The sequence below is a fragment of the Brevibacterium jeotgali genome (assembly GCF_900169175.1).
Lineage (GTDB): Bacteria > Actinomycetota > Actinomycetes > Actinomycetales > Brevibacteriaceae > Brevibacterium > Brevibacterium jeotgali.
Genome location: NZ_FXZM01000006.1, coordinates 57,161 through 114,831 on the forward strand (window position 1 = coordinate 57,161; position 57,671 = coordinate 114,831).

Sequence of the window (57,671 nt, forward strand, 5' to 3'; positions counted from 1 at the left end):
ACCGCCGGGCCCGCGCCGGATGCGACCGCGATCCGCACTGCGGCGTTGCTGCCCAGGACCATCGCGGGCGGCGCCAGCGGACTGTCGCCCACGACGGCCTCGAGAGCCTCCCGGGTGCCGGAGCCGCCCTCCCGCACGACCAGCGCAGTCGCGGCGAGCTCGTCCAGCCCCACCGGTTCGGTCCGCTCAGCCCACGGATGATGCGCCGCGATGACGAGGATCAGTTCGTCATCGCCGACGACGCGCGCATGGACGTCGCGGGGGACGTGCGGAGTCTCGACGAACCCCACGCGCAGCCGGCCCTCGCGCACGTCGTCGATCACATGCGTCGAGTTCTCCACCTCGAGGTGGACATGGGTATCCGGAATGCGCCGACGCAGCTCCGTGAGCCAGACGGGCACGAGGTGCTCGGCGATCGTCATGCTCGCGCCCACGCGCAGTTCCGGCGCGTCCTCGTCACGGGACGTCCGCAGCCATTCCGTGAAGTGGTCTGCGGCGGCGAGCAGCTCACGGGCATGTGCGGCGTAGACCAGGCCTGCCGGGGTCGGACGCGACCCCCGCGGGTGCCGATCGAGCAGAGGGGCCGCCGCCTCCGCCTCGAGGCGCGCGATGAGCCGACTCGCATTCGGCTGGTGAAGGCCCAGGCGTCGCGCCCCCGCACCCAGGCTGCCCTCGTCCACGACCGCGACGAAGAGGGCGAGCGCCTGCAGATTCGGCGGTCCGGGCGAATACTCCAATGACATATCACAATGATATGCACCAGTGCTGTTTCCCCGTCTACCGGTGTCACCGCGCGCTTGGCAGAGTCGCACCCATGCACGCATCCACCCCGACTCCATCCGCTGTTCCGACTCCCGGGAGAGCGTCGAGCGACCCGTCGGCAGTGCGCGCACCGACCCGCCTCCCCGGCCTCGTCCTCTGCACTGCCGCAGCGCTCATCGCGTACGCTGCGGGGCAGTTTCTGCCGGGCATGAGCCCGCTCATCCTCGCGATCCTCGGTGGGATCATCGTGGCGAACCTCGTCCCCCTCCCGGAATCCACAGCTCCCGGAATCGCATTCTCCGCGAAGCCGGTGCTGCGTGCCGGCATCGTGCTCCTGGGCCTGCAGGTGGTGCTGGGAGACATCGTCGGGCTCGGGTTCGGAGTGATCGCGGTCGTCCTCGGCATCGTCGCCGCCGGGATCGTCGGAACGATCGCGATCGGCAGAGCATTGGGCCTGTCGCCGGTGCTCAGCGTGCTCGTGGCCTGCGGCTTCTCGATCTGCGGAGCCGCTGCGGTCGGGGCCGTCGCCGGTGTCGTGGATCCGAAGCAGAAGCACGCCCAGGACGTCGTCACCGCCGTCGCGCTGGTCGTCCTCTTCGGCACCCTCATGATTCCACTGCTGCCGCTGACCGCCAGCCTCCTCAACCTCGACAGCACCACGGCCGGCCTCTGGGCCGGCGGGGCGATCCACGAGGTCGCACAGGTCGTCGCGGCCGGCGGCGTGCTGGGCGGCGGAGCGCTGGCCATCGCGGTCATCGTCAAGCTCGCCCGGGTCCTCATGCTGGCGCCCGTCATCGCGATCCTGAGCGTGCGAGAACGCCGCCGTGCCGCCACAGCCGAGGTCCGGGCCCCCGCCGGCGCCGAGGCCTCCGCAGCCTCCGACGCCACCGCCCCGACGGCACAGCTGCCGCCGATCGTCCCGCTGTTCGTCGCAGGCTTCCTCACGATGGTGGTCGTGCGCTCGTTCGTGCCCGTGCCGGAGGTCGCACTGGATGTCGCCGGTGTCGCCCAGACCCTGCTGCTGTCGGCTGCGATGTTCGCCCTGGGCTGCGGCGTGAAGGTGCGAGCGCTCGTGCAGGTCGGCCCGAGGCCCTTCGTCCTCGCAGCCCTCTCGACGATCCTCGTCGCCTCACTTGCGCTGACGGGCATGCTCCTGGTCGGCTGACCGCAGCTCGTCGGCTGAACTCGGCTGGTCGGCCAGACTCATCTCGTCGACCAGACTCATCTCGTCGGCGGGACCCCGCAGCTCACGGCACGAAGCGGAGCGGTTCCACGGCGGCGTTGTGGGTATCGCGCAGGTGAGCGCGCAGGGACTCCGCGAAGAGCGCGACGTCGCCGGACCGCAGCGCCTCGATCAGCGCGCGATGCTCCGCGAGCATGGCCATGCGGCGCTCAATGAGCCGCGTGCCCTGCCGAAAGAGCATGAAGCGGCGTCGATCGGCCAGACGATCGCTCATCTCCAGCAGGACCGCGCTGCCGCCCGCTTCGACGAACATCCGGTGGAAGCCGGTCGTGTGGTCGATGAAGACCGGGAGGTCACCATCCGCCAGAGCGGTCTCCTGCGCCTCGACCGACTCCTCCAGCCGCGGCAGCAGGCGCTCGATCGTCGCCGTCGTCGCCCGCTGCACCGCAGCGGACTCGAGCATGTACCTGGCATCTGCGATCTCTGCGATGTCGCGCTCGCTCAGACCATTCACCAGCGCCCCGCGCTTGGGGTAGATCGTCACCCACCGCTCCTCCTGCAGCCGCGCCAGAGCGGCGCGCACTGGAGTACGGCTCATCCCCAGATGCTGGGCGAGCCCGGCCTCACCCAGCATCTGCCCGGGAGCGAACCCGCCCTCGAGGATCGCATCACGAAGGTGCCGGTACGCACGCCCGGCAGCTGACGAATCGTCGGTGCCCACCTGTCCACTCCCCTTCGTGCAGTCCCCTCGGGCATGTAGTATCCATCTTGTATCCTAGATGACGACGACAAGGACGGCGACGGTGACGTCACAGAAGACCGCTCTGGCCAAGCTGTTCACAGCCCAGCTCTTCGCCGGCGCGGGGATCGCTTCCGGCTATGCCGTGGGCGGCCTGCTCGCAGAGCAGATCACGGGCAGGACGGCCATGGCCGGCTTCGCGCAGATGAGCGTGATCCTGGGAGCCGGCCTCGTCGCCTATCCCCTGTCCACCCTGGCGGCGCGGTTCGGCAGGCGCACCGCGCTGACGCTGGGGTTCGGAATCGGCACGCTGGGTGCCGCGGTGGTCCTCATCGGTGTCGCCGTGGGCCTCCTGCCGCTGTTCATGGTCGGGATGATGCTGTGCGGCTCCTCCACCGCCGCGGGTCTCCAGGCCCGCTATGCCGCATCGGACACCGCGAATCCCGCGAAGCCCGGGCAGGCGATGTCGATCGTCATCTGGGCGACGACCGTCGGATCCGTGCTGGGGCCCAACTTCACGGAGCCGGGCTCGCGGCTGGGCGAGCTGCTCGGCATGAATCCGCTGGCAGGGCCGTACGTCATCTCGATGGGCTGTTTCCTCCTCGCAGCGACCGCAGCCTTCACCCTCACACCGGAGCGTCGTGCAGTCAGCAGTCCTGCGTCTGCACAGGAGACGACTGCGCGCTCCGCACCCCACGACCGCCCCCGGCTCGGCGAGGCCCTCCGCTACCTGCTCCGACAGCCCGTGGCCCGCTACGCCGTCATCACCGTCATCACGGGGCAGATGATCATGACCAACGTCATGGTGATGACGCCGGTCCACATGGACCACCAGCACTTCGACCTCACAGCCGTGGGCATCGTCGTGAGCATCCACATCATGGGAATGTACGTCTTCTCCCCCGTCTTCGGCTGGATGTCCGACAGGTGGGGCCCCGGCAGCGTCATCACCTCGGGAGCAGTCGTCTATGCCGTGACCGTCGCACTGGGGATCTATGACTCGCTGCTGCCGACATCGAACTTCGTCATCCTCAACATCGCGCTCTTCCTGCTGGGCGTCGGCTGGTCCATGTTCCTCATCGGCGGGTCGTCCCTGCTCGTGAAATCGGTGAGCGACCGCATGCGGGTGCCGCTGCAGGGCATGTCCGATTCCGCGATGAATCTGGGCGGCGCACTCATGGCAGCGTTCGCGGGCACCGCGCTCCAGGTGGGAGGGTTCTTCCTCATCAACGCGCTCGCAGGAGTCGTCCTGCTCGTCAACATCCTCTTCGCCCTGCTCGCCCGCCGGCGGTCGCGCGCTGAACATCAATCGGAGGAGACGACGCCTGCAGCAGTCCGGCAGCTCGCCCGCGACCTCGACTGAGCCGGTCAGCCGGTCGAGTCGCCCGCCCGCTGCAGGATGGCTTCGGCGAATGCCAGGTCCTGGAGTGCGAAGCCGGAGCTGTCGAACACCGTGATCTGTTCGGCGTCGGCACGGCCCGGGGCCGCCCCGGTGAGAACGGCGCCCAGGGCGGTGACGGGGGCCTCGGGTGCGGCGTGCGAGAACTCGCCGATCGCCCGCGCCTGGTCCGGCAGGTCACAGAAGAGGGCACCGCGCTCGTAGAGACCCGCCGCCAGCTCCTGCTTGCCGGAGCCGTCCGCGCCCATCGCCGAGACGTGGGTGCCCGGCCGCACCCAGTCGGCCTCGATGACGGGGGATTTCGCATTGGTCGCGGTGACGACGACGTCGGCCCGCCGGACGCCGGCCTCGATCGAGGTCGCCTCGATCGTCACGCCGACCGTTCCCCCGTCCGCCGCCGAGGTGCCCAAGACCTCGCGCAGCTCCGCCGCCCTCGCCTCGGCGGCCACAGGACGGCGACCCGCGACGAGCACGCGCTCGAAGTCCCGCACGCGGAACGCCGCACGTGCCTCGTAGAGAGCCTGGTGGCCCGTGCCCACGACGGTGAGCACACGGGCGTCTTCGCGGGCAAGGGTCTGCACTGCGAGCGCGTCGGCCGCGGCGGTGCGGAAGCCGTTGCCCGCAGCGGCCTCGACGACGGCTCGGATCCGTCCGGTCTCCGGATGCAGGAGGATGACCGACGATCCGTGGTTTGACAGTCCGTGGACGTCATTGCCGGGCCAGTAGCTGCCGATCTTGATGACGGCGGACGTCCCGCTCGAGCCGGATTTCACAGTGAAGCGATGGCCGATGCCCGTCATGGGCGCGACCACGACGGGGTAGACGGTTCCGTCCGTCACAGCGGCGATGAAGGCCTCCCGAGCCGATTCCAGCGCGAGCGCCTCGTCGACCAGCTCCCGCGACACCGCCTCATCGACCACACGGATCGTCATCCCGGCCTCCTCCATGCCCAGCGTATGAATGCAGTCCGAAGACTGCCGTCCGAAGACTGCCTATGCTGACCCTAGGCGATGCGGCTGGCAGGCCGCGGCCGGGCGATGCCTGACCTCTCCGTCTCACGCTGACGTCGTCGTCGCGGACCGGAGACGGTTCCATTTCCGAGCGCGAGGCAATACGATGCATGCCAAGGTGCTGGAACGGACGATCACCAACGACGGTGATCACCTGACGACCACTGATGACCGCCTCGGTCGCGGTCTGTGGGACCAGCGCTCGCGGCCAACGGCTGCAAGACGACCAATCCCGATCACGGGAAGGTGCAGCGATGCTGCTGACCCAAGGATCCTCAACCGACATCGGCGCCGTCGCGAATGCACCCCTTCTGTGGGTGCTGGCTCTGGCAGTGATGGGCGTCGTCGCGCTGCAGTCGATCATCTACATGGGCGCCGTCCGCAAGAACGCGGCAGCGGCGGACATGAGCCAGGCCGAGGTGCGCAAGGCCTTCCGTGCGGGCGGCGTCGCCGCGATCGGCCCCTCACTGGCCGTCGTGCTGGTGGCCGTCGCGCTGCTTCCCCTCTTCGGCACCCCACCGATCCTCGTCCGCATCGGGCTGATCGGTTCGGCCGCGACTGAGGTCGCATCGGCCGAGGTCGCAGCCAGGTCGATGGGCTCCGGACTGAGTGGCGGAGAATACGACGTGGACGTCTTCGTCGTCGCGTTGACGGCGATGAGTCTGTCGGGCGCCATGTGGATGCTGGCCACCCTGATCATGACGCCGCTGCTCAAGCGCGGATCGGCCAAGCTGACCGAGGTGAATCCGGCGCTGATGTCGATCGTGCCGAGCGCCGCACTGCTGGCCGCGTTCGCCGCACTGACTCTGACGGAGTTCCCGAAGTCTGGGACTCACATCATCGCCGTGGCCGCGTCCGCGGTCACGATGGGCATCTGCCTGGCGATCGCCAAGGCCGCCGATATCAACTGGCTCCGCGAATGGGCCCTGGGCTTCGCGATCCTCGTCGGTCTCTTCTGCGCCTACTTCGCCCACAACTCCGGCCTGGGCGCCGCCTGATCGAGGAGGGACGATGAGTACGGATATCGCCGCGCTCGACGCCGCGTACACCAAGACCACCGACCGCTGGGGCAGGATCACACTGCTGCTGGGGCTGCTGATCGCGACCTCGGTGCCCTTCTACCTGCTCTTCACCGTCGATCTCAACATCACAGCAGGAAACGTCATCGGCGGGTTCCTCGCCGTGGCTGCCGTCTACGGAGTCTTCTGGGTGGTCGAGCCGCTGACCTACTATCCGATCCTCGGCCCGGCAGGCATGTATCAGGCCTTCATGATCGGCAACATCTCCAACAAGCTCCTCCCGTCGGCGATCGTGGCGCAGTCGACGATCGGGGCGAAACCGGGTACCAAGAAGGCGGAGTTCGCCGCCACCGCCGCGATCTGCGGAGCAGCCCTCATCCACGTCATCTCGATGCTGCTGCTGGTCGGGATCCTCGGAAGCTGGCTCGTGTCGATCACACCGCCGGGCATCACCGAGATCGCGCAGAACTACATCCTGCCGTCGATCCTCGGCGGCGTCACAGTGCAGCTGATCGCCACACTCAAGCAGGTGCGGGCAACCGTCATCGCGTTGTCCGCCGCAGCACTCGTGGTGTTCGTGCTGCTGCCCCTCGTTCCGGTGCTGGGTGCCGTGGGCATCGCGCTGGCGGTGATCATCACGATCATCGCCACCTGGCTCATGCGGCCCGCGAGCATGCGAGGCCCCGGCGGTAGAGGCCCCGGCAGCACGGGAGACGGCGAGCAGTCCTCGGGCGGTCAGGTGGGGATCAACTGAACCGAGAACCGTCCGCCCACCCGCCCGTCCGCCTCAGTCGGCGACCTGTTCTCCCGCCTCCTGGTCCTCCGGCTTCTGGATGAAGAAGGAGAGGACGACGGGGAGGATCGCGATGCATGCCGCGATGAGGAACGCGGCACGCGCACCCGGAGCGGCGGCATCCGCGGCGGGCAGCCCTGCTGCCTCACCCGAATGCAGTGCGGCGGAGTAGACCGCCACGAGGAGTGCGGTGCCTGCGGCTCCACCGACCTGCTGGAGGGTGTTGAGCACCGCAGAACCGTGCGAGTAGAGGTGTCGCTGGAGCGAACCGAGTGATGCGGAGAACAACGGCGTGAACGATGCGGCGAGGCCCAGAGACATCACGCTCTGGACCACGACCAGCGTCCACGTGGGTGTAGCGGTGCCGACGGTCGAGTACACGAACATCGCCGCGGCGATCATGATGGTGCCCGGAACGAGCAGCACACGCGGTCCGCGCGCGTCGTAGATCCGGCCCATGAGCGGACCCAGCAGACCCATGAGGAGCGATCCCGGCAGCAGCACCATGCCGGACTGCGCCGCGGTGAGGCCGGCGACGGTCTGGAGGAACAGAGGCAGCAGCGAGAAGGTACCGAACATCGCCAGGGCGACGATCGCCATCATGATGACGGACAGCACGTAGTTGCGCGACCGGAAGACCCGCAGGTCCAGCAGTGCGCGCTCCCTCTTCTGCAGGGACAGCTGCCGCCACACGAACACGACCAGGACCACGAGGCCACCGGCGATGGCGCCCCACCCGATGAGCTGGACGGCCGAACCGGCATCATCGGTGCTCGCTCCGCCGAACTGGCTGAGGCCGTACACGATCCCGCCGAACGCCAGTGCGGACAGCAGGATGGACGACACATCGATCGGCGCGCTGGTCGACTCGCCCAGGTTGGTCATCCACTTCGCGCCGAGACCCAGGGCGACGAGCGCGATCGGCAGGACGATGCCGAACAGCCACCGCCATCCGAGGTTGTCGAGGACGATGCCGGACATCGTCGGTCCGATCGCGGGGGCGAGCGAGATGACGAGGCCCACGCGGCCCATCATGCGTCCGCGCGAGTGCGCGGGCACGACGTTCATCATGGTCGTCATGAGCAGTGGCAGCATGATCCCGGTGCCGGCGGCCTGCACGACGCGGCCCGCCAGCAGAGGGAGGAACCCGGATGCGACCAGGCAGAGCGCGGTGCCCGCAGAGAAGGTGGTCATCGCTGCCAGGAACACCTGGCGGGTCGTGAATCGCTGGAGGACGAAGCCGGTCGTCGGGATGACGACTGCCATGGTGAGCATGAAGGCGCTCGTGAACCACTGTCCCTGCTCGGGCGGAATGTCCAGGGAGACGTTGAGCTCCGGGATGGCGATGGCCATCGTCGTCTCGTTGAGGATCGCCACGAAGGCGGCGATGAGCAGGAGCCAGATGACGCGCATGCCCGCGGGATCGATGTCATCGTTGCGCGACACTGCGCGCATGCTTCCGGTATCGGTGGTCACGGCTGTGCTCCGAGTCTGTGAGTGGTGTTCCGGCGCACGGGCGGCAGGGCGACCATGGGTGCGTTCAGTGTTCATCAGGCGTCATCTGTGAAGTCGGGAGGTGCTGAGTTCACGCATCGCTCCAGCTCAGATGAGGGGACTACTCTAGCACCGTGCGATTCGGACCGATAGACCCCCGAGTGTGACCCGCACCTCGGCCTCCGGGCTCAGTTCTCCCTGCAGGCGGGCCCCTCCTCCGGCTCACGAATCCGGTGCCCTCACCGCGTGCTCTGCCGCGACTGCCGTTCGTGCGTCCTGCGCGTGTCCGCTCCTCTCGCGGCCTCAGCCCTCGCGCAGGAGGTAGCGCTGCACCTTCCCGCTGGGCGTCTTCGGCAGCGAATCGACGAAGTGCACGGTCCGGGGGTAGGCATGCTTCGAGTACTGGTCGCGGACGAAGGTCTGCATGTCCCTGCGGAGCTCGTCGGTCTCATCCACCCCGGTGGCCAGGACGACGAAGGCCTCGACGACCTCGCCGCGAATGCCTTCTGGATCCGGTCGACCCACGACCGCGACGTCGACCACGGCCGGATGAGTGATCAGGACGCTCTCGACGTCGAAGGGACCGATCCGGTAGCCGGCTGCGAGGATCACGTCATCGTCACGGGCGGTGAAGTAGTAGAAGCCGTCCCCGTCGACCTTCCCGGTGTCCGCAGTGAGGTACCAGCGACCGTCGGTCGTGAACCGCTCTGCGGTCTTCTCCGGGGCGTCGTGGTAGCCGGTGAACCAGAGAAGCGGGCTGTTCTCCACATCGATCGCGATCTGCCCGTCGACGATGCCTGCGGAGTAGCCGGGCATCGGCTGACCCATCGAGCCGGTTCGCACCGGCTGTGCGATGTCCGGATGCCAGTTGTTGTTGATGACCATGCCCAGCTCTGTCTGCCCGTAGTGGTCACGCACCTCGGTGCCCAGCGCGGTCTGCGCCCAGGACACGACGTCCGGGGTGAGCGGCTCTCCCGCCGACGAAGCTCGGCGCAGGTCGATCCCGGTGACCAGCTCGGACTTCGACAGCGTGCGGTAGACGGTGGGGGCGCCGGCGAAGTTCGTCACGCCGAACTCCTTGATCACGGCGACGGTGGATTCCACGGAGAAGCCGGTCATGAGCTGGAGGCTGCGCCGCCCGGCGACCATCGGGCCGAGGATCCCGTAGTAGAGCCCGTAGGCCCACCCTGGATCCGCTGCGTTCCAGAAGACGTCGTCCTCGGCCACGTCGAGTGTGTAGTGGACATAGCAGTGGAACGCGGCGAGTGCCCGTGCCGGGACGGGCACCCCCTTGGGCCTGCCCGTCGTCCCGCTCGTGAACAGCTGGAGCATGGTGCCCTGCCCGCCGATGGCGACGTTCTCAGACACGGGGGAGGCCGCATCGATCTGTGCGTCCAGGTCGTCACCGACTTCGAGGACCTCGATGCCTGCGATCGGATCGAGCTTGGCGCTCTGCGTCGGTTCTGTCACGACGAGCTTCGCGGCGGACCCTTCGACGCGCATCTCGATCGCGCCGGTGGCGAAGGCCGTGAAGAGGGGAACCTGGACGGCGCCCAGTCGCCAGATCGCCAGAAGCGTCTCGACGAGCTCGCGTCGCTTGCTCATGAGGACGGGCACTCGGTCACCCTCCCGCACGCCGTGATCGGCGAGAACCGTTGCAAGCCTGCGCGACCGCTCAGTGAGCTGGCCGTACGTGACGTCCTCAGAGCCGAGGTCCCCGTCGATGTACGTGAACGCGACGGCAGTCGGGTCATGCCGATCGCAGACGAGGTGCGCGACGTCCGCGTCCGGAGTGTCGTAGGTGGCCAGCCAATCGGCGACATTCTGTTCGACGGACGGGGTCTGCGTGCTCATCCTGCTCCTTCACGATCGGAGAGGCCGGGCGTGTGCCTGCTCTCGATCACAGTCTGGTGCATTGCGTCGCACGACGTGCAAGCGGGGGCGACGCATCATCTCAGAACGGTGGTGGGTCGTCATCGAATTCGTCTGCAGTCCCCTGGTCCGGAAGCTGCTTCGGAAGCTGATCCGGTCGGGACTGCGGCCCCCGGATGAGTTCGGGCGCCACGTGGCCCCACTGGATGAAGACCTTCCGCTGGGCGAGCTCATCATGGACCGCCGTCGCCATCTGTTCATCGATCCTGGACCGGTGAGGCCGTTCGTGCCGTCCCCGTCGATCCTCCTGCGGCCCTCCGAGTGCTGCGGACGTCTGGGATGTCCGGGATGCCTGGGGTTCACCCGACGAATCGCTGCCACCCACGGGCGTGGCTCTGAAGAAGACGGGGGTGTGGAGACTGCCGGCCATGCCGTCACCCAGGTCGACGTGCTCGATCCGCATCGGGATGACCGTCTTGTACCGAACGAGCGGCGTCTCCGGGAACGTGACTCGCCTCTTCGCCTCGACCAGCTTCTGTTCAGCCACCGAGAGATTCAGAGCCGCGAGCTTCTGGTCCCTGTTCACGTCCCGCTCTTTGCGGCAGGTCGCATTCTCACGTGCGCGTACGCGTTCCTCTCGTTCATGGAGATCCCTGCGCGTCTGCTTCACCCACTGGCGCAGGCGCCGCTGCTCCTGGAGGAACGGGTCCCGTTCCCTCTTCCTCGCGGCCTGCAGTTCTTCGCGCGCACGCTCCTCTTCCAGGAATTCCCTGCCCGCCTGCTCGAACACCGCAGATGCAGCGCGACGGTTCGAGACGGGGTCGACGACGACCCGTTCATCGATCGCGGCCCGTGCTGCCCGTCGCTCTTCGGTGTCGGCAGGCGCACAGGCGGCGGTCAGCACCCCTCCGTCATCGACCCGTGGGGCGATCGTGGTCGCCGTCGTGCCCAACGGAAGCACCCATTCGACGCGGTCATAGCCGGTGCGCCTCATCCGGATGCGGCCTTCAGTCTTCGCCTGATGATGCGACGTACACAGTGGGTGGAGATTCGCCGGCTCCGTCCGACCACCGCGTTCGGGATGGTCGTGGTCGAACGGGATCCCGTGGTCGATCTCGCATTCGCGTGCTGGTCTGCTGCACCCCGGAAGGGTGCACGTCTGCCATGCGCCCAGCACCGACAACCGAGTCGCTCTGTCGGGTTCATACCGGTGGGCCACATCATCGAGCACCTGACCCGTGGCGGGGTCGGTGAGCATCCGGTACCAGAACTTCGAGGCGCCTGCGATGCTGCGGGCCATGTCCGCCGGCAGCGGATGGCCCTCGACCGTACCGGGCCGATCGTCCAGCCCGAGCAGCGTGGTCATGGGGACCGTCACCACGACCGCCGCCTGCTTCCGGAGAATCGTCGCGTCATCAGGGCACACGACATCCACACGGAAGCGCTCGGAGGAGTCGTCATCGGCGATCCTGGGTTCCAGCGCGGTCTGCGTCTGCGGTTGCGCTCCGATGAGGAGGTCGAACATCAGCTGTCGGAGTGTCCGCTCATCCGTCACCGTCAGCTCGCCCAGATCCGGCAGATCACCCGTGCCCGCCTGTGCGGTGGTGTCCGTGCGTGTGACGGTCATGCTCTTCAGCTGGTTCTTCAGGATCGCGCTGGCAGTGGCCTTCGTCTTCGCATGACGCGCTTCGATGACGGCGGCGGGCCCCTGCATGCAGTGCACCGCGAGACCGTCCGGCAGGTGCTCGACCCACACATCACGAGCAGATCGGGCCCGTGCCGCCAGCACCGGCTCCGTATCGAACTGTGCGAGGAACGACACCGCGTGGCGCAGGAACTGGCCGAGCGAGTACCGCGGATCCAGACCGGCCAGGAACACATCGAGGGCCTGCAGATGCGCCAGCGGCAGATGCTTGAGTCTGCGCGTGAGAGCGTCGAATCGGTTGTACCGAACACGCCCGCTCAGGATCGACCGCAGCAGCAGTGGCATCCCGACATACGCGGTCAGCGCCTGACCCAGTCGCCTGCGAGAATCACCCGTGCGCGCACTGAGCCGCACATTCAGCACGGCCTCATGCTCGCGCTCGAGGAGGTGCTCCGCACGCGGGAGGAACTTCTCCCGGCCCTCGAGGCTCGGCAGGCCGACCGCGGCGGTGAACGCATTCGGAACGTTCCGCGCACTCGCCGCGGCACCCGACGCCACCGCTCGAGCACCCCCCGCGGAACCGGACGCCACTCCGCCCGAACCAGACTCCGCCCCACACGTATCCGACTCGCTTCCCGGCTGAGCACCGGACGACTTCTGGTGCTTCTCCAAAGGCACCGCACCGTCCCCTTCATCGGCGAAGAGTTCTGCAAGACGATCCGCGGATCGCCGACGCGACACAGCCAGCGACACCCCGATCGTGGCGAGCTGGACGAGTTCATAGGCGCGGAGACGATCGACGAGACCCGCATGTGCGGCCAGTTCATCCGCGGCCAGTTCACGAGTGCGTACGTCCTCAACCGCGGCCGGCGCGGAATCAGGGACGGGGACCGTTCTTTCGGCTCCCGTGTTGGGACCGCTGTCGGCGTCGCGATCGGTGCAGTTGCCACGGCCCACGTCGACGCCGCTGAAACGCACGTCGTTCAGCAGATCCCCGACGTCACCGAGCACAGGATGTCCATGTGTGACCGCAGCATGCACATCCGCCATCGAACGGAGGCCGTCTGCGACATGACGATGCGCGTTCGAAAGACGGTCATCCGAATGCTCCTGCGGTGCGGACATCGCTCCCCTCCTGGCAATCCCGAACGCCTTCGTTCGGATAGTTCTATTATGCACTCGAACGTCTCTGTGCACAAGAGGTTTGGAAGACGAGCACGATATTCAGCCGAATCGGTGACCATGACCTGTGACTTCCGCCGTGGAATGGCGGTGCTCTTCAGGCGCTCAGTGGCGGCCTCCGCCCCCGCGGGTGAGAAGCACTGATCGCGAACGCCCCACGGTCCGCAAGCGGAACACTCACCGGGACAGCGACCTCAAGCGGATCGATCTGCGGGCGGTCAGCTCTCCGGATCAGCTGGGCTATCGCCGATGGTGATCATCCCATCGCGAGGGTGCACGCGAGCCGCGTGGTCCTCAGTTACCGTGAGTGGGGATCCGTCAGCGCAGGTCGTCCGCGACGCTGATGAGCACCTTTCCGGTGACTCCGTCTTCAACGGCATCGTGAGCGGATGCCGTGTCCTCGAGTGAGAACCATGTCAGTGGCAGCCCGGATTCCGCGCCCACGGGAAGAGCGCCCGCTTCGAGAGCGGCAGTGATGTCTTCCGCAGCGGCGGCTAGTGCCTTCCGCCCGACGGTGTAGAGCAGCAGTCCCTGCCAGCGAACGTTCTTCGCGAAGCTAGTCACGATCGGAGCGGTGAACTCGTCGCCGTTGTTGTTCGCGTAGTAGGCGATGCTGCCGTGGTTGGCGAGCACCTCTACATCGAGCGCGGCGTTCTGAGCGGGCGCGACCTCGACAATGTGGTCGACGCCGCTCGGGGCGACGGAATATACCTTGGCCGAGAGCTCGCCATGCGGGTACTGAAAAACGTGATGCGCGCCCGCTGCGCGGGCAAGTGCTGCTTTTTCGTCGTTGCTGACAGTGGCAATCACGGTCGCACCCGCCCATACCGCCAGTTGGATCGCGGCGTGCCCGACGGCTCCTGCTCCGCCCTGCACCAGCACCACACGTCCTTCGAGGGTTCCGGGTGCGAGTCGCGCCGGGCCGAATTCGTGCACGGTGAGCGCACGGTGGGCGGTCATCGCGGGAACGCCCAGGCTGGCGGCGACGTCGAACCCGATACCCTCGGGCAGACGGACGACACGGTTTGCGGGTACGACCGTGAACTCCTGCGCAGTCCCCGTCGGACGCTGGTTGGCGGCGAGGAAGAGCCATACGCGGTCGCCGATCTTCAGGTCCTCGACGTCCGAGCCAACACCATCGATGACGCCGGCGCCATCCTGGTTCGGGACAACCTCTCCGAACTCGACAGGCTTTTCGCCCGCGCGGGCCTTCCAGTCCGTTGGGTTGACACCCGACACGGCGACACGGACTCGCACCTCATCCGGGCCGGGCGCGGCAGGCTCGCGGTCGGTGAGTCCGAGGACTGACGAGGGGCCGGATCGGGGATAGACGATGGCTCGCATGATGTGTGCAAGGCAGGAGCGGCGGCGAATATTCCGGTAATGCCTCTCGCAGACCCGTCGCAGGCGGAATCGTGCGGTCGACTCTCGTCACGAGACGGCGCATCCGAGTGCCGTCTGAGGAACCCTGACCGGACACTCTTGCCCTCGACCCTGATGGGCGCGGCTTCGAACTGACCGGCGAACGACTGTTCGGCCAGCTCCTGGGAACACGCAGCACACACCTTGCCACTGGCACACCCCACACCCACACGCGTGTCGTGATCAGCGCACCAGGCGCAGTGCTTCGAGCAACCACATGGAGGGCACCTGGTCGGCTCCGGTTTCATCGCTGCTCCACCAGCGGCGTAGCCGGCACAGGGCTGCACGACGGAGGCACATCGGTTGCCGGGTGTCCCCATCAGGCCGATGCGCACCGCCCGGCACTCACCCTCCCGGCGTCACGAGTCCCGATTCGTACGCGAGGACCACGAGCTGCGCCCGATCCCGTGCCCCCAGCTTCGCGCGCATCCGGCTCACATACGTCCGGATCGTCTCCGGGCTGAGGAACAGCGTCGCTGCGATCTCCGCATTCGTGCACCCACGTCCCACTTCGGCGAGCACCTCCGTCTCCCGCTCGCTCAGGCCAGCCACCATCTCCGGCCGGTGCGCGGACCGCGACGCCTGGCGGAAGAGGATCCTGGTGAGGGACGGGTCCGCGATCGAATCGCCCGACGCCACGTCCCGAATGGCCTGCCGCAGCCCGGGACCGTCGACGTCCTTGAGCAGGTAGCCGCTGGCGCCGGCGCGCACGGCCGCGAGCACGTCCTCCTCCGCGTCGAAGGTCGTGAGCACGAGGACCCGCACGTCGCCGAGTTCCCGGTCTCGTGAGATCTGCTCCGTCGCCGCGATCCCGTCGACCAGGGGCATCCTCAGGTCCATGAGGACGACATCCGGACGGGCGCGTCGTACGACGGCGAGGCCTTCGAGACCGTCACCTGCCTCACCGACGATCTCAATGTCCCCGTCCCGCGCCGCGAGCAGTGCGAGACCGGCCCGCACGAGCTCCTGGTCGTCGACCAGCACGATCCGCACCGTCATCGTTCGCCCTCGCTCCTGGCCTCCGGCTCAGTCCTGAAGTCACTTCTCGACTCAGTCACAGGCTCAGCCACACCCCCGATCGGGAATGCCGCATCGACGACGAAGATGCCTCGCTCCCCGTGGCCCCATGTCACCTCGCCGCCCAGCTCCGCAGCGCGCGCTCGCAGCCCCACGAGGCCGGTGCCTCCTCCCTCACTCCGACCGGCATCCCGGTTCAGATCGTTCCCGGTGGCCCCATCGTTGAGGACACGGAGCCGGAGGAAGGCGTCATCGCCCGTCACCCCGCCACCTCCTGCTTCCGAGGGCCCGGGACCGCTCGTGAGAGCGATGCCGATGTGGTCCGGATCGGAATGGCGCAGCGCGTTCGTGGTCGCCTCCTGCACGATGCGGAAGGCCGCGGCGGCCACCTCGGAGGGCAGCCGCGCGTGGTCCGACAGGACGTCGACGCTCAGCCCCGCACCGCGGATCCGTGCGGCTATCTCATCGATCCGGATGTCGGTGACCGTGCGCTCATCGGCCTCGAGGCCGGCGGCGGGTCTGTCATCGCCGACGGCGCCGTCACCGACGATCGAATCCGGAGCAGGCACCGCCTGCGGACCACCGGCACCGCCTGGGACCGGCACCTCGGGCGCGGGAGCCTCGGCCCCGGATCCGGCGGTGGGCGAACCGATCGCACGCACGGCGCTCCGAAGCTGTCCCAATGCCTGGGCTGCAGCCTCGCGAAGGTGACCCGCGCTCTCCGCGGCGGGTTCGTCTGCGGGCAACCGCTCGGACACCGCATTCGCGTGCAGTGACACGATCGCCAGGGAATGACCCAGCTGGTCGTGGAGTTCCCGTGCGATCCGGGTCCGGTCCTCCTCCTGGACGCGGTCTGCCTCGGCGCGTGCGGCCTCGGCGGCCATCCGGGTGCTGTGCTCCTGGCTCCGCTGGAGCGCACGCCGGGTCCCGATGACCTCGGCGAGCGCGACTGCCAGAGAGACGAGCACGACGTTGCTCAGCAGTTCGTATCCCAGAACCACTTCGACGGGATCGCCGTCGCGGATCCGGAAGAACGACGCGACGACGAACAGTACGCCCACTGTGATCAGCGCAAACGTCCGGTGCCCCGCCAGCGTCGTCGCCGTGACGATGACCAGCAACGGGAGGACGACGCCGATGCTCGGCAGCCCCACGATGTAGTAGGTGCACACGGCGAGGACGGCGAAGACCAGTGCGGTGCGGGGGAAGCGGTCGCGCGACAGGGTGAGGACCCCGAAACCCGCAGCGAAGCCGGCGGCGACTGCGATGTACGCCCCGTCGCGCTCGGCCCTCCAGCCGGTGGTCTCACCGACGAGTGCGAGGAAGAGGACCGCGTTCGCGACGGCGACCGCGAACAGGGCCGCCAGCACTCGCCGCCTCATCGTGGTGTCCATATCAGCATCGTAGGGACTCGCCGCGACGAATCGGTGTCGCTTCTGGGCGTACACGGGTGTCGCTTGCGGAGGGGAGCGGAGGGGTCGGCCCGATTCCTACCGTCGAAGACATGAACAGCACTCCTGACCGACAGTGGTCCGCACCCGAATCCTTCGAGCCCTCCCGTTCCGGACACACGCCCCACCCCGGACGCACGCCGACGCAGCCCGCACCGTCCATGCCGGACATCCGGCTGGTCGCCGGCCTCGGATCCCTCACCCTCCTCTACCCCATCCTCAACATCGCCACCGACCTCCTGGGCGTTCAGGCCCTGGCGCGGCTGCCCCTGAACTCGTGGCTGTGGCTCGCGATCGCGCTGACGTGGATTCTGGTCGTCTCGCTGACGCGTGCAGCGCAGCCCTTGCTCACGCTCGTCTTCACGGGCGTCGCAGGCGGACTGTTCACCGCAGTCCTCGTCATCGGCATCCAGCTCTTCACCCCCGGCGGTCCGGGACTTCTCACGGCGCCGATCGCGATCGTGTCGATCGTCGCGATGAACGCGGTGGGCGGTACCGTGTGCGGACTCATCGCGTGGGGGCTGCAGTCCGCCACCGCGAAGCGGAGATCGACACCGTGACCAGTGCTCCCTCCAGGCGACAGCTGCTGATGCTGACCGGTCTGGCCGGCATGACGATCCCCCTGGGGCTGACGGCCTGCTCTCCCTCACAGGGAGAGTTCGCGCCGGTCGGGACCGTGCCGCTGCCCATCCCGCCGCTCGCCGAATCCGAGGTCGTCGACGGGGTGAGGACGTTCTCCCTCACGGCTCAGACGGGCGAGAGCACTCTCATCGCCGGTCGGCCCGAGGTGAGCACGCCCACCGTGGGCTACAACGGTGCCTTCCTGGGGCCGACCGTGCGGATGGCGGACGGCGAGAGCGTGCGGGTCGCCGCGGAGAACCGCCTCGACGTCATGACGACGCTCCACTGGCACGGGATGCACCTTCCGGCGGAGATGGACGGCGGTCCCCACACGCCCATCGAGGCGAGGTCGACGCGCACCGTCGAGTGGGACGTCCACCAGCCGGCCGCGACCCTCTGGTACCACCCGCACCCGCATGGGGAAACGGAGGAGCAGGTGCTCAAGGGACTGACCGGGCTGGTCATCGTCGACGACGAGGCGAGCCGAGCGTCCGGTCTGCCCGACGAGTATGGGGTCGACGATGTGCCGCTCATCCTTCAGGATCGGTTTCTCGATGAGGACGGTGTGATCCACCGGGTCGAGGGCGACAACGCCCTGGGCACCGTAGGTCAGACGCTGCTGGCGAACGGAGTGTCGGGCACCGAGTTCTCCGTCAGTGCAGAACTCGTGCGGCTGCGGATCCTCAACGGCAGCGCCGCACGGTTCCTCGACCTGAGCTTCGCAGATGACCGCGCGTTCTCGCTGGTGGGCACCGATGGCGGGCTGCTGACCGAACCGGTCGAACTCACGCGCCTACCGCTGTCACCCGGCGAACGCGCCGAGATGCTGGTCCGGTTCGCGCCGAACGACCGGGTGGAGCTGCAGACGGAGGAGCCTGAGATCCCCGGTGCCGGGTTCGCAGCCTCCATGGGCGACCAGACAGCAGGAGTCTTCGTCGTGTTCCGGGCCGAGTCGAGTCTTGCCTCAGCCCGCGCATGGCAATTGCCTCCCGATGGTCGGAGACAGCTCCACGAGGAGGACGCCGTGCGCAGGCGGGAGTTCGAGCTGCGGATGCCGTTCCTCAACCGCCGCGAAATGGACATGGAGCGGATCGACGCGATCGTACGCGTGGGTGACACGGAGGTGTGGGAGGTGACGACGCCTGATGCGTTCCCTCACAACTTCCACGTCCACGACGTGCAGTTCCGCGTCCTCGACATCGATGGAGGGAAGCCGCCGGTGTGGCTGCGCGGGTGGAAGGACACCGTGCCGCTGCATTCTGGCCAGCACGTGCGGCTCATCATGCGGTTCGAGGACTACACGGACCCAGCGGTGCCCTACATGATGCATTGCCACCTGCTGCAGCACGAGGACTCCGGGATGATGGGCCAGTTCCTCGTCACGGAGGACGGTGCCGGCCCGGATCGGATTGCGCTCCCGGAGACCGGCGGGCACGGACACCACTGAGGCGCCAGAGGCTACTTGATACAGCGTTCAACTATTCTAGGGTAAACTTCCTCCGATAATCGCCGTGACCGAAGGAAGCCTCGTGGACGATCCCAAGATCATTCCGACAGTGAGCGGACCAGGCCGGACACCTCACACCCACGCCCAACCGACCCCTCGGAACCGTGGACATCGGCGCACGATCATCATCGCTGCCTTGTCGCTCGTGGTCGGGGTGCTCGCCGTCGGCATCCCTGCGCTCATGATGAGCGCAGACCACACGGACGAGATCGCGGCCGCGAAGGATTCCGCGGACTCACTCCGCGGCGACATCGCGAATCTTGAGGGGGAGAACGAAGAGCTCCAGGGCCTGGTCGACGAGCTTGACGATGGATGGGCCGAGCACGAGGACGCCATGAAGGATCTCGACGATCGCGAAGCAGAGATCGACGAACGGGAAGAGGACGTCACCGCACGCGAGGACGCGGTGGCGAAGACCGAGGAAGAGGCCGAGGCGAACTCCTTCTCCGGCGGAACGCACCGGGTCGGCACTGACATCAAGGCCGGAACGTACCGGAACAGCGGAGGCGACACCTGCTATTGGGCGCGGCTCAGCGGAGGCGGCGGCGAACTCGGAGACATCATCGCCAATGACAACCCGGGCGGTCCCGCAACCGTGACCATCTCTGCATCGGATTGGGGCTTCGAGAGCACACGTTGCGGTGAGTGGTCCCTGGTCGACTGACGTACGAACCGGATCACTCCTGGTGCACTGGCCTGTCTCTGCCTGTCCGAACAACGACACGGATCACACCTGCGGAGCGGGACTCCATACTGTGAGGCCACTCATGCGGCTCCTACGGGAGGACCATCGGTGACTGAGACGACTGCAGCCTACGGATCGGGCCATGCCCCTGGGCCTGCGCCGACGAAGCGGTTGCGCGTCCCGCCCCTGCGGGTGATGAAGGAACGCGGCGAGAATGTGTGCGATGCTCACCAGCCAGGACATGTACACCGCGCAGATCGTCGACGAGGCGGGAATCCCGGTCCTGCTGGTCGGTGACTCCGCTTCCAACAACGTCTACGGGCATGACTCGTCGCTGCCCGTGACGGTCGACGAACCGCTGCCGCTCGTGCTCGCCGCCAGCCGCTCGGTGATTCGGTCCCTGGTGCTCGCCGACCTCCCGTTCGGCTCCTATCAATGGTCTCCGGAGCAGGCGTTCCGCACCGCAGCACGGTTGATGAAGGAGACGGGCGCGGATCGGCTTCACTCCGCAGTCGGAGCATCAGTTGGGCGGCTACCGCATGCAGGGCCGAGAATCCGCAGCGGATGCCCTCCTGGAGGAGGCTCGCGGCCGGTCCGGGCACGCTCACCCTGCTCTATCCCACCCTCAACATCGCGATCAACCTACTGGGGCTGGAAGGTGCATCCCGGCTGCCCATGAACGCGTGGCTGTGGCTGGCTATCGGGACGGCCTGGATCCTCACCGGCTGGCTCACCCGGACACCCCAGCCCCTCCGCACCCTCCTCTTCACGCCCCTCCGCACCCTCCTCTTCACGTGGATCGCGGGAGGCTCCGTAACCGCCGCCCTCGTCGTCATCCAGCTGTTCGGATCCGGGGCGCCGGGCTCGCGACCGCACCGTTCGCAATCGCGTCGATCCTCGCGATGCATGCAGCAGGCGGTGTGATCTGCGGACTCATCGCGTGGGGTCTGCAAGCGGCGACAGTGAGGACGGCAGGGACAGGCACCGCACGCTGATCTTCCGGTCCACTCGTCTCTTCCGCCCACTCGTCGACAGGTGCCCGCCCACAGTCAAGGAGTCATCCACGGACAAGGTGTCGCCGATCGAACGGATTCCACCGGCTGGCAACGGCGCGCACACCCATCACTGAGGACGACGCGGAGCCTTCCGCAGGGGAGCCACGACGCGACACCAGCAGTGTCGCATGGCATCCACCAGTTGCACTGCACGTAAACCATCAGTTACTGTCGGCTCATGCCAGTAGACGACTGGCTTACAGGTATGAGCGAAGGAGTGGATGATGGACGCTGCAGAGATCTCGTCCGGCGACACTGCGTGGGTGCTCACGAGCGCTGCGCTGGTGCTGCTGATGACGCTGGGGCTGTCGTTCTTCTACGGCGGCATGGTGCGCGCCAAGAGCGTGCTCAATATGGTGATGATGTCGATCGTCTCGATGGGGATCGTGGGCGTCGTCTGGGTGCTGTTCGGCTTCTCGATGGTCTTCGGCGATTCCATCGGCGGCTTCGTCGGGAACCCGTTCGACTTCGCCGGCCTCACAGCACTGCTGGGAGAGACTGCGGTCGTGGGCACCGTGCCGGCACTGGTCTTCGTCGGGTTCCAGGCCGCGTTCGCGATCATCGCGGTCGCGCTGGTGAGCGGTGCGGTCGCCGACCGCATGCGGTTCTCCGCCTGGGTGGTGTTCGCCGCGGTCTGGGCCGTGCTCGTCTACTTCCCGGCAGCCCACTGGGTGTTCGCAGTCGACGGCCTCGTGTCCGAGTCCGGCGGTTTCATCGCCAATGACTTCGGAGCGATCGACTTCGCGGGCGGAACCGCGATCCATATCAACGCCGGTGCGGCCGCCCTCGTGCTGGCCGTCATCCTGGGGCCTCGGATCGGGCTGCAGCGCTCGCCCATGCGCCCGCACAGCCTGCCGCTGGTCATGCTGGGTGCCGGCCTCCTGTGGTTCGGCTGGTTCGGCTTCAATGCAGGATCCGCCCTTGCCGCAGACCACGTCGCGGCGCACGCGTGGGTCACCACGCTCGCGGCGCCGGCCGCCGGCATGCTCGCCTGGCTGGTCGTCGAACGCATCCGCGACGGCCGCCCCACGTCACTGGGCGCGGCCTCGGGCGTCGTCGCCGGCCTGGTGGGCATCACGCCCGCCGCCGCTGCGGTCAGCCCGATGGGCGCACTGGCGATCGGCGCCGTATCCGGTGTCGGATCCGCTCTGGCGATCGGCCTCAAGAAGAAGCTGGGCTATGACGACTCGCTCGACGTCGTGGGCGTGCACCTGGTCGCAGGACTCATCGGCACCCTGTCGATCGGATTCCTGGCCGATCCGGATGCCCCGGCCGAATCAGCCGGGCTGTTGTACGGCGGAGGCTTCGAACTGCTGGGCGTCGAGGCGCTGAGCTCCGTCGTCGTGCTCTGCTACAGCATCATCATGACAACCCTCATCGCGCTGGTCCTGCGCCGGCTCATGGGCGGGCTGCGGGTCAGCGCTCGTGAGGAGTCCTTCGGCATCGACGTCGCCGCTCACGCGGAGTCCGGCTACGACTACTCGCAGACGCCGCTCACAGCACCGGGCATCACGCGCAGCGTCGTCATCCCGGCACCGGTGCAGCAGGAGGTGAACTGACATGAGGCTCATCACCGCCATCCTGCAGCCGACTGCACTGGACAGCGTCCAGATCGCGCTCGCGCAGCACGGCATCAACGGCATGACCGTCAGCGACTGCTCCGGCTGCGGCCGGCAGAGCGGGCACCGCGAGGTCTACCGCGGTGCCGAGGTGACGATCGACTTCATCGGCAAGATCCGCCTCGAGATCCTCGTCGCAGACATCGATGCCGGACCGGTCATCGACGTCATCGCGCAGACCGCCCGCACCGGCGAGGTGGGCGACGGCAAGATCTGGTCGACAGCCGTCGACGAGGTTGTCCGCATCCGCACCGGCGACCGCGGGGACGACGCCCTGTGATCCGCTCCGGTTCAGGAGGCGCCGTGCGGATCCGCCGGCTGGTCCTCGGACACGTTCACCGACAGGAAGCGCACAGGCGCATCGATGATGCGGGCCGGGCCGTGGATGCCCTCCGCATCGAACAGGATGCCGTCGCCCACCTCCATGCGGAACGTCGTCTCCTGATGCCGGTAGTCCATCGAGCCCTCGACGACGTACACGAACTCCGACCCCATGTGCTGGAAGAGGGGAAAGGGCTGACTGTCCTCCGTCAGGGTGACCAGCAGCGATTCGAAGAGGCCGTGATGTCGGATCACCTGCCCCAGCAGCTGATAGCGGTGTCCCAGGTTGCTGGCGCGCCGCACGGTCTCCGGAGCCTCGCCGGCCTTGGAGAACACGACCTGCGTCTCGTAGTCGGCCGCACGGAACAGGCTGGTGACCGGGATGCCCAGCGCCTTCGCCAGGGCGTCCACGGTCGCCAGACTGGCGGACGTCTGCGCGTTCTCGATCTTCGACAGCATCTGCCGACTGACACCCACACGGGCGGCAAGCTCCGACAGGGTGAAGCCCCGTGCATGGCGCATCTGCCGCGTGGTCTCCGCGATCGACTGCTCAAGAGACTTGGGCGGCGGAGACATCGGTCGTCCGCCTTCGACCTGAGGGCTCAGCTCGTGCCCGGGCGGTTCGTTGTTCGTTGCCACAGATCCACACCTTCGATTGTCCGCAGCCCGACGGGCTGTCTCTGTCACAGCAATTCCCCTGCGTGCCGTGATCCGCGTCACTCCCCGAGACGGATCGCAGGAGCGTCTCACGATGCGCGTGTGCACCGATTGTAGTGCGCTCCACCAGCGGTGACGGCATGCCGCTCCCACCCTGCACGGAGCGTACGCACGTGCGTTCCACCAGGTTGTCTACTACCAGTAGCGTTGTGTACTTTATAGTGGACAGCGCGACCACACCACCGGAAGGACTCCACTCATGGAAGCTAACCTCCAGTCCACCTACGACACCGTGCTGCAGCGCAATCAGGGCGAGCCCGAGTTCCACCAGGCCGTCAAAGAGGTCTTCGAATCCCTCGAGACCCTGCGCGATCGCCATCCCGAGTACGAGTCGAACGGCATCCTCATGCGACTCTGCGAGCCGGAGCGACAGCTGATCTTCCGCGTGCCATGGGTCGACGACGAGGGCATGGTCCGCATCAACCGCGGTTTCCGCGTCGAGTACAACTCCGCCCTGGGACCCTACAAGGGCGGCCTTCGCTTCCACCCGTCGGTCAACCTGGGCATCGTGAAGTTCCTGGGCTTCGAGCAGATCTTCAAGAACTCCCTCACCGGCCTGCCGATCGGCGGCGGCAAGGGTGGTTCGGACTTCGATCCGCACGGCCGCTCCGACGGCGAGATCATGCGCTTCTGCCAGTCGTTCATGACGGAGCTGCACCGCCATATCGGCGAGTACACCGATGTCCCCGCGGGTGACATCGGTGTGGGCGCTCGCGAGATCGGCTACCTGTTCGGCCAGTACAAGCGCCTCACGAATCGCTACGAGGCCGGCGTCCTCACCGGCAAGGGCCTGGACTGGGGCGGCTCCCTGGTCCGCACGGAGGCCACCGGCTACGGTGCGGCGATCTTCGCGGCCGAGATGCTCAAGGCGCGCGAGACTTCTTTCGAGGGCCGCCGCGTGGGCGTGTCCGGCTCCGGCAACGTCGCGATCTACGCGATCGAGAAGGTGCAGCAGCTCGGCGGCATCCCGATCACGGCCTCGGACTCCGCCGGCTACATCGTCGATGAGAGGGGGATCGACCTGGACCTGCTGCGGCAGATCAAGGAGGTGGAGCGCGGTCGCATCCACGAGTACGCGGTGCGCCGCGGCACCGGCGTCCACTACGTGGAGGGTGGCAGCGTCTGGGATGTCCCCATGGACATCGCGCTGCCCAGCGCCACGCAGAACGAGCTCGATGGGAAGGACGCCCGCACCCTCGCCTCGAACGGTCTCAAGGTCGTGGCCGAGGGCGCGAACATGCCGTGCACTCCGGAGGCCGTGGAGGTCTTCCGCGAGGCGCGTGTGGGATTCGGCCCCGGCAAGGCGGCGAATGCCGGCGGCGTCGCGACGAGCGCCCTGGAGATGCAGCAGAACGCCAGCCGCGACACGTGGACCTTCGACTACACGGAGGCCCGTCTCACGGAGATCATGCGGAACATCCACACGACCTGCCTCGAGACGGCGGAGGACGTGGGACGCCCCGGCGACTACGTGGTGGGCGCGAACGTCGCGGGCTTCCGCAAGGTCGCGAACGCGATGATCGCCCTGGGCGTCGTCTGACGCGCAGCCGTCTGACAGGCAGCCGTCTGACAGGCGCTGCCTGACAGTCGTCGTCTGAAACGCAGCCGCCGTCATACCCGCACTCCCGGGCATGGCGGCGGCTGCATGACAGCGGCCGACTGACCCGTCACGGAGGACCTCTCCTCAGTGAGGGGTCCGGAAGATGACACGCATCACACCTGGCGCGCCGGTTTTCCTAGTCTGAGTGAGGACACCAGCGACGGCGACCAGGAGGACCACGATGACGGAGCAGACGGCACCCTACGGATCAGGCGGAGCATCGACCCCCGCACGACGGGCACGCGTGCGGATTCCGCACCTGCAGGCGATGAAGGATCGTGGGGAGAAGTGGTCGATGCTCACGAGCTACGACATGTACACCGCACAGATCTTCGACGAGGCCGGGATCCCCGTGCTGCTGGTGGGCGACTCGGCGGCGAACAACGTCTACGGGTACACGTCATCACTGCCGGTGACTGTCGACGAGCTGCTCCCTCTGGTGCGTGCGGTCAGCCGGTCCGTCTCCCGCCCGCTGGTGCTGGCGGACCTGCCGTTCGGGTCGTATCAGGAGTCGCCCGAGCAGGCCTTCCGGACAGCGGCTCGCTTCATGAAGGAGGCAGGTGCCCACGCGGTGAAGCTGGAGGGCGGACTGGAGATGGTTCCGCAGGTGGAGAAGCTCACGCGGAACGGCATCCCCGTCATGGCGCACATCGGGTTCACTCCACAGGCGGAGCACCAGCTGGGCGGCTACCGGGTGCAGGGACGCGATGACGCTGCGGACACCCTTCTCGACGAGGCGAAGGCGCTCGAGGCCGCAGGGGCGTTCGGAATAGTGCTGGAGATGGTGCCGACCGCTGCCGCGCGCCGCATCACGGACGCGGTGTCCATCCCCACTGTGGGGATCGGCGCGGGAAAGGACTGCGACGCCCAGGTCCTCGTGTGGCAGGACATGATGGGACTGCGCACCGGGCGGATGCCGCGATTCGTCAAGCAGTACGCGGACCTCGCGACGGTGATGACCGATGCCGCCCACGCATTCGCGTCGGATGTCGCACAGGGGACGTTCCCCGCGGAGGAGCACTCGTTCTGATCGACAGCCCCGCGTGGAGCTGGAACGCTGCACCAGTCCCCGGCCCGCAGGTGAGGTCCCTGGATCTCAGGCCAGAGAAGCCTCGGCCAGCTTCCACAGAAAGGGCCCCGGCCGGTTTCCCGGGCCGAGGCCTTTCATCTACAACGAGCCACTGTCTCACGAGTTTCTCGAGTGGAGGTAAGGGGACTCGAACCCCTAACCCTCTGCTTGCAAAGCAGATGCGCTACCAATTGCGCCATACCCCCGTGCTGCATCACATCCTACACCTGATCGGTGTACTGTGCCCACTGCTCCTGCCTGCCGCGATTGCGGCTGCGGAGGACTCCCAGAGTCCCCGCTGCAAGTGCAGCGGATCCCAGAAGAGCGAACCATTTCTTCACGGCACTCTCCTCCAGATTGATGCGTGGGCCTAAGAGGACTTGAACCTCTGACCTCTTCGTTATCAGCGAAGCGCTCTAACCGCCTGAGCTATAGGCCCGTGGGTTCTTGCGAACCGAGAAGCAACTATACCGACCTCACCCCGCAGAACAAAATCGGCCGGAGCGCGCCTTCCGAGGCATGCTCCGGCCGATCTGTCGGGCAGGCTCAGTCGTCCGTGAGGGTGAGGTGGAAGCCGCCCACGATCGATGCTCCGATGTTGTAGAGGAACGCGAACAGGGTCGACAGCGCCGTCATGAGCACGATGTTGACGAGAGCCAGGACGAACGCCGTCGCCATGACCCGTCCCAGGCTCACGAGTGCCAGCAGCTGGTCCGCGCTCTCTGCACCGGCGATCTCCGACAGAGTCGATTCGATGGTGCCCATGACACCGGTGGCCTGCAGCACGAGCCACAGCACGAGAGTGGCCACCAGCATCGCGATCGCGATCGCGAGCGACAGGAGGAACGACATCTTCATGACCGACCACGGATCGATGCTCGCGATCGTGAGACGGACGGTGCGGGGTCCCTTCTTGGACTTCCCGCTCATCTTGACGCCGCCCGACGTGGCCTTCACCCCGCCGGCGTCGGACGCACCGGAACCAGCCGGGCCGGTGCCCGAGGAGTGGCCCATCCCCGCAACCGGGCTCGAGGCTGCTGCCGCACTGTGGTCCGGGCTCGAGACCGCCGGCTGCGCCCGGGTCTCAGCACCGCTGGCGGAGAGTCTCGTGCCCTGGGACGCAGAGCTCACCCGCGTCGGTGCCCCACCACTGCTGTGCGGGCCCGTTCCGTCCGCCCGCGGAGACCAGTCCGCAGCACCCCCACTCGAGGCCGCGCCCCCTGCCGAGGCGGCACCCCCCGTCGAGGTGCCGCCGGACTGTGTGCCCCCCGGCTGCGTGCCCCCCGGCTGCGAGGCCCCCGCCTGCGAGGCCCCCGGCTGTGACCCGCCGGACTGCGAGCCACCGGCCGGTGTCCCGCCGCCGCTGCCCTGAGCGGAAGCAGTCGTACCGGCACTGCCGGTCGCTCCGCTGCCCGCACCCGCACTGTCGCCGGGGGCTTCCGCAGGGACTGCGGGCGCTTCGGCTGCGCCGCCGCTGGCGGTCAGGCGCGTCTTGCCCTTGCCGCTGGAGGTGCGGAGGATCTTCCCCGGCTTCTGCTCGTTGTCACTCACTGCTGCTCTTCACCTTCGATGTCGGCGTCCGGCTCGGGCGGAGTCGGATCGGAAAGGTCCGCCTCGACGGCTTCGGCTTCCGCGTCGGAGAGAGGGGCCTCTTCGGCCTCTGCCTCCACCACTTCCTCCGGGCCGCGCGTGACCGCGATGATGCGATCCTTCGTACCGGGCTTCGCGAAGACGACGCCCATGGTGTTCCGACCCTTGGCCGGGACTTCGTCGATGTTCGACCGGACCACCTTACCGCGCTCCATGACGACCAGGACCTCTTCGCGCTCGGACACGATCAGCCCACCCACCAGGTCTCCGCGCTGGTCGGTGATCTTCGCGACCTTGATGCCCATGCCGCCGCGGCCCTGGAGTCGGTACTCCTCGACCGGCGTCCGCTTCGCGAAGCCGGCTTCGGTCACGACGAACACGTACGTGCCCGGGGTGACCGTGTCCATCGTGAGGAGTTCGTCATCCTCGCGGAAGCGCATTCCGGTGACGCCGGAGGTCGCGCGGCCCGTCGCACGGATCGTGTCGTCCCCCGCGGAGAACCGGATCGACATGCCCTTGCGGGACACCAGGAGGAGATGATCCTCGCCGTCGACCAGCCGTGCGGAGACCAGCTCGTCCGGGTTCCCATCGGCCATCTCCCGCAGATTGACGGCGATGACGCCGCCGGTGCGGTTCGAGTCGTACTCCGCCAGGCGCGTCTTCTTCACGAGTCCGGACTTCGTCGCGAGTGCCAGGAACTGCGCCTCGTCGTAGTCCTTGATCGACAGGACCTGGGCGATGCTCTCCCCGGGCTGCAGCGCCAGCAGATTCGCCACGTGCTGGCCCTTCGCATCGCGTGAGCCCTCCGGCAGCTCGTACCCCTTCGCACGGTAGACCCGGCCGGTGTTCGTGAAGAACAGGATCCAGTCGTGCGTCGACGTGACGAAGAACTGATCCACCACGTCGTCGACGCGCAGCTTGGCACCGGTGATGCCCTTGCCGCCGCGATGCTGTGCACGATAGAGGCCGGACTGGGTCCTCTTGACGTACCCGCCGCGGGTGATCGTGACGACGACCTCCTCCTCGGGGATGAGGTCCTCCATGCTCACATCTCCGTCGAAGCCCGCGAGGATGCGGGTCCGACGGTCATCGCCGTACTTGTCGACGATCTCCGCGAGCTCCTCGGAGACGATCGCGCGCTGGCGCTCCGGCCTGTCGAGGATGTCCTTGAAGTCCTTGATCTGCTCCTCGATCTTCTGGGCCTCCTCCTCGATGCGGAGGCGCTCCAGCGCGGCCAGACGACGCAGCTGCAGGTCGAGGATCGCGTTCGCCTGGATCTCATCGACGTCCAGCAGCTCCATGAGGCCGGTGCGGGCCTCATCGGAGTTCGGGGAGTTCCTGATGAGGGCGATCACTGCATCCAGCGCATTCAGGGCCTTGAGATAGCCCCGCAGGATGTGCGCCCGCTCCTCGGCCTTCCGCAGCCGGTAGCGCGTGCGGCGGACGATCACGTCGATCTGGTGCTTGACCCACAGCCGCAGGAACGCATCGATCGACAGGGTGCGCGGCACGTTGTCGACGAGCGCCAGCATGTTCGCAGAGAAGTTCTCCTGCAGCTGCGTGTGCTTGTAGAGGTTGTTGAGGACGACCTTCGCCACCGCATCCCGCTTGAGGACGATGACGAGCCGCTGTCCGGTGCGGCCGGACGACTCATCGCGCATGTCGGCGATGCCCGCGACCTTGCCGTCCCGCACGTACGACGCGATCTTCGTCGCGAGCGTGTCCGGGTTGACCATGTAGGGCAGCTCCGTCACGACGAGGCACGTGCGGCCCTGGATCTCCTCGACCTCGACGACCGCACGCTGCGTGATCGATCCGCGTCCGGTCCGGTAGGCGTCCTCGATGCCCCTGCGGCCCAGGACCGTGGCACCGGACGGGAAATCCGGTCCCTTGATGATCCCCAGCATCGCTTCGAGCGCCTCGTCGTTCGACGCCTCCGGGTGCGCGAGCAGCCACTGCGCCCCCTCCGCCACCTCGCGGAGGTTGTGCGGCGGGATGTTCGTCGCCATCCCCACCGCGATGCCGGACGAACCGTTCACCAGGAGATTCGGGAACCGGGACGGCATGTACTCCGGTTCCTGATTGCGACCGTCGTAGTTGTCCTGGAAGTCGACGGTCTCCTCTTCGATGTCCCGGACGATCTCCATCGCGAGCGGAGCCATCTTGCACTCCGTGTACCGGGGTGCGGCCGCACCGTCGTCACCGGGCGATCCGAAGTTCCCCTGTCCGGCCACCAGCGGGTAGCGCATGACCCAGCCCTGCACCAGACGGACCATCGCGTCGTAGATCGCGGTGTCGCCGTGCGGGTGGTAGTGGCCCATGACGTCGCCCACCACACGGGCGCACTTCGAGAAGCTGCGATCCGGTCGGTACCCGCCGTCGTACATCGCGTAGAGGATCCTGCGATGCACGGGCTTGAGCCCGTCGCGGACGTCCGGCAGCGCACGGCCCACGATGACGCTCATCGCGTAGTCGAGGTAGGAGCGCTGCATCTCCATGTTGAGGTCGACCTTGTCGACCCGGTCGATCATCGTGAGGCCGTCGGCCTCCGGCGTCTCCGCCGGTTCCTGCTCTGGGGTGGGATTCTGCTCGTCTGCCACAGGGGCTCATCTCTCTTCTGTCACGTGCTGGGAAGGAGGCTGCTCCCGAGGTCCCGGCCGGGACCTCGGGAACGGTCGCCTCAGATGTCGAGGAAGCGGACGTCCTTCGCGTTCTCCTGGATGAACCGCCGCCGGGAGTCGACGTCGTCGCCCATGAGGACGGTGAAGATCTCGTCCGCCTGTGCGGCGTCGTCGAGGCTCACCTGCTTCAGCAGACGGTGGTCGGGATTCATCGTCGTCTCCCACAGCTCCTGGTAGTTCATCTCGCCCAGGCCCTTGTAGCGCTGGATGGCCAGCTCCTTCGGCAGCCGCTTCCCCGCAGCACGACCGGCTGTGAGCAGGCCGTCCCGCTCACGGTCGGTGTACGCGTACTCATGGGACGCGTTCGACCACTTGAGACGGTAGAGCGGCGGTGTCGCGAGGTAGACGAAACCGCCCTCCACCAGCGGCTTCATGTACCGGAAGATGAACGTGAGCAGCAGCGTCGTGATGTGCTGGCCGTCGACGTCCGCGTCCGCCATGAGGACGATCTTGTGGTAGCGGAGCTTCTCGATCTCGAAGTCCTCGCCGATGCCCGTGCCGAACGCGGTGATCATCGCCTGGATCTCCGCGTTGCCCAGAGCACGGTCCAGGCGGGCCTTCTCCACGTTCAGGATCTTTCCGCGCAGCGGCAGGATCGCCTGGGTGTGCGGGTTGCGGCCCTGTGTGGCGGAGCCGCCTGCGGAGTCGCCCTCGACGATGAAGACCTCGGAGATCAAGGGGTCCCGCGACTGGCAGTCCTTGAGCTTGCCCGGCATCCCCCCGGCTTCCAGGAGGCCCTTGCGCCGAGTGGCTTCACGCGCCTTCCGTGCGGCCAGTCGCGCCTGCGCAGCCTGCGACGCCTTCCGCACGACCTCCTTCGCCTGCGCCGGGTTCGACTCCATCCAGTGGCCGAACTCGTCGCGGACCACGCGCTGGACGAAGGTCTTCGCCTCGGAGTTGCCGAGCTTCGTCTTCGTCTGGCCCTCGAACTGCGGCTCACCCAGCTTGATCGAGACGACCGCAGTGAGGCCTTCTCGGATGTCGTCGCCCGTGAGGTTCGGGTCCTTCTCGCGGAGGATCTTCTGTTCGCGCGCGTACTGGTTGACGAGGGAGGTCAGCGCGGTGCGGAAGCCCTCCTCGTGGGTGCCGCCCTCGTGCGTGGAGATCGTGTTCGCGAACGTGTGGACCGATTCCGAGTAGGACGTCGTCCACTGCATCGCGACTTCGAGCGCGATCTCCTGCTCCGTGTCCTCCGACTCGAACGCGATGATCTGGTCATTCACGGTGTCGGAGCGCTTCATCATGTTGATGTGCTCGACATAGTCCGGCAGTCCGTGCTCGTAGCAGTAGGAGACCTGCTTCGTCCTGGCCTCGCTCGCCGTGTCCTCGCCGTCCAGCGCGGCCTCGTCGATCTGGACATCAGCCGGATCGACTTCCGCCGTCCGACGATCCTCGAGCGAGATGCGCATCCCCTTGTTGAGGAACGCCATCTGCTGGAAGCGCGCACGCAGCACCTCGAACGAGAAGTCCGTCGTCTCGAAGATCTCATCATCCGGCCAGAACGTGATCGTCGTGCCGGTCCGGTCCGTCGGTTCGCCCTCGACGATCTCGCCCGTCGGCACACCGCGGCGGTAGTCCTGCCGCCACACGGATCCTTCGCGGTGGACCTCTGCGTCGAGGCGGATGGACAGGGCGTTGACCACGGAGGAGCCCACACCGTGGAGACCACCGGAGACCGCGTACCCGCCGCCGCCGAACTTGCCGCCCGCGTGGAGGATCGTGAGCACGACCTGGAGTGTGGGGACGCCCTCCGTGGGGTGCATCGCCACCGGGATTCCGCGGCCGTCATCGACGACCCGCACACCGCCGTCCTCGAGGATCGTCACCTCGATGTGGGAGGCGTAGCCCGCCATCGCCTCGTCGACGGAATTGTCGACGACCTCCTGCACCAGATGGTGCAGGCCCCGCTCCGAGGTGGATCCGATGTACATGCCGGGTCGCTTGCGCACCGCCTCGAGGCCTTCGAGAACGGTGATGTCACCAGCTTCGTAGTGCGGTCTCTCGTCGGCTGTCATGGAACTCCTCGTTCGCGGGCGCGCGGACGCGCAGCTGTCAGTGGGCACTTGGGTTCGATTCTAGCCTGTTGGAGCACTCTGGGCGCATATCTACAGGCCATAGAAGGCCGATTTCCCGGATGTGCGCACCGGGAGACGAGGGGAATCTCAGCGACGGGGGTCTGAGGGCCTCAGAGACGATTGTGCGGCCTCCGAAGACGACGATGCGGTGGGTGCTCCGTCCGGAGCCGCCCACCGCGTCGTCGTCGAACTGCTCAGAGTGCGTCGAGTGCCCGCTCCAGATCGGAGAGGAGGTCCTCGACCGTCTCGATGCCGACGGAGAGGCGGACGACCTCCTCCGGCACTGCGAGCTCCGTGCCGCGGACGGACGCGTGCGTCATCGCATCCGGGTAGTTGACCAGGGATTCGACGCCTCCCAGCGATTCCGCCAGTGTGAAGAGCCGCAGCGACTCCGCGAACCTCCGCGCCGTGGCCCCGTCTGCCAGCGCGAGTGAGACCATGCCGCCGAATCCGCTCATCTGGGACCGGGCCAGAGCGTGGCCGGGATGCGATTCGAGGCCGGGGTAGTAGACGGTCCGCACCGTGTCGTGGCGATCGAGGAAGCCCGCGATGAGGCCGGCGTTGGCGCTGTGGCGCTCCATGCGGATCGCCAGCGTCTTCAGCCCACGGGTCGTGAGGAACGCGTCGTGGGGACCACTGATCGCGCCCGCTGCGAACTGCTGGAACTCGACCTTCTCCGCGAGTGCCGCATCGTTCGTCACGATCGCACCGCCCACCACGTCGGAATGTCCGCCCAGGTACTTCGTCGTCGAGTGGACGACGACGTCCGCGCCCAGCAGGAGCGGCCGCTGCAGAGCGGGGGACGCGAAGGTGTTGTCGACGACCACCAGAGCACCGGCCTCGTGTCCGATCCTCACGAGCTCCGCGATGTCCGCCACGCCCATGAGCGGGTTGGACGGAGTCTCGACCCAGAGCACCTGCGCGGGCGACTGCTGCAGGGAGGCCCGGACGGCCTCCGCGTCGGTCATGTCGACGATCCGCAGGCCGACGCCCCAGGGGCCCAGGATCTTGTCGACCAGGCGATGGGTGCCGCCGTAGACGTCGTTGCCCATGAGCACGGCGTCGCCGGGGGTGAGAGCGGCGCGCAGCAGCGCATCCTCGGCAGCGAGGCCGGACGCGAACGACAGGCCGAAGCGGCCTCCCTCGAGCGCGGCGAGCTGCTGCTGCAGTGCGGACCTGGTGGGGTTGGCGCTGCGCCCGTACTCGTAGCCGTTCCGCAGTCCGCCGATCCCGTCCTGGGCATAGGTGGAGGACACGTGGAGCGGCGGGATGACCGCACCGGTCGTCGGATCATGGTCCTGTCCAGCGCGGATCGCCAGGGTGTCGAACCCCATGCTCGCCGCGGTCTGTGCGCCTTCTGTGTGATCCTGATCAGTCACTGTGCTCCTCCTTCTGCGGCGTCGGCCGCACTGTTCGCGGTCTGCGCCGCGACGTCGTCTGCGCTCATGTGGCCCCGTTCGACCATCCAGTCGTCGTGGAAGATCTTGGCCATGTACCCGCGGCCGGAATCCGGCAGCAGGACCACGACCACCGCGTCGTCCGGCAGGTCCCGCGCGGCGCGCAGGGCCGCGACGACGGCCATGCCGCTCGAGCCCCCGACCAGGAGCCCCTCCTCCCGTGCCAGCCTGCGCGTCATCGCGAAGGACTCCGCGTCCGTGACCGTCTCGAAGCCGTCCGGGACGGCGGGGTCGTAGGTGTCCGGGATGTAGTCCTCGCCCACGCCTTCGACGTCGTAGCCGAATGCTTCGCCGCCTGCGTAGATCGACCCGTCGGGGTCCGCGACGATGACGCGGACCGCACCGCCCGACGCCTCCTTGAGGTACCGACCGGTACCGCTGACGGTGCCGCCGGTGCCCGCGCCGATGACGAAGTGGGTGAGCTTCCCCTCCGTGTCTCGCCAGATCTCCGGACCCGTCGACTCGTAGTGGCTGCGCGGACCGTTCTGGTTGGAGAACTGGTCGGGCTTGTAGCCGCCGGGGATCTCACGCGCCAGGCGATCGGACACGGAGTAGTAGGACTGCGGGTCATCGGGCGCGACGTTCGACGGGACGACGACGACCTCCGCCCCGTAGGCACGCAGCACCGCCCGCTTGTCCTCGGACACCTTGTCCGGGCACACGAAGACGCACCGGTAGCCGCGCTGCTGCGCGACGAGTGCCAGGCCCACGCCCGTGTTGCCGCTGGTCGGCTCGACGATCGTGCCGCCGGGCCGCAGCGCACCGGATTCCTCGGCCGCGTCGATGATGTTCACCGCGATGCGATCCTTGACCGAACCGCCCGGGTTGAAGAGCTCGACCTTCGCGAGGACGGTCGCGCCGATGCCCTCCGTCACGCGATTGAGGCGGATGAGCGGGGTATCGCCGATCAGATCGGTGACGCTGTTGGCAAAGCGCATGGGGCTCCTCGTCGTGGATTCGTCGTCTTCGAGCATAGGCGGGTGGACCGGACGGCGCATCGTCCCGCTGACAGGCACACCCTCCGTCATCGCGTCGCCCAGATCAGCAGACCGACCGGTGCCAGTGCGAGGAGCCAGAAGACTGCGATCCACACGAATGGGGGCAGCGGGGTGAGGCGGCCCAGCACGGACGCGTCGGAGCCGCGGCCGCGCCGCCGGAGGTGGAGACGGCTGAGGTTCGCGATCGCGCGGACGCCTCCGGCCCATTCGAAGAGCCCGGCCGCCAGGAGCACGAGCAGGGTGACGGGCTCCGCGGCCCAGAGCAGGAGTGCGACGGTGCCCGCGATACCGGCCAGGGTCGAGCCCACCGCGATGAGCCCGCGCATGAACAGCAGTGCTGCGACGGACACGCCCAGGAGGACCGCCACCGCCGTCGTCGGCCAGACTCCGCTGCCGGTCACCCAACCGGCGGCCGCAGCGCACACCATGAGGGCTCCGACCAGGGGTGGGGCCGGGTAGCCCCAGAAGCTGGTCCAGGCGACGGAATCGGATCGGCCGGTCGAGGTCGTGAGACCCGAGTGATCCGCATTGACCCGGATGCGCATCCCAGTCCTGCCGCGCAGCGCCCCCGCGAGCGCATGGCCCAGCTCGTGGATCATCGTCACCCACACTCCGGTGACTCTCCAGATGCCGCCCGGCACGACCAGTGCGCCGGCGATGACGACCGCTGCCGCCACGATGGACCACAGCTCATGACCGGCGAGCCGGTCCAGCAGACCGACGCCGAGGCCCTCCAGACCCTCCGTCACACGTCACCTCCCGATCTGCACCCTGGGCTGCGATCGCGCAGCCATCAGCCCCACGTATCCCGCGGTCCTCGTCCTCGCACACTCTTCCTTCCGCGGGTGAAGGAACGCTGAGCGGGTCCATGGATCTCGATGTCCTCGACCACGCGGCGTCCGATCTCGCGCTCGATCTTGTCGAGCAGGCCGTCCTTGAGGATCTTCAGCTGCGTCGCCCAGGTCGTCGAGGAGGTCCGCACGACGAGGGTGGGCGGATCGAACCGCTCGACGATGCAGTTCGCCGCGACGTCCCTCCCCACGAGGTCCGACCACCTGCTCGTCACCTGTGCCACGTCGAGACTCGTCTCCCATCCCCGCGTGTGCGCGATCTTCGAGAAGAGGCCCGCCAACGGTCGGGGATCGCGGGGATCGTGCCCCGAACCGGTGTAGGCGACCCCGCCATCGCCCCGGTCCGCTGCATCGGATCGTCCGTCATGCCATCGCTGCGAACTGCGCCGCGATCCCGCACCTGCGCGGGGTTCGACGTCCGCCATGCGCCGGACACGGTCGAGCGCGTCGAGGGCGGCGCCTGACAGCGGGGCACGGGTCCGATCGACGGAGCCGAGGCCGCCGCCGGCAGCGCCGCCCGGTCCGCCGGGCTCAGTCGTCCGAGGTGTCACCGGGGACTCGCCACGGTCGTCAGATCGACGGTGCGGCCCACGAGCTCCTGCGGGATCTCCGATCCGACCGCAGCGGTGATGAGCACCTGCTCCGCCTTCGCCACCAGGTCGGCGAGCCGGGCGCGGCGACCGGTGTCCAGCTCCGCGAAGACGTCATCGAGCACGAGCACGGGCTGATCGTCCGGATTCCCGGAGTCCTCGCGGAGCAGATCCCAGCTGGCCAGCTGCAGAGCGAGCGCCAGAGACCAGCTCTCGCCGTGTGAGGCATAGCCCTTCGCTGGGACGTCTCCGATGAGCAGTTCGACATCGTCGCGCTGCGGTCCGACGAGCGTGAGACCCCTGTCGATCTCCTTCTCCCGCCGGGAGAGGACTGCCTCGACGATCACGTCGACGGCGCGCACGACGGCGTCGTCCGCATGCGGATCGATCGTCGAGTAATCGATCCGCGACCGATACTCGGCGGATGCCAGCCGCCGCGATTCCCGTGCGTCGGCGGCCAGGGTGGAGAAGTGCGCTCCGATGTGCGGAGCGAGGTCCGACAGCAGTCGGCGGCGACCGATCACCAGCGCGGCCGCGGCCTCGGCGAACGCGCGATCCCAGATGTCGAGAGTCGCTTCGAGGCCTGGGTTCGGATGCTGCTTGAGGCTCTTGAGCAGGGCGTTGCGCTGGCGCAGCGCCTTCTCCACGTCAGACAGCACGCCGGCGAAGCGCGGGTTGCGAGCGACGAGCAGGGAATCGAGCCAGTCGCGGCGCTCACCCGGATCGCCCTTCACGAGTCCCAGGTCCTCGGGCGCGAAGACGACGCACGGAACGAGCCCCAGGATCTCCCTCACGCGGACTCCGGTGCGATTGATGCGCGCGCGATTGGCGCCCTTGGCCCTGATCGTGACCTCGGCCGTCACCTGCCGCTCGCCGCGATGCGCCTTCGCAGACACGATCGCCTGCCCCTGGCCTGCTCGCACGAGCGGCAGATCGTGGGGCACTCGGTGGGAGCGCAGGCGGGAGAGATACCCGATCGCTTCGACCAGATTCGTCTTGCCCCAGCCGTTGGGAGCGATGAAAGTCGTGACCCCGCGGTCCAGATCCAGATCGAGTGAGTCGTAGGACCGGAAGTCACGCAGGGCGAGTCTGCTCACCCACACGCAGCGACCACCTCCGAACCCGGTGCGTCAGAATCGGATGATCGGCATGAGCAGGTAGCGGTACGAATCATCGTGCTCGCCCTCCTGCTCCTTCTGCCCCGTGATGACGACCGACTTCTTGGGCTCTGTCATGGAGAACCTGACGAAGGGGTGCTCGATCTGCGCGAGTCCTTCGGAGATGAAGAGCGGGTTGAAGCCGGTCGTGATGTCTCCGCCGTTGATGGACGACTGCAGCGATTCCGATGCCTGCGCATCATCGCCCGCGCCGGCACGCAGAGTGACGGTGCCGTCTGCGAACTCGAAGCGGATCGGGGTGTTGCGCTCCGCGACGAGAGCGACGCGGCGGACGGCCTCCCGCAGTGCGGAGGTCTCGACGACCGCGGAGATCGGAGCGTCCTTGGGGAACAGGGACCGGACCTTCGGGTAGTCGCCCTCGATGAGCAGCGAGGTCGACTCACGACCATTGGCGGCGAAGGCGAGCATCTCCTTGCCGCCGGATTCCGACAGGCTGATCCGGATGTCGCCGCCCATCGACTTCGCCGCGTCCGCCAGAGTCTTGCCGCGGATGAGCGCGTTGCGAGTGATGTCCGGAGTCGACGGGGACCACGTGAACTCACGCACCGCGAGTCGGTAGCGGTCCGTCGCGAGCAGGGCGACCCGATCGCCCTCGATCTCGACCCGCACGCTCGTGAGGATCGGAACCGTGTCGTCCTTCGACGTGGCGATCGACACCTGGGAGACCGCGTGCTGGAACTCTGACGCGGCGACTGTGCCGGTCGCCTCCGGGATCGCCGGCAGCGCCGGATACTCGTCGACTGGCATCGTCATGAGGGAGAAGCGCGAGGAACCGCAGGTCAGATCGACCTTGCCGCCGTTGAGCTCCAGAGTCACAGCCTGGTTGGGCAGGGCCTTCGAGATGTCCGCCAGGAGCCGTCCGGAGACCAGGAACGTTCCGGGTGCTTCGACCTCTGCGCTGAACTCGGTGCGAGACGAGACTTCGTAGTCGAAGACCGCGAGTCGGACGGTTCCGTCCGACTCCGCCGTGATGAGGACACCCGTGAGGACCGGGGAGGAAGGACGCTGGGGCAGGGCCTTGGTCGTCCAGGTGACTGCCTCTGCGAGCACATCGCGCTCGACTCGGAACTTCACTTGCTCGGATGCTGCGTTCACGACACTCCTGCGGTTCGCACTGAGGACTTCTGACGGTGGGCGAGAGCCTGTCGACCAGACCCGCTGGCATGCGGACGGGCAGGAATGCACTCTACCCCACGCGGACCGGGGGCCGCACGGAGGACGGATGGCTCTACGGCGTGGTTCGTTGACATCGGCATGCGGTCGTGCTCCCCGCCCGGGGCAGGTGCGCGAAGCGTTCGAGGACGCGTCGTTCGAATATCCGCGGTGGCCGGTGTGCAGATCTGCACAGCTGTCACCATGAGGTAGTCGTGCGAGAAGCGCATGATCGTGGGAGGTCGGTGCAGTGCGCGGTGGACCCTCTGAATCGCAATGAGTTGAATAAGTTATCAGTAGTAGGCGCTGTGGAATCTGTGGACAGATGCACGGGATCGCCGTCGGCCTGCGGATCGGAGCCGTCGTGAGCAGGTGGACGGACTGTGCACGAGGACGGCATCACCGGTGCATGCCTGTGTAATCACATCGTTGTGACCCACAGGCTTCACCAGGCCGACGCGAGTCCGTCCCCCGTGCGGTCCACGTGCGCAGCGGCGTTTCCCACAGCGTTGTCCACAACTGTGCATTGCTCTTTTCATAGTCGATGCTGCTGTTTGATGCGGTTCGTGAGTTCGGTGACCTGGGTATACAGGGCACGTCGTTCCGCCATCTGCGTCTTGATCTTCTTATTCGCGTGCATGACCGTGGTGTGGTCGCGCCCGCCGAACTCCTGGCCGATCTTCGGCAGCGACAGATCAGTGAGCTCGCGGCACAGGTACATCGCTATCTGCCGTGCGGTGGTCAGCGTGCGCGAACGGCTGCCGCTCTGCAGATCCTCGATGGAGAGGGTGAAGTACGACGCCGTCTGACCCATGATGTCCGCCGCGGTGATCTCCGGGGTGTCGTCCTGGGTGATGAAGTCCTTGAGGACCGTCTCCGCCAGACCGACGTCGATGACCTGGTCGTTGAGGTTGGCGAAGGCGGTGACGCGGATCAGTGCACCCTCCAGCTCGCGGATGTTCGACGACACGCGGCTCGCGATGTATTCGAGCACATCCGGCGGCACGTCGAGCTTGTCCGTGAATGCCTTGTTCCTGAGGATGGCGAACCGGGTTTCGAGGTCCGGGGGCTGCACATCCGTGAGCAGGCCCCATTCGAAGCGGGAGCGCAGACGCTCCTCGAAGCCCTTCAGCATCTTGGGCGGCTGGTCCGCGGTGATGACGACCTGCTTCTCCTCGTTGTGCAGCGCGTTGAAGGTGTGGAAGAACTCCTCGATCGTCGCGTCTTTGCCCTGGAGGAACTGGATGTCATCGATCATGAGGATGTCGACCTCACGGTAGCGGCGCTGGAATGCCGGCCGCAGCGTGTTGGACGTCGTCTGGGACCCCACTGTGTTGATGAAGTCGTTGACGAACTCCTCGCTGGAGACGTACCGGACGCGGATCTCCGGGTAGAGCTGCTGCGAGTAGTGCCCGATCGCGTGGAGCAGATGTGTCTTGCCCAGCCCCGAGTCGCCGTAGATGAAGAGCGGGTTGTACGCCTTGGCGGGTGACTCCGCGACCGCGAACGCCGCTGCATGGGCGAAGCGGTTGGAGGCGCCGACGACGAAGGCGTCGAACGTGTACTTCGGGTTCAGGAGACTCGAGGAGGTCTTGCCGTCCGGACCGTGCGGAGCGGGGGTGCCGGTATGGGAGAAGGGGGCCGGGGACGAGCCGGACGCCCACTGCTGCCGTCCCTGCGGTGCCTGATCGGGGTTGTTCCCGACCTCCGCATGAGGCGGTGCTGCAGGTGCGGCCACGTCATCGGTGTCCTGTCCGGCAGCGGGTCCGGCACCGGATGCTGTGGCGGGATCCGCGCTGGGGGCGGGGCCGCCGTGGTCGAGTGAGCCCGTGTCAGGTGCTTCGTGCGGGGCAGGCGGTGCCTGTGCAGGTGGTGTCTGTGGTGGTGGTGTCTGCGGTGGTGCGGCAACGGGTGGAGCCGCTTCTGCCGGGGCCTCGGTGTACGAGGTGCCGACTGCGATCGCGAGGTTCACATCGTGGCCGACGACCCGCCCGAACTCGCGGGTGAGGGGTTCGCGCAGGTCCGTCTCGAGATTGCGGCGATGCAGCTCCGAGGGGACGGCGAGGACGTAGATCGAGTCGCCGATCATGCCCTTGGGCATGGCACCCGTGAGGAAGCCCTTGTGCTGTTTGAGGATGGCCGGATCGTTGAGGAGATTGGTGAGGACCTGCGTCCATATCTGCTCAGGATCGTTCTGTGTGGAGTCCACCCTCGTCCTTCCGACGTGCATGAGAGGCGTGTCATCCCCCAGCCCTGTTCGCCCACAGGTGTGGAAGAGCATCCGGATGACGTCCACATAGTTTTCCACAGTTTGTGCATAGCGACCACGTGAATCCCGGAATCATCCACATCAGTGGACAAGCATGTGGAAATCACACGCGTGTCGTTTGTGGACGTCCTTGTTCACGCAGCGTGTGTACAAGGTTGTGGGCACAGCAGTGGGAGAGGAACCGGGTCGTCCGACCACGTTTCCGGGTGATGGCGTCCTCTCCGCGTCTTCTCCGCGCCATGTGAGGGTCGGGTGCGCGTCACCGTCAGGACATGTGCGACGCTCCCAGGTGAGCGCCGTCACTGTTCGGGGGCCCGGTGGGGTGCGGTTTGACCGCTGCGACAGGGCACCCCTACGATGGGGTGTCCTGTGTTGCGGGCTTGTACCCCGGTGTGTGCGCACTTCCCTGTTCTCCCTCGACGCAGGAGTGGGTGGCCGAACGAATCGCGAACGCGATGGATCCGGCCTGCATCCCGCCTCAGTGGAACCACACGTCAGCTGTGTCTGACGACGATCGATGGAGTGAGAAGTGAGCAAGCATACTTTCCAGCCGAACAACCGCAAGCGCGCCAAGACGCATGGCTTCCGCCAGCGCATGAGCACTCGTGCCGGCCGAGCGATCCTCGCATCGCGTCGCCGCAGGGGCCGCCGCGCCCTGTCCGCCTGACCGCACGCCGGTTGAGGCCCCACCACCGTGCTGCCTCGTGAGAACAGGCTTCGTGATCCGGTCGACTTCCGCACTGCCTTCCGGGCGGGCGTGAAGGGGACCAGCGGCCACGCCCTGGCTCACGTGGTTCACACCCGCGAATCCCACGCCCCGCGCGTGGGATTCGTTGTTTCCAAAGCAGTCGGGAACGCGGTGGTCCGCAATCGGGTGAAGCGTCGCGCACGGGCGTGGGCGGCGGAGCAGATCAAAGACCTCCGCACGGGAGACCTCCTGGTGATCCGGGCACTGCCCGCGGCTGCAGATGCGGACAGCACAGCACTCGCAGCATCCCTCGACCGTGCACTGCGCACCGCCCTTCGGCGACTGCGGAAGCGGGACGAGGAGACCAGCAGGAGAGCGGGTGCCGGCATCGGTGACCCGACTGAACAGCGGCCGGGATCGTAGATGCGCCCGGGTGAGGACACGGAGTCCTCTCTGCCAGCACCGCCTGCGGGGCGGAGCGCTCGGATCGGCCACGTTCTGCGCGTCGCACCGCGGATGCCGTTCGTCTGGTTCATGCGGGCGTACCGTGTGGTCATCTCCCCCCTCTACGGTGATGTGTGTCGCTACTACCCCAGCTGCTCGAAGTACGCTCTTGATGCGTTCGAGGTGAAGGGCGCGGTCAGAGGCACGTTCATGGCGGCATGGCGAGTGCTCCGGTGCAACCCTTTCGCCCGCGGCGGGGTGGACCACGTCACCGGTTCGGTGCTCGAGCGCCGCAGCGCGGAGATCTGGGGGCGGGACGGCCCCGCGAACAATGGCAGAATGTACAAGCGGTAAAGACTTCATGAGGGTCGTGGACGCGAGGATCGTGCCAGGACCAAGGAGAGAGTGAATGGCCTTCTTCGATACGCTGCTCTACCCCCTGCAATGGGTGGTCGCATGGATCCTCGCGCTCTTCCATGAGCTGCTGACGTTCCTGGGTCTCAACCCCGCCAGCGGATTCACCTGGGTTCTGTCGATCGCCGGGCTCACGCTGGTGGTGCGCGGAGCGCTCGTCCCCCTCTTCGTGCGACAGATCAAGTCGCAGCGCAAGATGCAGATGATCCAGCCGGACCTGCAGCGCCTTCAGAAGAAGTACAAGGGCAAGAAGGACCAGTTCTCGCGTCAGGCGATGGTCGAGGAGCAGCAGGCGCTGTTCAAGAAGCACGGCACCAGCCCGTTCGCATCGTGCCTCCCGCTGCTCGTGCAGATGCCGATCTTCCTGAGCCTCTTCCGGGTCATCAACAACGTCCCGCAGATGGCGACCGGGGACATCGACCCAGTCGGCGGCATGACCGTCGAACTCGCGGAGCAGATGGATCAGGCGATCGTCCTCGGGATCGAGCTGTCCTCCTCCTTCCTCACCGGAGACTGGTGGGTCAAGGCCGTCACTGCAGTCCTCATCGTCATCATGGCCGGCACTCAGTTCTGGACCCAGCGCCAGATGATGACGAAGAACATGTCCGACGCGGCCATGGACAACCCCTTCATGCAGCAGCAGAAGATGATGCTGTACCTCATGCCGGTGGTCTTCGGCATCGGCGGCATCTACTTCCCGCTGGGTGTCCTCATCTACTGGCTCGTGTCGAACACCTGGACGATGGTCCAGCAGATGTTCGTCATCCGCAGCATGCCCGCGCCCGGCTCGCAGGCCGAGCGCGATCTGATGGAGCGCCGCGCCCGCAAGGGCAAGCCCGCACTTCCCGGCGCAGAGCCCATCGAGATGAAGCCCGAGCCTGAGGCTGACGACACGTCCCAGGGGAAGACCAGTGGTCAGCGTCCGCAGCCCGTCAACGCGAAGCGCAAGAAGAAGAAGCGCAAGAAGCGCTAGATGTGAGTGTGAGCGGGTCGCGCATGGGCGATCCGATACGACATGGAGGAACGATGAGTGACGCGACGGAAACCACTGGATCCCCGATGACCGAAGACGACCCGAGTGCGGAGCAGACGGATGTCGTCGGCGCGGCACACGATTCGCCTGCAGCTGACGCAGCTGACGCAGCTGACGCAGCTGATGCGGCTGACGCAGCTGATGCGGCATCGAGCAGCGCGGCGTCGTCCCACGGGACGGCCGCTGAGGACGACAGCGCCGATGCTCCGACCTCGCGCCCCAGCCGTACGGAGCTGCTCGAGGAGGAGGGCGACATCGCCGCCGACTACCTCGAGGAGCTGCTCGACGTGACGGACCTGGACGGGGACATAGACATCGACGTCGGGGACGGCCGCGCGCAGCTCGCGATCCTGAACGATGACGACGGAGCGGGACTGGACGTGCTCGTGGGTCGGGACGGACAGGTGCTCACGGCGCTGCAGGAGCTCACTCGCCTCACGGTGCAGGCACAGACCGGCCAGCGGTCCTGGCTCATGCTCGACATCGACGGCTATCGCGACCGTCGCAAGGACGATCTGCGCCAGGTCGCCCAGGATGCTGTCGACTCTGTGCGGAACGAGGGTGGACCGGTCTCCCTCCGCCCCATGAACAGCTTCGAGCGCAAAGTCGTCCACGACGTCGTGGCGAAGGCCGGTCTCCGCTCTGAGTCCGAAGGCGACGGCGACGGACGACACGTCGTCGTCCACGCCGGGTGAAGGGCACAGCATGACGGAGGGAGCAGACGTGGAGGTCGAGCCCAGGCCTGTCTACACACAGGAGCTGTTCGGTGACCGCGTGGATCTCGCAGACCGCTACGCTCAGCATCTTGTGACCACGGGGGTCGAATGGGGTCTGCTGGGCCCGCGCGAGCTCCCCCGCGTCTGGTCACGGCATATCCTCAACTGCGCCGCTGCGGCATCACTGCTGGAGCCTGACGATGTCGTGGGTGACATCGGATCCGGTGCCGGCCTCCCAGGGATCCCCTGGGCTCTTGCTCGACCTGATGCGCGAATCGTCCTGATCGAGATCATGGAGCGGCGCGTGGAGTGGTTGCGCATGGTCGTCGACGACCTGGGCTTGGACAATGTCCGGATCGTACGAGCGCGTGTCGAAGAGCTGGTGGACGATGAGATCTTCACCGTCGTGACCGCGCGTGCAGTGAAGGCGATGACGACTCTCATAGAATGGTCCGTTCCCATCCTCGGTCCGCAGGGCCGGATCCTGGCGATCAAGGGGGCATCGGTCGATGCTGAACTGGAGAAGGCGGCTCGGCTGATCCGCAAGCGGAAGCTCATCGGACCCACTGTGCACAGGGTGGGCGGCGAGGGCCTTGAGACCCCCACAACAGTGGTGGAGCTGCGCCGTCGCTGACTGATGCTCACAGTCAGGTATCGAATGTATGTTCTATAACTGTCCCGCTCGGATCGCGCCGACGGCTCCCGCTGTACTACTACGCCGATAGCTCGCGTTGCTCTGTCGCTGCACGTCGCCGGGTTTCCCGGTGTCATGGATGTTTCACGTGGAACGCCGATGATGGACAGTGCCTTCTCATCAGCACGTCCTGAACCCCGAAGTCTGTGCCCCGACGTAGAATGTCGAGGTACCTTGGTTTAGCGAACGCGGAGTGATCCACATGCCTCTTATGGACGAGTCGACTCCGCTAGGAGCTCAGATCGCACGCGATCACAGCCGTGCGGAGCGACTTGCGTCGACGACCTTCCCCAGCCCTGATCAAACGAGAATCCTCACCATCGCCAACCAGAAGGGCGGTGTCGGGAAGACGACGACGACCGTCAATATCGCAGCTGCCCTGGCTACCCACGGCCTCGAGGTCCTGGTGGTCGATATCGATCCGCAGGGCAATGCGAGCACTGCACTGAGCATCGATCACTCGACCGGCGTTGATGGGATCTATGAGGTCCTCATCGACGACTACGACATCTCTGAGGTCGTAGCCCAGTCGTCGGAGTTCGAAACACTGAAGTGCGTTCCGGCGACTATAGATCTTGCAGGTGCGGAGATCGATCTGGTGTCGAAGGTCGCGCGTGAGATGCGCCTGCACCGCGCGTTGACGAAGTACCTGGAAGAGCAGGACGAGGCCGGCCAGCGGGTCGACTACGTACTCATCGACTGCCCCCCGAGCCTGGGACTGCTGACGGTCAACGCCTTCGTCGCTGCTCGAGAGGTCTTCATTCCCATCCAGTGTGAGTACTACGCATTGGAGGGTGTGAGTCAGCTTCTGAAGAGCATCCAGATGATCCAGCAGCACCTCAATCAAGAGCTGTGGATCTCCACGGTGCTCCTGACGATGTACGACGGCAGGACCCGTCTCAGCGCGCAGGTCGCCGAAGAGGTCCGCACACATTTCGAGGATCAGGTCCTTCGAACCGTGATCCCCAGGTCCGTGCGCATCTCCGAGGCGCCGAGCTACGGCAGGACCGTCATCTCGTACGAACCCAGCTCCTCGGGTGCATTGTCCTATCGTGAGGCAGCTGAGGAGATCTCATTGAGAGGAATCAAGAATGGCTGAGAAGCGTCGCGGACTTGGACGGGGTCTGGGATCACTCATTCCCAGTCAGGAGACCGGTCGCCCATCGGATGTGTTCTTCCCTCCCAGTGAGCGGTCCGACGCGGACTCGCAGACGGAGCCCCAGGAGGTAGACGGAGAGAAGCTGCCGTCGGACCCGGCGGAATCCATGCGACGTGCCCAAGCGGGCCGCCGCACTGGTTCGGCGAAGCGTGCTCCAGCGAAGGGTTCGATGGAGGAATCCTCCGACAGCACACCGGTAGCTGCAAAGACAACCGGCGCAGCCACGAAGTCTGCGAAGGGCTCTTCGCGGAAGCCTGTGGCCTCGTCGACATCGGGTTCGTCGACATCGGGATCGTCGAGCCGGAATCGCTCGCGGTCGGCAGCGAACCCCTCCACCAGTGCATCGCAGAAGACCAAAGCCACGGCAAACGACGCCGACAAGGCTGTCTCTTCTCACAGTAAATCGAACAAGACGCCGGTCCTTTCCACCGACAGCGGGGTGCAGCCGTCACCCGTCGTGGATCAGAGTGCTTCACTCAACGGATCACTGAACGATTCTGTACCGCCTGAGCCATCAGTTGATGGGGTGTACGTTTCACGTGAAACAGTTCGGGAGCAGGCAGCGGCGGAGCAGGCTCCGTCGGTTGTTGATGATGCTGAATCCCAGAACCCGGATGGTTCGATTACTGCGCATCCCGAGGACGCTGCCCTCCCCGAGGACGCTGCCCACCCCGAGCGCGATTCGGCGGCCGGAGCGGTGGATGAGACCACTGAATCGGTGGACGGAGCGATGCCCCACCCCACTGAAGAGCTCGATGCGCACCCGCAGGAGGATGCGCCGGAGGCTGTGGCTACCGCAGACGTTTCACATGAAACCGAAGGCGAGGCCGACGACGCGTCGTCTGACTTGGTCCCGGTTCCAGGCACCACGTTCGGTGAGATCTCGCTTGATCGCATCCGCCCGAACCCTCGTCAGCCACGTGACGTGTTCGATGAGGATGCACTCGATGAGCTGATCACGAGCATCCGTGAGATCGGCGTGCTCCAGCCGGTTGTGGTGCGTCGGCGTGCAGATGCGTCCGGTCAGTATGAACTGATCATGGGTGAGAGGCGCTTCCGCGCTTCGAAGGATGCTGGGAAGACCACGATCCCTGCAATCGTGCGGGAGACGTCGAATGACGATCTGCTCCGGGACGCGCTCTTGGAGAACCTGCACCGAGTCGACCTGAACCCACTCGAGGAAGCGGCGGCGTACTCGCAGCTCCTGGAAGACTTCAACTGCACCCAAGAGGAGCTGTCGGAGAGGATCGGGCGTTCACGACCGCAGATCTCGAACACGATTCGGCTCTTGAAGCTCCCAGCAATGGTGCAGAGACGGGTCGCTGCCGGTGTTCTGTCCAGCGGGCACGCCCGTGCGATCCTCGGCCTCAACGATGCCGCGAACATGGAAGTCCTCGCTCAGCGGGTCGTCGCTGAAGGACTGTCAGTACGGGCAACCGAGGAGGCGGTCGTCCTTCTCAACCGTGGCGAGCGATCTGCCGTTTCACGTGGAACACGGAAGCCTGATCCGGAGCTCGCAGAGCTGGCGCGGTCACTTGGTGATCGACTGGATACCCGCGTGAACCTGGTCATGGGCAAGCGAAAGGGCAAACTGTCGGTCGAATTCGCGAATGGAGAGGATCTCAGCAGGATTCTGTCTCTGCTCGGACTGGACGGCGGAGCGACCGAGGAATAGCTGCAAGTAGATCTGGGCGCCCACTCACATCACGTGAGTGGGCGCTCTTTTTTGTGTCATTCTGTCTGGTGGTACTCCGAGTCACCGGCTTGCATCGCTCGCCGCGAGCATCGAGTGGCTGTTCCACGTGAAACAGTCACTCGATCCCCACAACCGGACGGCCCTTCTCTGTGCGTCGAGTGGTGGTCTTGATGCGGCGACTATCCGCTTTCGATCACTGGTGCAGCGCGTCTCATGGCCGCGGCTTTGTCGTTTTGCCCGGTCGTCGAGGAAAGGTGGCAGGAATGTGCGGTGTTGACGCCCACGGCAGACGCGTTTCACGTGAAACGGGTCGAGATCCCTACGCTTTGTGCCTATTTGCGCGCCTCGGGAGGGGTCTTCTTAGAGAATGTGCAAAGATCGCAACGATGCGTGCGGCGTGCGTCGGGTCCGTTGTCGTGGGTGAGTCGGTCGTCGTGTCAACACAGTCTGATTGCCTCCTTTCCTGATTCTGTTGCTGCGCAGCTGCATCCCTCGTGGCGGCGTTATCGCGTTGAAGCCCGTCCGGCGCCCTGGCTGGTAGGTGCGCACGCAGGCAGACTGATGGATGTTGTTCCTGTCGGGCTAGCAGGCTCGAGGCCTCCTGGCCGGGGAACGTCGCGGCGAACCTTCTCTCGTTTCACGTGGAACTTCGCCGTACTCCTACCCTGCAGAGTGCAGCGAGGTGGCGTGCTCGGGCGACGCATCGCTACGTTGCGCCACGTGAAACACGTCGGTCGCTGTGCCGTCGCTGCGAGCGCCGTACCCGCCGAGGAGCCGGCTCACCATAGGTCTGATACCAATGGCTCGTGTGGCGGCGAGTGTGATTGCCTAGTTCTCCAGCGAAGGTCAGTCGTGGGAGGTACTCCTGCGACCATGGCAGACCGGGTCTGAAAGGTCACGGACCTGCGGAGATCGCAGAGCTCGCGGCCGGCACCGGTAGCGGTGTCAACGAGACATTTCGTTGATCTCGAGAAGCCCGCTACGGTCGTGTTTCATGTGAAACGGTGGTGGCTGTGGCTCGATACCGATGATGTCTGACCGGGTAATGGGGCTTGAGGGCGTACTCGTGAGCTGTTCGCGGCAGAATCGCTCTGTGCTGTGCTGGGCAGGCCTGTGTAGGGCAGGCCTGTGTAGGGCGGGGCTGCTCGGTGGACTGGCTTGATCGGGTTGTGCCGGGATGGGCAGGTCTGTGGCGTCCTGTGTAGGCGTATGGGTTCGTGGGTGTGTACCCGAAGCGCGCCGGATGGTGAGGCTTTCCCAACTGCAGGCAGGTCGAGTGTTGGAGGCAGGGTACGGGGGTGTCTTCATCGATTCGCATACGCTGCAGCCAGTCCATTCTGTGCGTCTGCCCTTCAGGGTACTTTCTGAGTTTGCAGTCCGCGGTGTGACGAGTGCTTCACGTGAAACATCATCAACGGGGCCGGAAGGCGAAATCCGAACCGGCAGTGACATTCGCCTGACGGTTGTGGGCCGTGCGCCAGGTGCTCTGTGTCATCCAGGAGCGGTGGCGTGCCATGAATCGCGAATGACCCGATGTATCAGTCACTGACCCGGTGGTGCGCGGCTGACCCCGTGCGTCGGCTACTGACCCGGTGTATCTGCCGCGCAGATGAGGTTCCTATCACCCGAATGTGTTTTGACGAGCCGTCACGCGTCCCCGATCAAGGACCCCTAGAACCGCCGGGCGGTGAGCCCAGCACGGGCAGCTCGCTAGGGCGTTGAGCACAACACCAGTGCCTCGCAGAGACACTGGCGTCGTCAAGGTGCGGTTAGGGCTGTCGTCAATCGGGCCGACCCGGTCGCGGCGTTCCTGGCAGAGAAGACACGGCAAGACGGAGACGTCGAAGAGTGGCGTGGCACAGACGGTGTTTCACGTGGAACTAGGCTTGCGATACGGCGGTGTTCTGCTGCGCGACCCGCCTGTGACCCGCCTGTGGGCGGGTGCGGCGCGACGCTGCTGCGCGTGAGGCAGGACGTTCTGCGGGAGAGTCAGCCGCTGCTCTTGTCGTCGGCTGTGCGTGCGATCATATCGCGGAGTGCGGCAAGATCGACTGCCCCTGTCTCCGGGTCAGCCGCATCCGTGAGATAAAGACGCTGAAGAGCCACTGCGACCGATTCTGCAATCGAATCTCTGACCCGAGCAGAGTGCAGTCGTGCGCTGTCGTCGTCGTTGGTGATATAGCCGACGACGACGTGGACTGTGGGCGTCGAATACTCGTGCAGCGACTTCCACGAGCGGGCATGCGAGCCGCAGTCCAAGAAGTCGGTGCGGGACAGGACCTCCCTCTGGATCAGTTCCGCGAGACGCTTGCCGATGGGAGAAGGCTGACCGGTCGCCGTACCGAAATAGAACGTTGCGACACCGTTCGCGCTCGGGTTGGTATGCATGTCCTGCGACACGCTGATGAGAGTGGAAGCCCGCGAATCCAAGAGATCCGATGCTGCGCGTTCGTTGGTGTCGAGAACGAAGGGCGAAGCTCCTACTGCTGCGAGCCGGCCCGAGATCCTCTGTGCGATATCCCTGGAGTAGTCGCCAGACTTCGCCGTATGCTGCGCGAGCTGTGCGTCATCTGCCATCGGGAGTGCGGGAGCGGAGTCGATGACGAATGTGCGGCCTGACAGGGACGGGCCGGACGACTGGAGGCGGGCCTTCTCCTGCAGCGCAAAGATGCTGCCGGATGCGCTTCCGCGCGACACTGCGTCAAGGCCACGGAGCGTGCGGGGGCCCGCGACCCCATCAACGGTGAGGCCGAGGTTCTTCTGCAGATCGCGGACGGCGGCGTCAGTGGTCTCTGCGAAGTCGAAATCGATGCGTGAGGCGTACAGGCCCAGATCGGAGAGCTTGGTCTGCAGTTCCGCGACGTCGTCGCCTCGAAATGTACGCACAGGATCGAATCGGAGGATGCGGTCGCCCAGCTTGTGGCGCGCCAGCTCGATCTGCTCGAACGTCTGGGGACCGAGGATGCCGTCAGAGAACAGGCCCCTGCGCTGCTGGAAGTGCTTGATGGTCCCATCGAGGTCGCGATCGAACTCTGGGCTGTCGGCGTCTCCCACGTCGTACCCCAGGCGGGACAGCTGTGCCTTCACGGTCAGCAGCACCGTGTCGGACGCTCCGAGCTGGAAGGTGGAGTTGTGGGGTGTCATCGAACTCGTCTCTGGTGGGATGTAGGACGCGCTGACCCGTGGGACGGATCCAGGGGTCTTCCGATGGACGATCAGGCGCCCGTTGATACTACAACGGACGCCTGATGCCCTGCTGAGGACCGAGTCTCTGTCTCGAGACCTGAAGATCAGGCGAGAAGCGGCTCGATCTCTTCGAGCAGGGCCGGCTTGGGGCGTGCGCCGATGATCTGCTTGACGACCTCGCCGTTCTTGAAGAGGTAGAGCGCAGGGATCGATGTGATGCCGTACTTGCCAGCGGTCTGCATGTTGTCGTCGGTGTTGATCTTGACGACCTTCAAGCGGTCGGCGAGTTCTTCTCCCAGCTCATCGACGATGGGCGAGACCATGCGGCAGGGGCCGCACCAGGGCGCCCAGAAGTCGACGAGCACGGGCTTGTCGGCCTTCAGGACCTCGTCGGAGAAGGTTGCGTCTGTGACTTCCTGGGACATGATGTCCTCCTCAGTTCTCGTCAGCGCTGCTGACGGATCAGGTGAGCGTGTGCTGCTGTCGGCATGAGAGTCGAACGGTGATTCTCAGGCGCCTGCGACGGCGACCGAGGGGGTCTTCGAAGCGTCCACTGCTGCAGGCGCCTGAGCACGGGAGGCCAAGTAGTGCTCCGCATCCAGCGCTGCGGAGCAGCCCGTACCGGCGGAGGTGATCGCCTGTCGGTACACGGGGTCGATCACGTCTCCGGCGGCGAAGACGCCCTCCATGCTGGTGCGGGAGCTGCGACCCTCGACCTGGAGGTAGCCGTCCTCGCGGAGCGACAGCCGGTCCGCGAAGAGCGAGGTGCGCGGGTCGGAACCGATCGCTACGAACATTCCCGTGACGGGCAGATCGGACGTCGCCCCTGAGATCACGTTGCGAATCGTGAGTCCGGTGAGTGCCTCTTCGCCGTGGACTTCGGCGACTTCCGAATCGAAGACGAACTCGATCTTCGGATCGGCCTTCGCACGGTCGTGCATGGTCTGTGAGGCGCGCAGCTCCTGGCGGCGATGCACGACGGTGACCTTCGAGGCGAACCGGCTGAGGAAGGTTGCCTCCTCCATCGCGGAGTCCCCACCGCCGATGACTGCGATGTGGTGATCGCGGAAGAAGAAGCCGTCGCAGGTCGCGCACCAGCTCACGCCGTGCCCGGACAGCTTCTTCTCGTTGGGGAGCCCCAGTTCGCGGTAGGCGGAGCCCGTTGCGAGGATCACGGATTCTGCGGTGTAGCGGGTTCCGAGGCCGGTCACGATCGCATGGGCGCCCGGCTCCAGCGTCAGCTCCGTGACGTCGTCATAGACGACGGTGGCACCGAAGCGCTCAGCCTGCTGTCGCATGTTCTCCATGAGATCGGGACCCTGGACTCCTTCCGGGAAGCCCGGGAAGTTCTCCACATCCGTGGTGTTCATGAGCTCTCCGCCTGCGGTGACGGACCCGGCGATGACGACGGGCTCCAGATTCGCACGGGCGGCATAGATCGCGGCGGTGTATCCGGCTGGTCCGGAGCCCACGATCACTAGACGATGATGGGTTGTCATGTCCCTCCTAGACTTGTCAAGCAGGCAAACACGGTACTGGACCGCGATATTCCGTGCCGGGAACCGTGCTGCGAGCCCAGGATCCCCGTCCGCAGCCGGATCAGCTGATGTCGACTTCGTCGATCATCGCACGGTAGCCGCCGCCCTCAGCTGTGGCCTCTGTGAACCACAGGAAGACGTACTGTCCGATCGCCGGCTCGTCCAGTTCGACGGTGACGTCCCCGTCGAGCTCGACCTCTTCGACGGTCTCTGCCTCCTCGACGTCGTCGGAGTCGCCGACCCGTACCTCCAGCAGCGACGTCCCGGTGGGAGCGAGGAAGTCCAGCTGGGTGATCTCCGATTCCTCTTCGAGCTCGACCATCAGGCCCACTCCCGATTTCAAGCCGCCCCAGTCAGGTGTGTTGTAGCGCTCGCTGCGCCATCCGCCGGACTCGCCGGGCATGACGAGCTCTGCCTCATCGGAGTTCTCCTCGTCGTCGCCCTCGGGGTCGATCGCGGTGATCTCGTCGATGACCGGTGCCGCCGCCTGTGGTTCGGGCTCCTCGGTCTCCTCGTCGGCAGGCGTCGATTGCTGCGTGGGTTCGGGCGCGGGAGCCGCCGTCTCGTTCGACGACCCGCCGAGCGTGATGATGCCGATGACGATCGCTGTGACGACGAGGAGCGCGAGCACGAGGAGTGTGACCGTCCGTCGTCTGCGGGCGCCTGCCGAACCGGACGCCGTCTGCGCGGGCCCGTCGCTGCCGGCCCCGCTACCGGCCCCGCTGCCGGCCGGACCTCCGGAGGACGACGGGCTCGCCGCCGCCGAGGTGCCCTTCACCGCGGCGCCCTTCGCACCGGCAGTCTGCGGACCAGCAGTCCGCGCACCGGCAGTCTGCCCACCGGGTGCCTGCCCGCCGGTCGTCGGCTCTGCGGTCTCAGCCGCACCGCCCGCCTCTGACGACGTGCTCGTGGATGCCGCCGCGGTGGACGTCTGCGCTGTGCCGCTGCGATCGGACTCCCTCTGCGATGACTCGCGCTGTCGTGTGCTCCGCGCTTCGGCGGCGATCACACGCTGCTGCGCGGCTTCCGCACGTCGGCGTTCGAGCGCACGTTCGCGCTCGAACGCGATCCGCTGCTGCTCGATCTCCTCTTCGCGCGTCGTGAAGACACCGCCGAGGAACCACGAGCCGTCGTCCTCCGTCGATGCCTCTGACTCCGACGAACCGATCGGGTCTGCGTCATCAGCGGATGGGACCTCGGATGTGTCCGCGTCATCGTCGGCACCGGTCGCCACCGAATCCGGCGGCTCGTCGTCGGCGGCATCGTCCTCGGACAGGTCCGGGACGATCGGCAGCGACTGCGTCGAGACGTCTTCGGGCGGATCCCACAGCGCATCGCGATCGAGGATGGGCGCAGTGACGTCTCTGTCGTACTCGGTGGCGGAGAGGTCTTCGTAGGCGGTGTACGTCTGCTCCGGCGTCCACTCCTCGGTGTCGACGTCGGACAGATCTTCGGCGCTGAGCGGGAACACGCTCGCCTCTCGCATCTGCATCCGCTCGTCGAGCTTCGTGACGACGCCGTCCGATCGTCCTGCGGAGTAGCCGGATGTGCCCGGCCGGCTCATGCCGATCCGCGCGAGTGCAGCCTGGATCTGGTCGGGGGTGGCCTGTCGCTGCAGCGGCGCGATGGGCGCAGTGGGGCGAGGCGGTGGTGTGGTCGTGGGCCGCGAACCCGTGCTGCCCATCCCGACGGTCGAGCCGGTCGCCTTCTTGCGTGCGACCGGTGCATCGGTGGAGAGGTTCACGGTCGGCTTCGCGCCGACCGTCCCGGCTCCGGTCGAGGTGCTGGCCGCCGCCGTCGCGTCAGTCTCCGGGGCTTCCGCGTCCGAGGTCCCGGTCGCCGCGTCCGCGGTCCCCGCCCCCGCGGCAGCGGACTGCGGGTCGGTCGCTGGAGCGGAGTCCGCAGTCTCTGCGACTGTCTCTGCGACGCGGCCGTCGGACGACGTGTGACCCGGGACGGCGATGTCGTCGGCGAAGAGCTCTTCGTCGGGCAGCGGCGAGCCTTCGAGGTTCGCCAGGCTGTCGCGATTCCATTCGCGCAGGTACCGGACGATCTCGCCCGGAGAGCGCGGCCCCGGATCGCTGAAGGAGGTGACTCCGGTGAGGAAGGCCGTGAGGTCTTCCGGGACGTCGGACCGCAGGGTCTCGATCTCCACGACGCGCTGGTTCTTCCGCGGCGCGGCGGGCAGACCGGCGCGCGATTCGGGCTTCGGCCACTGACCGGACAGGCATGCGTACAGGATGTCGACGATCGCGAGGGCATCCTCCCTCAGCGCAGTCGTATCGGTCTGCACCTCCAGCCCGAGCGCAGCCTCGGACAGCGCCGCGTCGATGGCGATCCCGTGGACCACCACGTCGCCGTTCGTCATGATGCCGATCGACTCCGGTCCCAGGCACCGGTGGTGGAGTCCGCGGCGACCCGCGTGGACCAGCACTTCGGAGACCTCGCCGGTGACGGCACGGGCCTCCTCCGGGCCGATCGGTCCTGCTGAGAGCACCTCTGCCAGCGATGTCGCGGCAGTGCGCTCGCAGACGACATAGTCGACCGGACGGCCGTCCTCGAGGTCCGCGGATCCGACGTCGAGCACGGAGGGGACGCGCGGATCGTTGACGAGGGCCAGGCGCCGACCGGAGTCCAGCAGACCGCCGGACAGCTCTGCGTCAGCCGCGTAGAGGATGACGGGATCGTCGAGGATGGCGTCGAGAGCCAGGCAGACGACGCCCGATTCCGGGGTGTCGGCGAGCCAGGGCCTTTCGATTGCGGAGACGACGTATCTGTCTGCGATGACAGTACCGCGCTCGATCCGCACCTGGTGCCCTCCCGATGAATAGCTCACGCCGCGATGGACCTTCATCGCAGGCGTCCTTCAGTTTATCCCGATGGATGTGCGTGGACTGGGAACCTCATGTCACGAAACCAGCACATGTACATCTCAGTAGCGAAACAGTGGCCGCCGTCGACGGTGCGGGTGTGTCCGGCTCCCTACGTGGCGAGCTTCGTCCGCACCGTCTGGATCGTCTGATGCAGCTCCCGCACGCGCAGCAGATAGCAGACGCCCAGATACACGGCGAGCATGACAGACGCACCCACCGCGCAGACGAGGAACGAGCCGGTCCAGCTGGAGTAGAGGTCTTCGTCGAGGTACCGCATCCCCGCCGCGCCGACTGCGGAGGCGATGAGTGCCGCGATACCGAACTTCAGATGCGAGACGATGAGGTCCTTCGCTCCCAGGCGCTTCAGCTTGCGGCGCAGCAGTGTGGCGGAGACCAGTGCCGCGAAGACGTAGCCGATGCTCATCGACACGCCGATGCCCGCGAGGATCCACTGCCCCGGGAGCAGCAGACCGGAGGCGACCACGCCGATCGCCGTGAGAACGATCTGAGGCACCTGCACCCAGAAGGGAGTCTTCGCGTCCTCGTATGCGTAGTAGACGCGCTGGAGCAGGTAGTTCGCGCTGAACGGGATCAGACCGGCGACCATCGTCGCGATGACGGGGCCGATGGCGCGTGCCTGATCGAGCGCCCCGATCCCGCTCCCCTCGGCGACCGACCCACCGCTGATCACCATCGCCGCGGGCGTCGACAGCGTGATGAGCGTGGCCGTTGCGAAGACGTTGACGAGGCCGACGAGCCTCAGCCCCAGACCCAGTGCGGCCCGCACCGAGGCCGTGTCCTTCTCCGCCGCATAGGTGCTGAGCGATGTGAAGAGAGCGGTGGCGAGCGACACCGCGACGAGTGAGTGCGGAAGCATGAAGACGAGGTAGGACAGCGTGTACGCCGCGAGTGAGGCGCTCACCTCCCCGCTCGAGGACGAGGCGGAGGCCGCGACGCGGGACGTGACGATGAAGCCCAGCTGGCCGACGAGGACCGCGCCGAACGTCCAGGTCGCGATGTTCCCTGCGGTCCCCAGTCCCACACCCCGGAACCCGAACGTGGGCCGGAAGCTGAAACCGATCCTCTTGAGCGGCCAGAGGAGGATGAAGGCCTGGCACACGACCCCGAGAGTCGCGGAGCCGGCGAGCACTGTGATCTTCGTGGCGTCCCACGTGCCGACCGCGTGCTCGCCTGCCCGACCCGTGCCGAAGAGGAAGATGAAGACTCCCAGTCCGGCGATCGCGATGACGTTGTTGAGCACCGGCGCCCACATGTACGGGCCGAAGTTCGAATGCGCATTGAGCACCTGGCCGAGCATCGTGTAGAGCCCGTAGAAGAAGACCTGCGGCAGGCACCAGTAGGCGAAGGCGATCGCGAGCGCCTGCTTGTCGTCGCTCCACTCGGTCGACGAGTACAGACGGACCAGCAGCGGAGCCGCGAGCGTCGCGAGCACGGAGACTCCCGCGAGCACCATGATCGCCAGGGTGAGGAGGCGGTTGACGAAGTCCTGCCCCCCGTCCGGGCGCTTCGCCGCCCGGATGATCTGCGGGACGAGCACCGCGTTGAGGATGCCGCCGGCCAGCAGCATGTAGAGGTTGTTGGGGACCTTGTTGGCCACGTCGAACGCGTCCGCGGTGCCGCCCACCGTCACACCGATCGCCGTGGCGAGCAGGATCGCCTTGGCGAAGCCCAGCAGGCGCGAGGTGAGTGTGCCCGCGGTCATGACTGCGGAGGATCTGGCGAGGGATGAGAGCCGTGCGGCCACTGACGTCCTTCCGCAGGGGAAACGAGGTGCTCGGAGGTGGTGGGTGTTCGACGGTCCGGGTGGTCACCCGTCTTCTGCGCGGGCGACCGCCGCGTCGAGCTGATTCTTGGGGATCTTACGCCGCCCGCGGCGGAACGTCCTGAACAGGCCGCCCACCAGCACGAGCGCCAGAGCGGAACCGATCGCGATCGTTGCAGTGTTCTCCCAGTCCGCGCGCACACGGATCAGCAGCTCGGTGTTCTGCGGCAGCACGTCGCCGTCGACGGTGAGCAGTCGGACGGTCGAGTTGACGTCCGCGTTCGCGAGGCCGCGCACCGGTACATCCACGCTGCGGGACTCCTCGGGGCCCAGTGTGACGATGTCGGAGACTTCGGTGCTGAGCTGCGGGGTGGGCGATTCGACGTGCAGGCGCACCCGTGCGGTCCGGTCTGTCGAGTTCTCG

General features: G+C 66.6%; 47 protein-coding genes, 2 tRNA genes and 1 pseudogene (2 of these 50 running past the window's edge). 22 read left to right on the forward strand and 28 right to left on the reverse strand.

The window, feature by feature from the left end; all coding sequences use genetic code 11:
* Window positions 1-743, reverse strand: partial view of a LysR family transcriptional regulator gene (locus BJEO58_RS07470; RefSeq protein WP_101588859.1) — the 5' portion only. The gene continues 178 nt to the left of window position 1, outside the view; 743 of the gene's 921 nt are visible here — the first part of the coding sequence; it begins with the start codon at window positions 741-743; the stop codon falls past the left edge of the window.
* Window positions 744-814: 71 nt separating this feature from the next.
* Here BJEO58_RS07470 and BJEO58_RS07475 point away from each other — a divergent pair, with 71 nt between their 5' ends.
* A complete protein-coding gene (locus BJEO58_RS07475) occupies window positions 815-1,927 on the forward strand; it encodes a YeiH family protein (protein WP_101588860.1) in 1,113 nt (370 codons plus the stop codon).
* Between the two features lie 82 nt (window positions 1,928-2,009).
* Here the strand turns inward: BJEO58_RS07475 and BJEO58_RS07480 are convergent, their stop codons facing one another.
* Complete coding sequence (locus BJEO58_RS07480; protein ID WP_246075890.1) at window positions 2,010-2,666, reverse strand: GntR family transcriptional regulator; 657 nt, start codon at window positions 2,664-2,666, stop codon at window positions 2,010-2,012.
* An 82-nt stretch (window positions 2,667-2,748) separates the two neighbouring features.
* On the opposite strand from BJEO58_RS07480, the gene BJEO58_RS07485 reads away from it, so the two are divergent.
* The gene (locus tag BJEO58_RS07485; RefSeq protein WP_246075889.1) at window positions 2,749-4,047 is read left to right on the forward strand and encodes an MFS transporter; all 1,299 of its coding nucleotides are present in this window, start codon (window positions 2,749-2,751) and stop codon (window positions 4,045-4,047) included.
* 5 nt (window positions 4,048-4,052) lie between these two features.
* On the opposite strand, the gene BJEO58_RS07490 is transcribed toward BJEO58_RS07485, so the two are convergent.
* Complete coding sequence (locus BJEO58_RS07490) at window positions 4,053-5,015, reverse strand: ornithine cyclodeaminase family protein (RefSeq protein WP_101588862.1); 963 nt, start codon at window positions 5,013-5,015, stop codon at window positions 4,053-4,055.
* Between the two features lie 332 nt (window positions 5,016-5,347).
* On the opposite strand from BJEO58_RS07490, the gene BJEO58_RS07495 reads away from it, so the two are divergent.
* Both BJEO58_RS07495 and BJEO58_RS07500 read left to right on the forward strand, forming a co-directional pair.
* Window positions 5,348-6,091: a DUF5058 family protein gene (locus tag BJEO58_RS07495; RefSeq protein ID WP_101588863.1), complete on the forward strand. Its 744-nt coding sequence runs from the start codon at window positions 5,348-5,350 to the stop codon at window positions 6,089-6,091.
* A gap of 13 nt (window positions 6,092-6,104) precedes the next feature.
* Window positions 6,105-6,866, forward strand: coding sequence for a hypothetical protein (locus BJEO58_RS07500; protein ID WP_246075888.1), 762 nt, complete (start codon window positions 6,105-6,107; stop codon window positions 6,864-6,866).
* Window positions 6,867-6,899: 33 nt separating this feature from the next.
* Here the strand turns inward: BJEO58_RS07500 and BJEO58_RS07505 are convergent, their stop codons facing one another.
* From BJEO58_RS07505 to BJEO58_RS07515, 3 genes are all read right to left on the reverse strand, one after another.
* A complete protein-coding gene (locus BJEO58_RS07505; protein ID WP_101588949.1) occupies window positions 6,900-8,360 on the reverse strand; it encodes an MDR family MFS transporter in 1,461 nt (486 codons plus the stop codon).
* 342 nt (window positions 8,361-8,702) lie between these two features.
* A complete protein-coding gene (locus tag BJEO58_RS07510) occupies window positions 8,703-10,253 on the reverse strand; it encodes an AMP-binding protein (protein WP_101588864.1) in 1,551 nt (516 codons plus the stop codon).
* 100 nt (window positions 10,254-10,353) lie between these two features.
* Window positions 10,354-13,041: an HNH endonuclease signature motif containing protein gene (locus tag BJEO58_RS07515; protein ID WP_101588865.1), complete on the reverse strand. Its 2,688-nt coding sequence runs from the start codon at window positions 13,039-13,041 to the stop codon at window positions 10,354-10,356.
* Window positions 13,042-13,228: 187 nt separating this feature from the next.
* Here BJEO58_RS07515 and BJEO58_RS15165 point away from each other — a divergent pair, with 187 nt between their 5' ends.
* A complete protein-coding gene (locus tag BJEO58_RS15165; RefSeq protein ID WP_257904201.1) occupies window positions 13,229-13,354 on the forward strand; it encodes a hypothetical protein in 126 nt (41 codons plus the stop codon).
* A gap of 62 nt (window positions 13,355-13,416) precedes the next feature.
* On the opposite strand, the gene BJEO58_RS07520 is transcribed toward BJEO58_RS15165, so the two are convergent.
* The 3 genes from BJEO58_RS07520 to BJEO58_RS07530 all read right to left on the reverse strand — a co-directional run bounded on the left by BJEO58_RS07520 (window position 13,417) and on the right by BJEO58_RS07530 (window position 16,931).
* The gene (locus BJEO58_RS07520) at window positions 13,417-14,442 is read right to left on the reverse strand and encodes an NADPH:quinone reductase (protein ID WP_101588866.1); all 1,026 of its coding nucleotides are present in this window, start codon (window positions 14,440-14,442) and stop codon (window positions 13,417-13,419) included.
* A gap of 423 nt (window positions 14,443-14,865) precedes the next feature.
* Window positions 14,866-15,519 (reverse strand): response regulator, encoded by a 654-nt coding sequence (locus BJEO58_RS07525; protein ID WP_101588867.1) that lies wholly within the window; start codon window positions 15,517-15,519, stop codon window positions 14,866-14,868.
* A complete protein-coding gene (locus BJEO58_RS07530; protein ID WP_101588868.1) occupies window positions 15,516-16,931 on the reverse strand; it encodes a sensor histidine kinase in 1,416 nt (471 codons plus the stop codon). The genes BJEO58_RS07525 and BJEO58_RS07530 overlap by 4 nt, the downstream gene beginning before the upstream one ends.
* A 110-nt stretch (window positions 16,932-17,041) precedes the next feature.
* Here BJEO58_RS07530 and BJEO58_RS07535 point away from each other — a divergent pair, with 110 nt between their 5' ends.
* The 7 genes from BJEO58_RS07535 to BJEO58_RS07560 all read left to right on the forward strand — a co-directional run bounded on the left by BJEO58_RS07535 (window position 17,042) and on the right by BJEO58_RS07560 (window position 22,755).
* Entirely contained in the window at window positions 17,042-17,548 is a 507-nt protein-coding gene (locus BJEO58_RS07535; protein ID WP_101588869.1) for a hypothetical protein, read from the forward strand.
* Window positions 17,503-19,056, forward strand: coding sequence for a multicopper oxidase family protein (locus BJEO58_RS07540; protein ID WP_219617088.1), 1,554 nt, complete (start codon window positions 17,503-17,505; stop codon window positions 19,054-19,056). The genes BJEO58_RS07535 and BJEO58_RS07540 overlap by 46 nt, the downstream gene beginning before the upstream one ends.
* Window positions 19,057-19,261: 205 nt before the next feature.
* A complete protein-coding gene (locus BJEO58_RS07545) occupies window positions 19,262-19,780 on the forward strand; it encodes an Rv1352/Rv1906c domain-containing protein (RefSeq protein ID WP_505541479.1) in 519 nt (172 codons plus the stop codon).
* A gap of 262 nt (window positions 19,781-20,042) precedes the next feature.
* The gene (locus BJEO58_RS15170; protein ID WP_373270412.1) at window positions 20,043-20,480 is read left to right on the forward strand and encodes a 3-methyl-2-oxobutanoate hydroxymethyltransferase; all 438 of its coding nucleotides are present in this window, start codon (window positions 20,043-20,045) and stop codon (window positions 20,478-20,480) included.
* On the forward strand, window positions 20,366-20,725 hold the full coding sequence (locus BJEO58_RS15175) for a hypothetical protein (RefSeq protein WP_246076107.1): 360 nt from the start codon (window positions 20,366-20,368) through the stop codon (window positions 20,723-20,725). The genes BJEO58_RS15170 and BJEO58_RS15175 overlap by 115 nt, the downstream gene beginning before the upstream one ends.
* A gap of 355 nt (window positions 20,726-21,080) precedes the next feature.
* Window positions 21,081-22,415 carry an ammonium transporter gene (locus BJEO58_RS07555; protein WP_101588871.1) on the forward strand — a complete coding sequence of 445 codons (1,335 nt, stop codon included), beginning with the start codon at window positions 21,081-21,083 and terminating at the stop codon, window positions 22,413-22,415.
* 1 nt (window position 22,416) lies between these two features.
* Window positions 22,417-22,755 carry a P-II family nitrogen regulator gene (locus BJEO58_RS07560; RefSeq protein WP_101588872.1) on the forward strand — a complete coding sequence of 113 codons (339 nt, stop codon included), beginning with the start codon at window positions 22,417-22,419 and terminating at the stop codon, window positions 22,753-22,755.
* A gap of 11 nt (window positions 22,756-22,766) precedes the next feature.
* Here the strand turns inward: BJEO58_RS07560 and BJEO58_RS07565 are convergent, their stop codons facing one another.
* On the reverse strand, window positions 22,767-23,435 hold the full coding sequence (locus BJEO58_RS07565) for a helix-turn-helix domain-containing protein (protein WP_246075887.1): 669 nt from the start codon (window positions 23,433-23,435) through the stop codon (window positions 22,767-22,769).
* Between the two features lie 277 nt (window positions 23,436-23,712).
* Here BJEO58_RS07565 and gdhA point away from each other — a divergent pair, with 277 nt between their 5' ends.
* Both gdhA and panB read left to right on the forward strand, forming a co-directional pair.
* Window positions 23,713-25,053, forward strand: coding sequence for an NADP-specific glutamate dehydrogenase (gdhA, locus tag BJEO58_RS07570; RefSeq protein WP_101588874.1), 1,341 nt, complete (start codon window positions 23,713-23,715; stop codon window positions 25,051-25,053).
* 241 nt (window positions 25,054-25,294) lie between these two features.
* The gene (gene panB, locus BJEO58_RS07575; RefSeq protein ID WP_101588875.1) at window positions 25,295-26,143 is read left to right on the forward strand and encodes a 3-methyl-2-oxobutanoate hydroxymethyltransferase; all 849 of its coding nucleotides are present in this window, start codon (window positions 25,295-25,297) and stop codon (window positions 26,141-26,143) included.
* Between the two features lie 172 nt (window positions 26,144-26,315).
* Here the strand turns inward: panB and BJEO58_RS07580 are convergent.
* From BJEO58_RS07580 to dnaA, 12 genes and pseudogenes are all read right to left on the reverse strand, one after another.
* Window positions 26,316-26,388 (reverse strand) — tRNA-Ala (locus tag BJEO58_RS07580).
* Window positions 26,389-26,547: 159 nt separating this feature from the next.
* Window positions 26,548-26,621: transfer RNA gene (locus BJEO58_RS07585), tRNA-Ile, on the reverse strand.
* A 107-nt stretch (window positions 26,622-26,728) separates the two neighbouring features.
* Window positions 26,729-27,733 (reverse strand): DUF3566 domain-containing protein, encoded by a 1,005-nt coding sequence (locus tag BJEO58_RS15180; RefSeq protein ID WP_246075886.1) that lies wholly within the window; start codon window positions 27,731-27,733, stop codon window positions 26,729-26,731.
* On the reverse strand, window positions 27,730-30,303 hold the full coding sequence (gene gyrA / locus BJEO58_RS07595; RefSeq protein WP_180951877.1) for a DNA gyrase subunit A: 2,574 nt from the start codon (window positions 30,301-30,303) through the stop codon (window positions 27,730-27,732). The genes BJEO58_RS15180 and gyrA overlap by 4 nt, the downstream gene beginning before the upstream one ends.
* A gap of 149 nt (window positions 30,304-30,452) precedes the next feature.
* Window positions 30,453-32,468, reverse strand: a complete 2,016-nt coding sequence (gene gyrB, locus BJEO58_RS07600; RefSeq protein ID WP_101588877.1) for a DNA topoisomerase (ATP-hydrolyzing) subunit B — start codon at window positions 32,466-32,468, stop codon at window positions 30,453-30,455.
* Between the two features lie 254 nt (window positions 32,469-32,722).
* The gene (locus BJEO58_RS07605) at window positions 32,723-33,907 is read right to left on the reverse strand and encodes a cystathionine gamma-synthase (RefSeq protein ID WP_257904202.1); all 1,185 of its coding nucleotides are present in this window, start codon (window positions 33,905-33,907) and stop codon (window positions 32,723-32,725) included.
* A gap of 53 nt (window positions 33,908-33,960) precedes the next feature.
* Window positions 33,961-34,923 (reverse strand): annotated as a pseudogene (locus BJEO58_RS07610) (pyridoxal-phosphate dependent enzyme); the annotation flags it as partial.
* 86 nt (window positions 34,924-35,009) lie between these two features.
* Window positions 35,010-35,732: a M50 family metallopeptidase gene (locus BJEO58_RS07615; protein ID WP_101588878.1), complete on the reverse strand. Its 723-nt coding sequence runs from the start codon at window positions 35,730-35,732 to the stop codon at window positions 35,010-35,012.
* Between the two features lie 44 nt (window positions 35,733-35,776).
* Window positions 35,777-36,385, reverse strand: a complete 609-nt coding sequence (locus BJEO58_RS07620; RefSeq protein WP_101588879.1) for a DciA family protein — start codon at window positions 36,383-36,385, stop codon at window positions 35,777-35,779.
* A complete protein-coding gene (gene recF, locus BJEO58_RS07625; RefSeq protein ID WP_101588880.1) occupies window positions 36,382-37,527 on the reverse strand; it encodes a DNA replication/repair protein RecF in 1,146 nt (381 codons plus the stop codon). Before recF ends, BJEO58_RS07620 begins: the two co-directional genes overlap by 4 nt.
* 27 nt (window positions 37,528-37,554) lie before the next feature.
* On the reverse strand, window positions 37,555-38,697 hold the full coding sequence (dnaN, locus tag BJEO58_RS07630; protein ID WP_180951871.1) for a DNA polymerase III subunit beta: 1,143 nt from the start codon (window positions 38,695-38,697) through the stop codon (window positions 37,555-37,557).
* A 592-nt stretch (window positions 38,698-39,289) separates the two neighbouring features.
* Complete coding sequence (gene dnaA / locus BJEO58_RS07635; RefSeq protein WP_425456995.1) at window positions 39,290-40,855, reverse strand: chromosomal replication initiator protein DnaA; 1,566 nt, start codon at window positions 40,853-40,855, stop codon at window positions 39,290-39,292.
* Between the two features lie 697 nt (window positions 40,856-41,552).
* Between dnaA and rpmH the strand changes: the two genes are divergently transcribed.
* From rpmH to BJEO58_RS15185, 8 genes are all read left to right on the forward strand, one after another.
* Window positions 41,553-41,690, forward strand: coding sequence for a 50S ribosomal protein L34 (rpmH, locus tag BJEO58_RS07640; RefSeq protein WP_087003868.1), 138 nt, complete (start codon window positions 41,553-41,555; stop codon window positions 41,688-41,690).
* A 27-nt stretch (window positions 41,691-41,717) separates the two neighbouring features.
* The gene (rnpA, locus tag BJEO58_RS07645; protein ID WP_101588881.1) at window positions 41,718-42,134 is read left to right on the forward strand and encodes a ribonuclease P protein component; all 417 of its coding nucleotides are present in this window, start codon (window positions 41,718-41,720) and stop codon (window positions 42,132-42,134) included.
* Entirely contained in the window at window positions 42,135-42,509 is a 375-nt protein-coding gene (gene yidD / locus BJEO58_RS07650; protein WP_101588882.1) for a membrane protein insertion efficiency factor YidD, read from the forward strand.
* Window positions 42,510-42,564: 55 nt separating this feature from the next.
* Window positions 42,565-43,542, forward strand: a complete 978-nt coding sequence (gene yidC / locus BJEO58_RS07655) for a membrane protein insertase YidC (protein ID WP_101588883.1) — start codon at window positions 42,565-42,567, stop codon at window positions 43,540-43,542.
* Window positions 43,543-43,595: 53 nt separating this feature from the next.
* Window positions 43,596-44,297: a Jag family protein gene (locus BJEO58_RS07660; protein ID WP_308297862.1), complete on the forward strand. Its 702-nt coding sequence runs from the start codon at window positions 43,596-43,598 to the stop codon at window positions 44,295-44,297.
* A gap of 10 nt (window positions 44,298-44,307) precedes the next feature.
* Window positions 44,308-44,952 (forward strand): 16S rRNA (guanine(527)-N(7))-methyltransferase RsmG, encoded by a 645-nt coding sequence (rsmG, locus tag BJEO58_RS07665; RefSeq protein ID WP_101588884.1) that lies wholly within the window; start codon window positions 44,308-44,310, stop codon window positions 44,950-44,952.
* A 262-nt stretch (window positions 44,953-45,214) separates the two neighbouring features.
* Window positions 45,215-46,111 carry a ParA family protein gene (locus BJEO58_RS07670; RefSeq protein ID WP_101588885.1) on the forward strand — a complete coding sequence of 299 codons (897 nt, stop codon included), beginning with the start codon at window positions 45,215-45,217 and terminating at the stop codon, window positions 46,109-46,111.
* A 229-nt stretch (window positions 46,112-46,340) separates the two neighbouring features.
* Window positions 46,341-47,846 carry a ParB/RepB/Spo0J family partition protein gene (locus tag BJEO58_RS15185; RefSeq protein ID WP_246075884.1) on the forward strand — a complete coding sequence of 502 codons (1,506 nt, stop codon included), beginning with the start codon at window positions 46,341-46,343 and terminating at the stop codon, window positions 47,844-47,846.
* 2,010 nt (window positions 47,847-49,856) lie between these two features.
* On the opposite strand, the gene BJEO58_RS07685 is transcribed toward BJEO58_RS15185, so the two are convergent.
* From BJEO58_RS07685 to BJEO58_RS07710, 6 genes are all read right to left on the reverse strand, one after another.
* On the reverse strand, window positions 49,857-51,011 hold the full coding sequence (locus BJEO58_RS07685; RefSeq protein ID WP_101588887.1) for an N-acetylmuramoyl-L-alanine amidase: 1,155 nt from the start codon (window positions 51,009-51,011) through the stop codon (window positions 49,857-49,859).
* A gap of 146 nt (window positions 51,012-51,157) precedes the next feature.
* A complete protein-coding gene (gene trxA / locus BJEO58_RS07690; protein WP_101588888.1) occupies window positions 51,158-51,478 on the reverse strand; it encodes a thioredoxin in 321 nt (106 codons plus the stop codon).
* A gap of 84 nt (window positions 51,479-51,562) precedes the next feature.
* A complete protein-coding gene (trxB, locus tag BJEO58_RS07695; protein ID WP_101588889.1) occupies window positions 51,563-52,552 on the reverse strand; it encodes a thioredoxin-disulfide reductase in 990 nt (329 codons plus the stop codon).
* A 100-nt stretch (window positions 52,553-52,652) separates the two neighbouring features.
* The gene (locus tag BJEO58_RS07700) at window positions 52,653-55,445 is read right to left on the reverse strand and encodes a hypothetical protein (RefSeq protein ID WP_101588890.1); all 2,793 of its coding nucleotides are present in this window, start codon (window positions 55,443-55,445) and stop codon (window positions 52,653-52,655) included.
* Between the two features lie 128 nt (window positions 55,446-55,573).
* Window positions 55,574-57,229: a murein biosynthesis integral membrane protein MurJ gene (gene murJ, locus BJEO58_RS07705; RefSeq protein ID WP_101588891.1), complete on the reverse strand. Its 1,656-nt coding sequence runs from the start codon at window positions 57,227-57,229 to the stop codon at window positions 55,574-55,576.
* 63 nt (window positions 57,230-57,292) lie between these two features.
* Window positions 57,293-57,671 carry the final stretch of a DUF6049 family protein gene (locus BJEO58_RS07710; protein WP_101588892.1) on the reverse strand. It continues 2,309 nt past the right edge of the window, so 379 of the gene's 2,688 nt are visible here — the last part of the coding sequence; its start codon lies off the right edge, out of view — the gene reads right to left on this strand; its stop codon occupies window positions 57,293-57,295.

Excerpts from the sequence above, each read along its gene's own strand:
- BJEO58_RS07475 (WP_101588860.1), top strand. The coding sequence starts at position 815 with ATGCACGCATCCACCCCGACTCCATCCGCTGTTCCGACTCCCGGGAGA.
- BJEO58_RS07490 (WP_101588862.1), bottom strand. The coding sequence starts at position 5,015 with ATGACGATCCGTGTGGTCGATGAGGCGGTGTCGCGGGAGCTGGTCGAC.
- BJEO58_RS07495 (WP_101588863.1), top strand. The coding sequence starts at position 5,348 with ATGCTGCTGACCCAAGGATCCTCAACCGACATCGGCGCCGTCGCGAAT.
- BJEO58_RS07500 (WP_246075888.1), top strand. The coding sequence starts at position 6,105 with ATGAGTACGGATATCGCCGCGCTCGACGCCGCGTACACCAAGACCACC.
- BJEO58_RS07505 (WP_101588949.1), bottom strand. The coding sequence starts at position 8,360 with ATGCGCGCAGTGTCGCGCAACGATGACATCGATCCCGCGGGCATGCGC.
- BJEO58_RS07510 (WP_101588864.1), bottom strand. The coding sequence starts at position 10,253 with ATGAGCACGCAGACCCCGTCCGTCGAACAGAATGTCGCCGATTGGCTG.
- BJEO58_RS07515 (WP_101588865.1), bottom strand. The coding sequence starts at position 13,041 with ATGTCCGCACCGCAGGAGCATTCGGATGACCGTCTTTCGAACGCGCAT.
- BJEO58_RS07520 (WP_101588866.1), bottom strand. The coding sequence starts at position 14,442 with ATGCGAGCCATCGTCTATCCCCGATCCGGCCCCTCGTCAGTCCTCGGA.
- BJEO58_RS07525 (WP_101588867.1), bottom strand. The coding sequence starts at position 15,519 with ATGACGGTGCGGATCGTGCTGGTCGACGACCAGGAGCTCGTGCGGGCC.
- BJEO58_RS07530 (WP_101588868.1), bottom strand. The coding sequence starts at position 16,931 with ATGGACACCACGATGAGGCGGCGAGTGCTGGCGGCCCTGTTCGCGGTC.
- BJEO58_RS07535 (WP_101588869.1), top strand. The coding sequence starts at position 17,042 with ATGAACAGCACTCCTGACCGACAGTGGTCCGCACCCGAATCCTTCGAG.
- BJEO58_RS15170 (WP_373270412.1), top strand. The coding sequence starts at position 20,043 with ATGTACACCGCGCAGATCGTCGACGAGGCGGGAATCCCGGTCCTGCTG.
- BJEO58_RS15175 (WP_246076107.1), top strand. The coding sequence starts at position 20,366 with ATGCCCTCCTGGAGGAGGCTCGCGGCCGGTCCGGGCACGCTCACCCTG.
- BJEO58_RS07555 (WP_101588871.1), top strand. The coding sequence starts at position 21,081 with ATGGACGCTGCAGAGATCTCGTCCGGCGACACTGCGTGGGTGCTCACG.
- BJEO58_RS07560 (WP_101588872.1), top strand. The coding sequence starts at position 22,417 with ATGAGGCTCATCACCGCCATCCTGCAGCCGACTGCACTGGACAGCGTC.
- gdhA (WP_101588874.1), top strand. The coding sequence starts at position 23,713 with ATGGAAGCTAACCTCCAGTCCACCTACGACACCGTGCTGCAGCGCAAT.
- panB (WP_101588875.1), top strand. The coding sequence starts at position 25,295 with ATGACGGAGCAGACGGCACCCTACGGATCAGGCGGAGCATCGACCCCC.
- gyrA (WP_180951877.1), bottom strand. The coding sequence starts at position 30,303 with ATGATCGACCGGGTCGACAAGGTCGACCTCAACATGGAGATGCAGCGC.
- gyrB (WP_101588877.1), bottom strand. The coding sequence starts at position 32,468 with ATGACAGCCGACGAGAGACCGCACTACGAAGCTGGTGACATCACCGTT.
- dnaA (WP_425456995.1), bottom strand. The coding sequence starts at position 40,855 with ATGCCCAAGGGCATGATCGGCGACTCGATCTACGTCCTCGCCGTCCCC.
- yidD (WP_101588882.1), top strand. The coding sequence starts at position 42,135 with ATGCGCCCGGGTGAGGACACGGAGTCCTCTCTGCCAGCACCGCCTGCG.
- yidC (WP_101588883.1), top strand. The coding sequence starts at position 42,565 with ATGGCCTTCTTCGATACGCTGCTCTACCCCCTGCAATGGGTGGTCGCA.
- BJEO58_RS07660 (WP_308297862.1), top strand. The coding sequence starts at position 43,596 with ATGAGTGACGCGACGGAAACCACTGGATCCCCGATGACCGAAGACGAC.
- rsmG (WP_101588884.1), top strand. The coding sequence starts at position 44,308 with ATGACGGAGGGAGCAGACGTGGAGGTCGAGCCCAGGCCTGTCTACACA.
- BJEO58_RS07670 (WP_101588885.1), top strand. The coding sequence starts at position 45,215 with ATGCCTCTTATGGACGAGTCGACTCCGCTAGGAGCTCAGATCGCACGC.
- BJEO58_RS15185 (WP_246075884.1), top strand. The coding sequence starts at position 46,341 with ATGGAGGAATCCTCCGACAGCACACCGGTAGCTGCAAAGACAACCGGC.
- BJEO58_RS07685 (WP_101588887.1), bottom strand. The coding sequence starts at position 51,011 with ATGACACCCCACAACTCCACCTTCCAGCTCGGAGCGTCCGACACGGTG.
- trxA (WP_101588888.1), bottom strand. The coding sequence starts at position 51,478 with ATGTCCCAGGAAGTCACAGACGCAACCTTCTCCGACGAGGTCCTGAAG.
- trxB (WP_101588889.1), bottom strand. The coding sequence starts at position 52,552 with ATGACAACCCATCATCGTCTAGTGATCGTGGGCTCCGGACCAGCCGGA.
- BJEO58_RS07700 (WP_101588890.1), bottom strand. The coding sequence starts at position 55,445 with ATGAAGGTCCATCGCGGCGTGAGCTATTCATCGGGAGGGCACCAGGTG.